This window comes from Streptosporangium sp. NPDC051022 (assembly GCF_040683035.1).
Taxonomy (GTDB): domain Bacteria; phylum Actinomycetota; class Actinomycetes; order Streptosporangiales; family Streptosporangiaceae; genus Streptosporangium.
This window is the reverse complement of the sequence record NZ_JBFBCF010000007.1, coordinates 227,297-284,967: the sequence shown is the minus strand read 5'-3', so window position 1 is coordinate 284,967 and position 57,671 is coordinate 227,297. Positions and strand designations below refer to the sequence as shown.

Genomic DNA, 57,671 nt, shown 5'->3' with positions numbered 1-57,671 from the left:
CTCGGAGTCGAACGACGGCGGCGGTGACGGGGGGTCGTAGGGGAGGTAGACCAGCTGGGGGCAGATCAGCTTCGCCGCCGCCCGCGTGTGGCGGACGTACCACAGGGCCAGCCGCCGGCGCGCCTGCCGCCGCTCGGTCTCCGGATCCTCCTCGGTGAACCGCTCCAGGGCGTAGAGCCGCAGGAGGTCGTGCAGGGCGAAGCGGTCGCCCTCGCCGCCGTGGACGAGATGGGCCCTGCGCAGCGTCCGCAGCAGCGGCTCGATCTCCTCCGGGCTCGTCCCCGCCATGGCGGCGGCCGCCGCGGGCGTGAAGTCGGGACCCGGGATCGCGCCGAGGTTGCGCAGCAGCCGCCTGGCCTCGTACGGCAGGCGCCGGTACGACGCCTCGAACGTCGAGCGGATGGCGTGACGCCGGTCGATGTCGCCGTCGAGCGCGCTGAGCCGGTCTCCGCCCCCCAGCTTCTCCAGATAGGCCGGGACGCTGAGACCGGGCTCGCTCACGAGCTGTGTGGCGGCGAGTCTGAGCGCCAGCGGGAGGTGGCCGCAGAACTCCGCCAGCCCCTCGCAGCGCGCGCCGGTGATCCTCTCCAGGAGCTCGTCCGCCTCCTGTCCGGGCATGACGTCCACCGTCACGCGCCTGACCCCGTCCATGACCAGGGCGTCGAGCCGGTCCCGGCTGGTGATCAGGGCGCAGGAGGGGAGCGGGGGGAGAAGGGGACGGACCTGGGGGCCGTCGAAGGCGTTGTCCAGCAGCACCAGCATCCGGCGTCCGGACAGCAGGCTCCGGTAGAGGGCGGAGGCCTCCTCGGTGGACAGGGGGACCTGGTCGGCGGGCACGCCGAGCGAGCGCAGGAACCGGGCCAGGGCGTCGAGCGGGTGCAGGGGGCGGGTCGAGGGGGTGAAGCCGCGCAGGTCGACGTAGAGCTGGCCGTCGGGGAAGCGGTCGGCGGCGCGGTTGGCCCAGTGTGTGGCCAGGGCCGTCTTGCCGACCCCGCCGGTTCCGGTGAGGGCGCAGAAGACCGAGGTGAGCTCCCTGGCGGCGGGGGTGGAGAAGAGGTCGTCCAGGGCGTGGAGATAGGCGGTGCGGCCCACGAAGTCGGCGACTCCGGCGGGGATCTGGCGGGGGCTCGGCACCGCGCGCGGTTCGCCGGAGGCGGCCCGGGGGGTCAGGAGCAGGCCGGGGTCCTCGCGGAGGATGCGTTCGTACAGGGCGCGCAGCTCCGGGTTGGGGGGCATCCCCAGCTCCTCGTCGAGGATCCCGCGCGCGCTCTGGTAGGCGTTGACGGCCTCGGCGGTGCGTCCGCAGCGGTGGAGGGCGAGCATCAGCAGCGCCCACGCCGGTTCCCTGAAGGGGTTCCGGCCGGTGAACTCCCGCAGCCCGGCGACCAGCTCCTCGTGCTCTCCCAGGGCGAGCCTGGCGGTCACCGAGTCCTCGTAGGCGGAAAGGCGCAGCTCCTCCAGCCTGCTGCGGTCCGGCCACAGCCACTGGGGGAGGGGGTGCCCGTCGAGCAGGTCCCCGCGCCACAGCGCCAGCGCGTCGGTCAGGTGGCCGGTGGCCTCCCCGAACCGCGCCGCGGCGAGCGCCTGCCGTCCCCGGGTCACCAGCTTGCCGAACACGGCCGCGTCGTAGCCGTTCTCCTCGACGGTGAGCAGGTAGCCGTTGCCGTTCAGGCAGACGATTCCGCCGAGGAGCCTGCGGAGCTCGGAGACGTAGGACTGCAGGTTCGCGCGGGCCGAGGCGGGCCTGCGCTCCTCCCAGAGCGCCTCCAGGAGCTCGTCGGCGGGCACGAGGGTGTTGGCGCGCAGCAGGAGGATCGACAGGAGGGTGCGCGTCTTACGACGTCTCGGGACGAGAAGCCGTCCCGAGACGTCGCGGATCTCCAGCGGACCAAGTACACGGAATTCGACCACGGAGATGTCCCCCGGCGGTTGTCTCTCGAGGCCGGGGTCCGCGGCGTCCACGGTGCCCGCGGTCCGGCCGATGGTTCAGGAGTTCAGGATCTTGAGAAACGCGGGGCGCCGGCTCGGGTGATCCCGAAGGGGTGCCGCCGGGGGATCACGTGGTCACGGGAGCCGCCGTCCGTCTCGCGGGGCGCCGCCTTACCGGACGGCACGCCCGCACGGCGGGCTCGGGAGGCCGGGACCGCGCCCTCTCAGATGCTCAGCAGCTCGGCGGCGGCCTGGGCGTTGGCGCGGGCCGCGCCGTACGTCGCCAGGTAGGTCGCCGCGTCGGGGCGCCAGATCGGCAGGCCCATCTCCACGACCGTGGCGTCCGGCCGGGTGGCCAGCAGCGCGGAGACCACCGCCTGGCTGGTCTGGTAGCGGTGGGCGTCCTTGACCACGACGATCAGGGAACGGCCGATGGCACGCTCCAGGATGTTCGGCACGTCCGCGTCCTCCGGCTTGACCCGGACGACCTCCGCCTGCGGCATCAGGGGGGAGAAGCCCCACGGCACGTCGCCGACCGCGATGGTCGGCGGGGTCTCCATCTCGACCACCAGCGGGTCGACCAGCGGGGACGCCGAGCCGGTGAGGGTGACCGCGCGGCGGGCCGCGGTCAGGCCGATCACGCTCTTCTCCGCCTGTCCCGTCCCGGGCGTGCCGAACCAGGCGCGCAGGCGGGCCACGCGCTCGGCCGCCTCCTCCAGCCTGGCGGCGGGCAGCCGTCCCTCGTGGACCGCGGCGACGATCCCGGCGATGATGTGGCGGACGTCCTTCTCGGTCGGTATCGGGCCCAGGCAGAGCAGGTCGGCCCCGGCGGCGAGCGAGAGCACCGCGCCACCGGCCAGGCCGACGCTCTCGGTGATGGCGTGCATGTCGAGGGCGTCGGTGATGACCACGCCGTCGTAGCCCAGCTCGCCCCGGAGCAGGTGGGTCAGGGCGGCGTCGGACAGCGTGGCGGGGGCCGCGCCGGTCAGCACGGGAACCCGGACGTGCGCGGTCATGATGGACTTGGTCCCGGCCTCGATCGCGGCGCGGAAGGGCACCAGCTCGCGTTCGCGCAGCAGCTCGAAGGAGGCGTCGACGAGCGGGATCTCCAGGTGGGAGTCCTGCCGGGTGGCGCCGTGGCCGGGGAAGTGCTTGACGCAGGCGGCCACACAGGCCGACTGGAGACCGTGGACCGCCGCGACGGTGTGCCGCGCGACCAGCGCGGTGTCCGACCCGAACGAACGGGTGCCGATCACGGGGTTGTCGTCCGCGGTGTTGACGTCGGCCGACGGCGCCATGTCCAGGTTGACGCCGCAGGAGGCCAGTTCGTCGCCGATGGACCGGTAGACGCGCTGGGTCAGTTCGACGTCGTCGACCGCGCCGAGGGCGGCGTTGCCCGGGTAGGGGCTGCCCACGTGGTAGGCGAGACGAGTGACGTCGCCCCCCTCCTCGTCCAGTGAGACGACCGGGTCACCGGCCTCGCGCAGGCGGGAGGTGAGCGCCGAGAGCTGGCCGGGATCGGCGACGTTGAAGCCGAACAGGGTGACACCGCCGAGACCGTTCTCCAGGTCGTGGAGAACCCAGTCGGGAGCGGTGGTGCCCTTGAATGCGACGAGCAGCGTGCCGGCCGCGAGACGACGCAGCTCCGGATCTCCGGAGGCTGCGATGAGCTCAGACATGGCGGTAGATGCTCCTTACCTGAGGTTGGGGGTGTCGGACAGGAACAGGGCCGGTACGGCTCGCGCCTTGTGGGTGCCGAGCCGTACCGGCACCGATGGGGTTAGCCCTTGACGGCGCCCGCGACGAGGCCCGAGACCATCCGCCGCTGCACCAGAAGGAAGAAGATGACGACGGGGATGGTCATCACCGTTGAGGCGGCCATGATGGATCCCCAGTCGGTCGTGTTGCGGCCGAAGAAGTACCTCAGCGCGATCGGCATCGTGTACTTGCTGTCGTCCTGCATGAGCACCAGTGCGAAGAAGAACTCGTTCCACGCGGTGATGAAGGAGAAGATGCTCGTGGCCACGAGGCCGGGGGCGACCAGCGGGAACAGTACCTGCCAGAAGGTGCGGAAGCGGGTCGCGCCGTCGATCGCGGCGGCCTCCTCCAGCTCCCTGGGCACGGCCGCGACGAAGTTGCGCAGCATCCAGATGGCGAACGGCAGCGTCAGACCGACGTTGATCACGACGAGACCGATGAGGTTGTCGTAGAGGTTGGCGCGCTTGACCATCAGGAACAGCGAGATGCCCAGTGCCTCGGCCGGGACCATCTGCACGACGAGCAGCAGGACCAGGAAGGTCGCGCGGAAGCGGAACTTGAACCGGGCGACGGCGACCGAGGCCAGCAGTGCGAGGAGCGCGCCGATCAGCACGGTGCTGAGCGCGACGATGATGCTGTTGATCAGATAGAGCCAGATCGAGTGACCGCCGACGCCCTTGGTGAAGACGCTGACGAAGTGGTCCAGCGTCGGTTCGGTCGGCAGGGGCCGCAGCTCCAGGGAGGAGATGTCGGCCTCCGACTTGAAGGCCGTGGAGACCATCCAGAAGACCGGGAAGACCGCCGCCAGGAAGACGATGATCCCGGCGGCGTTCAGCCCGTAGCGGCCGAGCCGGGCGCGGAGTGCCGGGTTCATCGGAGCTCCTCCTGACGGACCATCTGACGGACGTAGACGAAGGTGATGGCGAGCAGGATCAGCGTCAGCACGACGGCGATCGCCGAGCCGATGCCCATCTTCGGCGGTGCGGAGAACGCCTCCGCGTAGGCGTAGAGCGACAGGTTGAAGGCCTCACGCGTGGCGACGCCGCCCGCGAGGGTGTGCAGCTGGGTGAAGACCTTGAAGTCCCAGATGATGGACAGCACCAGCAGTACCGAGAAGACCGGCCGCAGCAGCGGGAAGGTGATCCTCCAGAAGATCCGCCAGGGGGTGGCGCCGTCGACCCGGGCAGCCTCGTACAGCGCCGAGGAGATGCTCTTCAGACCGGCCAGCACTGAGACCGCGATGAAGGGGAACGACTGCCAGACCACGCACAGGATCAGCACGGTGTACAGCGGGGCGGGCTCGAGGAACCAGACGTAGCCCGACCAGTCCGACCTGCCGAACAGCGCCTCCGACAGGAAGTCGGGCAGCAGGTTCAGTATCCAGTTGGCGACGCCGTTGCGGTCGTCGAAGAGCCAGCGGAAGATGATCGCCGAGCTGATCGCCGGGGTCGCCCAGGCGAGCATCGAGCCGATCACCACCAGGGTCGACATCTTCTTGCCGAGCCTGTTGAGCAGCAGACCGACCAGCGTGCCGATGACCAGGGTGAGCGTCACCGTGATCAGGGCGAAGAAGGCGGTGTTGCGCAGGGCCGTCCAGAAGAGGTCGGAGTTGAGGATCTTCTCGTAGTTGCTGAGTCCGACCGACTCGGCGGGGTAACCCCGGATCTCCCTCAGTCCCACCTTCTGGAAGGACATCTGGATCATCTGGATCAGCGGATAAAGCAGCAACCCGCCGATGACGATCATCGCCGGGAGCAGCAACCAGTAGGGGAGGAACCTCGGGGTGAGCGATGAACGCGGGTTAGCGGGGCGTAGCCCACGCCTCGGACCGCCGGCCTTGCGGCCGCCGTCCGAAGCGTGGGCCTGCCTCGACGTGGTCGTCGTCATGGCTACTGGTTCAGCAGCTCTTCAACCTGCTTGCCTGCCTCGTCCGTGGCGGCCTCAAGGGGCTTCTTGCCCTGGACGATGTCACGCAGCATGTTGTGGATGACCTGCTTGTTCTTGTCAACCTCGACCCAGTTGACGCTGGCGGGCAGGCCCTTGCCGTTGACCAGACCGGCCGCGAACGGGCCGAGCCACTCGTCGTTCTTGTACTTGTCGCTCTGCAGCAGCGAGCCGTAGGTCGGGAACAGACCCATGGCGTCGGCGTTGGCCTGGTTGTTCTCCTCGGTCATGAGGAGCTGGATCAGCTCCCACGCGGCCTCGGCGTGCTTGGAGTCCTTGCCGATGGCCAGGTCGGAACCGCCCGCGAACTGCGGGGCGACGCCACCGGTCTTCGCCGGCAGGGCGAAGGTGCCGATGTTGTCGCTCTCGGAGAGCTTCTTGTTCGTCTTGCTGATCTCGGCCTTCGCCCAGGAGCCCTCGATGTACATGCCGGTCTTGCCGTTGGCGAAGTTCCGGGCGATCTCGATCGAGTTGCGGCCCAGGGAGGCGACCGGGGAGACCTTGTAGTTCGTGATCAGGTCCGTGTAGAACTTGATGCCCTCACGCGAGGCCGGGTCGCTCAGCTTCGAGACCCACTTGCCGCCCTCGTTCTTGGCGATCTCGCCGCCCGCGCCCCAGATGAAGGGGGCGAGGGACTGCATCATGTCGCTGCCGCCGTTGAACTCGAAGCCGGCGACACCCTTCTTCTTCTCGGAGATGGTCTTGGCGGCCGCGATCAGCTCGTCCCAGGTCTTCGGGACCTCGAGCTTGAGCTCCTTGAACCAGTCCTTGCGGTAGACGACCGCGCGGTCACCGGCCATCCACGGCACGGCGTAGACCTTGCCGTCCAGGGTGTCGGTGTCCCACATGCCCTGGGAGATCCCGGCCTTGCCGGAGAAGGCGTTGAGCCTGTCCGTCAGGTCGAGGAAGACGTCCTGGCCGGCCCAGGTGATGACGTCGGTGTTGCCGATCTCGGTGACGTCGGGCGTCTCGCTGCCGGCCGCGGCCGCCTGGAACTTCTCGGCGTAGCCGGTCCAGGGCGACCACTGCACGTTCACCTTCGCGCCGGTGTCCTTCTCGAAGTCGGCGACGACCTTGTCCATGACGGCCTTCTGCTCCGGGGTCGGGTCGCCCCACCGCCAGAAGGAGAGGGTCTGGCCCGCGTACTTCGGGCCGGCGCTGGAAGCCGCCGCGGACGGCTGCGTGGACGCGCTGCCATTGGCATCGGTACCGCTGCTGCCACTCCCACATGCAGCGAGTCCCAATGCCAGGACGGCGGTCGTTGCCGTCGAAACGGCGATCTTCGTGAACTTCACTTTGGGGTTCTCCCTTCCCGGCTTCGCGTCGGGGTCGCGCTTCGTGCGTCGGCGGGGATCCCCGGGACCTCGCCGTACGTAATCGAAGTTCTGTCCAGGTCCGAGGCTCACCTGCTTGCCTGCGGGCCGACTGTCGCTAAACTAACAAGAAACTTTCTTAAAAGAAACGATCGTTAGCGGATCGTGACGGGGGGATACCGATCTTGACCAGACGCCCTGGCACCCCTCGGCTGCTGCGCCAGCTCAACGACCGCGCGGCCTTGGAACTGCTGCTCTCCGGCGGCCCGCTCACCCGGGCCGAGCTGGGAGAACTCACCGGCCTTTCCAAGGTGACCGCGGGCCAGTTGCTCGCCAGGCTGGAGGACCGCAGGCTCGTCGCCATGGTCGGCGAGCAGGCGGGCGGTCGCGGGCCGAACGCGGCCCTGTACGGCGTCGTGCCCTCGTGCGCGTACGTCGCGGGGCTTGACGTGCTGCCCGACCGGATCAGCGCCGGGGTCGCCGACATCACCGGAGAGACCGTCGCCGAGGTCTCCGTGGATCCCAGTGACCACGAGGACCCGGTACGGCTGGTGCACAGCGCCGTCCAGAAGGCGTGCGAGTCGGCGGGCATCACCCTCGCCCAGCTCCGCGCCTTCGTGATCGGAACCAGGGGCGTCGTCGATCCCCGCACCGGCGACGTCCGCTTCTCCTTCGACCTGCCCTCCTGGCACGAGGGCGTGCTGGCCGAGCTCCGCCGTGATCTCAACGTCCCCGTGACGATAGAGAACGACGTGAACCTGGCCGCGCTGGCCGAGCACTTCTGCGGCGCGGCGGCGGCGGTCGACGACTTCGTGCTCGTCTGGGCCGGCGTCGGCCAGGGCCTCGGGGTCATGCTCGGCGGGCGCCTGCACCGGGGGTTCACCGGCGGCGCGGGCGAGATCGGCTGGCTGCCGGTCCCCGGCGAGCCGCTGCCCGTCAACGTGACCGAACCCCAGTCGGGCTCCTTCCAGCGCCTGGTCGGCGGTGACGCCGTGGCGGGCCTGGCGAACGCCTACGGCGTCCGCGGGGACACCATGGCCGACCACGTCCGCGCGGCGCTCTTCGACGGCGCTGAGGGCTTCCTGGAGGAACTGGCGGGGCGGCTGGCGGTCGGCGTCGCGGCGGTCGCCGTGGTGCTGGACCCCGGGCTGATCGTGCTCAGCGGCCACGTCGGCAGGGCGGGCGGGAACGCGCTGGCGGCCAGGGTCGAGGAGGCCGTCGCCAGGTTCTGCCCGAGCCAGCCCAGGGTCGTGGTCTCGGAGGTCAAGGGCAATTCGGTGCTGCGCGGAGCCCTGGTTTCGGCCCTGAGCCAGGCCCGCGAACAGGTATTCTCCGAGACAGTATGAGAATCACGACCATGCGCGACATCGTGTTGATCTCCGACCCCCGGGTCGCCTCGATTCCCGTCGAGGAGTCCGGGGAGCAGCTGATCGACGTCCGGGAGCGGTTGCGGACCGACGGGCGTCTCGCCGACCCGGAGGGGGCCTTCGCCCACCTCAGGCAGGGGTTGCTGACCCGGCTGGAGGAGGCGCAGGAGCGGCTTCCCCAGGGCTACCGGCTGCTGATCGTGGAGGGCTACCGGCCGCCGGCGATGCAGCAGCGGATCTTCGACGAATACTCGGCGGAGCTGCGCGCGACGTTCCCGCAGATGTCACCCGAGGAGATCTACGCGGCGGCCAGCCGCTACGTCTCCCCGATCGCGGTCGCCCCGCACACCGCGGGCGCGGCCGTCGACCTCACCCTGTGCACCGAGGACGGCGTCGAACTGGACATGGGCACCCCGCTCAACGCCACCCCCGAGCAGAGCGACGGCGCCTGCTACACCGCCGCTCCCGGCATCTCCTCCGAGGCCCGTCACCATCGTGACCTCCTCGGCGCGGCCCTCGGGTCGGCCGGTCTGGTCAACTACCCCACCGAGTGGTGGCACTGGTCCTACGGCGACCGCTACTGGGCCCTGGCCACCGGCGCGCCCCACGCCCTCTACGGCCCCCGCGCCCTCTGACCCCCGAGCGCGTCCGCCGGTGGCGCGCTCCCCGGGCACAGAGGGACACACGGAGGGATACGGGGATACGGGGATACCGGCGGGCCGGTGTCCCCTCCCGCCTCAGCGCTTGACCGCGACCAGGGCCTTCACCAAGCCGGCGAGCCACTCGTACCGGAGCTCCGAGTGCGGGAAGTAGTACCGCATCTCGGTCTTGCTGAGCAGCTCGACCTGGGCCACCGAACGCACCGCGCCCTCCTTGTCGGTCGGCCGGGTGTGCACCAGGGGCCAGTGCCGCACGGTCGCCGCCCGTACCGCCAGCGGCATGAACTGCAGGCCGGGAAAGATGTAGTGCGGCTCCACCGGGAAGTAGCGGTAGGGCGTCTGCACCCAGTGCCGGTCGGCCAGGCTGTGGACCGCCTCGGCGAACATCTCCCGCCGGAGGTGCCCGCCGACGTGCTCGATCACCGAGTTGGAGAAGACCAGGTCGTACCGGGTGCCGTGGGTGGCGGCCCGCAGGTCGCAGGCGTCGCCGTTCTCGACGGTCATCCACGGGGGCAGGTCGGCCGGAGGGGTGCTGAGGTTGACGATGTGCACGCGCGCGGGCTTGACCGGTGAGCGGAGCCAGGAGTTCGCCGTACCGCCCAGGTCGATGACCGTCATGTCACCGATGTCGGGGAAGACGCGAGCCAGCCAGTGCCAGCGGCGGGCGCGGGCCTTGGCGCCCAGGGAGTCGGGCGCTTCCACGAACCGACCACGTAAGGCGGTCAAACGACTCATCGATCATCCATTCTCGGAGCCGAGCAATTCAGGGGGCGGCGGATTCGGATAACCCTAAATGGCCGTAATCCGATGTCAGCGCCCCGCGTTCGCGGCTCGCGGTCCCGGATACACGGCGTACTGGAGCGATCCACCTCGATTCTGATGAACTCCGGAGAATTTTCGATAGGAGGGAGATCGTTGTTAGTCCATCGTTATGGGGATGCCGTCAACAAACGCGCCCAAGACTGTCAAGGGCGTCGTCCGCGCAGGCCGGGCGCATGAGGGGCGGCGGTACGGGGGAACCGTCGTGGCCTCCGATGTGAAGAGCTGCGTTACGGCTTATTTCTGGTTTTGGGGCCTATGGCGTCTTTGTTGGTGACGGTTCATATCGCCGGGGCACGGCGGCGCGGATCCGCGCGCGGGACGACGTGGACCGCTCCCGGTGGTCAGGCGGGGAGCGGTCCAGGCGCGGGGGCTAGAGGTCCGGGACGGGCGCGCGGCGGAGGAGGGGGCGGTCGGGACCGGTGCCGATCAGCGTGCCCGCGTGGGCGGTCAGGACGGTACAGCCGCCCGCGTCGCACAGGTCGGTCCACTCGGCGGGCGTCGCGACCGGCAGGCGCGTCCTGACGCGGCCCCGCGCGTCCACCGCGTAGAGACGGCCGTTCATCGCGGTGAGGGCCACGGCGTCGCAGGAGGAGTCGACCAGGGTCCACCCGGGAGTGTCCGGGGACAGCCGCCACAGGCTCTCGGCGGTCGCGGCGAACAGCTCGCCGTTGACCATGCCCAGGCCGACCGCGCCGGAGGGCGCGTCGCCGAGCGTGATCCAGCCCTGCTCCGCGGCGCCCGGGTCCGGCGCGTGCTCCTCTGCGCCCGGGGCCGAGGCGTGTCCCGGGTTCAGATAGACGAGCCGGGCGTCGGAGGTGAGCCCGTACAGGCCGATGGGGTGGACGGTCGTCGCCTCCCTGGGAGTGGCCATGGCGACCACCTCCGGTGCCGTGCCCGCGGGCCGCCAGCGCAGGTTCTGGGCCGAGACGTCGCGGACGAACAGCCCGCCGTCGGGGGCGACGCCGTACAGGCGAGACTCGAACACGGTCAGCGCCCGGAAGGACCCCGGGCCGCCGATGAGCTCCCAGCCGCCCGTCCGGGTGGACAGCCGGTCCAGCACGTTGCGGGTGATCCGGTCGACGGCCGGGTCGTGCAGGGTGTTGCCCCAGTTCACGGTGGAGGCGGTGAAGACCGTTCCGGCGCCGAGGCCGAAGGCGCCCATGGTGGCCATGCCGCCCTGGCCGTACCGGTGCCAGTGGCGCAGGTCGGCGGTGGCGAGGATGACGAAGGACGGCGGCGTGCCGTCGCGGCCCGTGGCCAGCGGGATGCCGTCCACCTCGGCGAAGTCGCAGGCGTCGGTCTCGTAGCCGATGGCCCCTTGGCCGAACTTGTCGCCCTCGCCGAGCCCGGTCCCGGCGAACACCCAGTGCTCGGGGAAGCGGACGGTGTAGGACTCCTCGTGCATCCGCTGCATGTACGGCCCCCAGGTCCCGGCGCCACGCCGGAAGCTGACCCCGGTCAGGCCGTTCTCGGGGCGGTTCACCGGGGCGCTGGACCACTCCACCGTGGTGAGCCCGGGATCGACCGTGGCCATCGGGTCCGCGGCGGCGTCGCGGTAGCAGACCATGGTCCGCCCGTCGTCCTCCAGCCGGAACTGCCACCAGCAGGTGTTGCCGGAGAAGACGGCCAGGTTGCCGCCGCGGCGGACGAACTCCTCGACGTTGTCGCGCATCCCCGCCGACCAGTACTCGTCGTGGCCGTTGACCACCAGCAGCCGGTAGCCCGACAGCAGGGCGGCCCCGTCGTGCAGGTCGAGACCGGAGCAGTAGTCCACGTCGTAGCCCGCGGGACTGAGCCAGCGAAGCATGCCCTCCTCCCAGCGCTCGGGCGGGGGGCCGCCGCCGGGCCGGTCGAAGGACACCTTCGCGGCGCGGTTCGGCTGCTCGGTCCAGTAGATCGACTCACCGGGGATCCCGGCCCGGTTGTAGGCCTGCCAGGTCGGGAACGGGATCGACAGCAGGATCGGCGAACTCGGCGTGGCGGCCCTGACCACGAAGTAGACCTCGCTGGAGTTCCCCTCGGCGGTGAAGACCGCGCGGTAGAGGGAGCTGGACCAGTCGGCCGGGACGTCCAGGGTCCACAGTGACCCCTCGAACGTCCCGGTGAGCGTGGTGAGGTCGGCGGCGACGTCCTCGACCCTGACCACGCCGCGCGCGGGCGCGCGCGAGGTGTGGGCCAGGTGGAAGCGGAGGGTGCCGTTCTGGACGCAGGAGGTGGACTCCGCGTACGCGTACACGGTCATCCGACGGGCTCCAGAACCTCGCGGAAGGCCGCGTCGACCAGCATCGACTCCAGGTCGCGCAGGTAGCGCTCCATGGCGGCCCTGGACAGGTAGCGGGTGTCGGCGGTCAGCGAGACGCCGAGCCCGCCGGGCTCGCCGGTCACGTGCAGGCAGAACCGGCAGTTGAGCTGGTCCTGGCTGAGCGGCCAGGTCAGGATCGTCTCCTCCATCGCCCGCCGTACCGTCCGCTCGTCGTGGGAGGCGTCGGCCCGGTCGGCGAAGCGCATGTCGTTGAAGCAGCAGTAGGGGTGGATCCTCGTGCCGCGCTCCCGGCTGACCCGTTCGATCAGCCGGTCCCTGTCATCCGGATCGTGATAGGCCGAGCGGTAGGCGCGCAGCGCCGCCGGTTTGGCCGCTCTCAGCAACTCGGTGAAGGAATCACGGCGCAGATCCAGCACGAACAGGCCCTCCTGGGAGAGTGTGGTGACAGCGTGCGCGGCCTCCTCGCGGAAGCGGTTGGCCACGATGGGCAGCATCGCACACACGTCGTGCCCGGTCACGGCTCCGACCAGGGCGGAGGAGGCGGCCAGCAGCACGGTCGAGGTGCTCGTGCCGTGCACGGCCGCGATCCGTTGCACGGCCAGGTCCATCGCGCGAGAGACGAGCTGCGCGCGCCAGATGGGCGGGCTCTCCGACACGGCCGACGGCCGGTCGAACATGGTCGGCGGGATGCGCCGGTACTCGCGCTCCCAGTGCTCGGCGGCGATCGCGGCGATCCGCCGGCCCTGTTCGGAGTGCTGCCGGTGGGCCAGGTCGAGCGGCGACGGCGGCGGCGGCCCGGGTACGGTGCCGCGCAACAGCAGCAGCCGCAGGTCGGTGATCGCGACCTCCGCGCCGAGGCCGTCGGCGGCCAGGTGGCAGAAGACGAGCACGATGTGGGTGACGACCGCGTCCGCGTGCTCACCGGCGCTCCCGCGGCCGGTGGACTCGCCGTCGGTTCCGTCCGCGGCACGGCCGGTGGGACGGTCGGTGGGCCCGCCCTCGACCACGAGCCCGACGCGCAACGGCCACTCGCCGGTGTAGTCGAACGCCGCCTCCGCCAGTGTCTCCAGCAGCGGCTCGGGATCGCCGTCGGAAACGGTGACCGGGATGACGCCGCTCGCCTCCAGCACCTGCGACGGCTCCGCCGCACCGGCCTGCGGCGGTATCCGGGGCGCCCCGGACGCCGTTTCCCCGGACGCCGTCTCCCCGGACACCGGCGGTGTTCCCCCGGGTGTCCCCAGCCCCGTCCCCAGTCTCGTCCGCAGCGACTCGTGCCGTTCGACCAGGGCGCCCAGGGCCTCGACGGCCCGCGCCACGGTGAGCGGGCGGGCCCGCCTGGGCACCGGGAGCACCCGGCCGAAGTTGAAGTAGTGGTCGTCCGGCGCGGTCTTCCGGATCGCGTCCCAGATGGCCCGCTGTCCCCATGTCAGCGGGGCCGTACCCGACCGGCTCCCCGAGAACCGGATGTCCATGTTCCTTCTCCCCGTTCGAAAAACACCTCTGGCGGCCGTCCTGGACGGCGTGCTCAGGAGCCGGAGCCCCTCGCACCGGCGATGTAGCGCTCCAGCGCCCCGAGGTCGTCCAGCAGGTCGAGCCCGTCGCCGGACAGGTCGATCTCGATCCCGAACTCGGTCTCGACCGCGTCGATCAGCCGCATCTGCGCCAGGGACGTGATCCCGAGCGCCGACAGCGGGACCGTGGCCGACAGCGCCTCCTCGGCCGTGACCGCGCCGTCAGACGCCGAGGCCACCATCTCGGCCAGCCGTTCCCTAACCATTGCGGGCTCCCCCCTCGCGGTGGTGGTTCCAGCGGTCGTCCACCGACACCCAGATCCACTCGTCGTACATCTCAGGCCTCCCGCGCGCTGAGCGGACGCAGGTCGGTCCAGACCTGGTCGATGTGGGCCAGGCACTCCTCCTTGGCCCCGGAGAAGCCCTCGGGGCGCCAGCCGTCCGGCAGGTCCCGGCCCTCGGGCCAGATCGAATACTGCTCCTCGTGGTTGACCACGACGTGGTGACTCATCTCGGTTCCCCGTTTCCGTGAGGCGTTTCGACGAGACGCGCCGCCTCGTCGTCGGACAGTTCGGACAGTTCGGCGATGAGCAGTTCCTCGACCGCGGCCGCGAGCCCGGCCACGGTGCTCCGTGCGAACAGGGTGCGGATCGGTACCTCCACCTCGACGACCGCGCGGAGCCTGGCGATGACGCGGGTGGCGAGCAGGGAGTGCCCGCCGAGGGCGAAGAAGTCGTCGAAGGCGCCGACCGCCGCGATCCCCAGCACCTCGCCGAACACCTCGGCGACCAGTTCCTCGGCGTCGCCGCGCGGAGCGACCCTCGCCTCGGCGCTCACCGCGGGCGCGGGCAGCGCGGCCCGGTCGATCTTGCCGCTCCGGGTCAGCGGCAGGCCGTCGAGCCGCACCCAGAGCGCCGGGACCATGTAGGCGGGCAGCGTCGCGGCCAGGTGCCTGGCCAGCTCCTCGCCCTCCGCCGTGCCGACGACGTAGCCGACCAGGGTGTCCTGGCGTACGGCCACGGCCGCCTGGCCGACTCCCGGGCAGGCCAGCAGCCGCGCCTCGATCTCGCCCAGCTCGATCCGGAAGCCCCGGACCTTGACCTGGTCGTCGTCGCGGCCGAGGAACTCCAGCCGCCCGTCGCTCCGCCAGCGCGCCCGGTCGCCGGTCCGGTACACGCGCGAGCCGTCCGGGCCGGGCACGAACCGCAGCGCGGTCAGGGCGGGCCTGCCGAGATAGCCGCGGGCGACCCCGGCCCCCGTGACGCACAGTTCGCCGGGCGCTCCCGGGGGCACGGGCTCGCCGTTGCCGTCCAGGACCAGGACCCGGGTGCCGCCGATGGGCCTGCCGATCGGCGGCCGGCCCGGCGAACCGTCCAGCTCGGCGGCGGTGGCGATGATCGTCGCCTCGGTCGGGCCGTAGGTGTTGACCAGCCGCACCCGGTCGCCGAACCGCTCCCGCCAGCGCGCGACCGCGGCCTCGTGCACCTGCTCGCCGCCCAGGATGACCAGCCGCAGCGTGTCCGGCCAGGCGATCTCGCCGATCTGGTCGACCAGCGCGTGCCAGTAGGCCGTCGGCAGGTCCAGCACCGTCACCCCGTCCAGGTGGTCGGGCAGCGTGACGCCCCCGTCGGGGAGCAGCTCCAGGCGCGCCCCCGCCGCCAGCGCCGGATAGATCTCCTCGGCGTGGGTGTCGAAGCTGAGCGAGGCGAACTGCACCACCCGGTCTCCGGGGCGCAGGCCGTAGGCCTGGCGCATCCACGCCACCCGCGCCGCCAGCCCCTCGTGCTCGACCACCACGCCCTTGGGGGTGCCGGTCGAGCCCGAGGTGTAGATCACGTAGGCGGCGTCGCGCGGCGCGGGCTCCGGGGCGCGCGGGCCGGGACCGGCTCCGTCCGCCAGGGAGTCCGTCACGGAGTCCGTCACGGAGTCCGCCACGGAGTCCGCCACGGAGTCCGCCACGGAGTCCGCCACGGAGTCGAGCACGAAGGACGCCCCGCTGTCCTCGACGAGGAAGGCGAGCCGATCCTCCGGGTAGTCGGGGTCGAGCGGCAGGTAGGCGGCTCCGGCCCGCCAGACGGCCAGCAGCGCGGCGATCGTGTCCGGGGTCCGGCCCAGGCGGACGCCGACCACGTCGCCGGGCACGACGCCGCGCGCCCGCAGGAGCGCCGCCAGCTCGTCCGCCCGCGCGTCCAGCTCGGCGTAGGTCAGCGTGCGGTCCCCGCAGCCCACCGCGACGGCGCCGGGCCACGCCCCTACGGCCTGCGCCACCAGCTCGGGCACCTGGGGCGCCGGCGGGAGCGGCGGCCCCTCGCCGAGCCGGGCGAGCAGGACGTCGTCCTCCTCGGTGCGCAGCGGCAGCGCGGAGAGCCGCTTGCCCGCGGCGCCGGGCAGCGAGGTGAGCAGCAGGTGGAAACGCGCGGCCAGCGCCTCGACGGCCGGCCGGTCGAACAGCTCGGTGTCGTAGACCAGCGTCAGCAGCAGCTCGTGCTCGTCCTGCCAGGCCTCCAGCGCCAGTTCGAGTTTGGCCTGCCGCATGCCGTGCTCGAACGCCGTGGTCGTCAGACCGGCGAAGGCGTCGGTGTCGTGCCCCGAGTCCTGGGTGTGCAGGATGAACATGGTCTGGAACAGCGGGGTGCGGGTGAGGTCCCGCTCGGCCCGCAGGGCCGTGACCAGCTCCTCGAACGGCACGCCCTGGTGGGAGAAGGCGTCCAGGACGCCGATCTGGGTGTCGCGGAGCAGGTCGGTGAAGACGGGGTCGCCCGACAGGTCGCCGCGCAGGACCAGCGTGTCGCTGAGATAGCCGACGACCGGTTCGAGCTGGACCCGGTCCCGGCCCGCGGTGGCCGTGCCGACCAGGATGTCGTCCTGCCCGGTGTGCCGGGCCAGCAGCACCTGGTAGGCGGCGAGCAGGACCATGAACATGGTCGCCCCGTGCCGCCTGCCGAGGAGGGCGAGGGCACGGGCCTGGGCCGAGGTAAGCCGGACGGTCACCACGTCGCCGCGCCTGGCGGCCCCGGCGGTGCGCGGCCGGTCGACCGGCAGGTCCAGCGGGGTCGGCTCGGCGAGCCTGTCGCGCCAGTAGTCCAGCAGGTCGCCGGTGTCACGCTCCCGCTGCCAGCGGGCGACGTCGCCGAACTGCAGCGGCACCGGGGGCAGCGCGTCGCGGCCCGAGTAGAGGTGCGCCAGCTCCTCGAAGATCAGGTTGAGCGACCAGCCGTCGCCGAGGATGTGGTGGATCACGACGCACAGCACGTGGTCGTCCTCGCCGATCCGGATCAGCGTGACCCGCAGGGGCGGCCGGGAGGCCAGGTCGGCGAAGGGCCGGTTGGTCAGGTCCGCGACGAGCTCCAGCGCCTCGGCCTCGCCGGCGGCGTCCACCTCCTCGACGGGCACGGGTCCCGGCGGATCGACGGTCACGGTGGGCGCGCCGTCGACCTCGGGGAAGCGGGTGCGCAGGCTCTCGTGCCGGGCGGCCGTGCCGTCCAGCGCCCTGGCGAGCGCGTCCCGGTCCAGCGCCCCCCGCAACCGCCTGACCAGGCACATGTTGTAGGAGGCGTCGCCGGGGTCGAGCCGGTTGAGGAACCAGAGCCGCTCCTGGCCGAAGGAGAGCGGCGGCGTGGTCCCCGCGGGCCTGGGCCGCGGCCCGTCGCCGTCCCCGCCGGTACCGGTGCCGGAACCGTCCTCGCGGCCGGGGGTGATCTCCCCGGCGTCCGCGACCAGCTCTGCCAGCCCGGCGACGCCGGGCCGCAGGAAGACCTCCCGCACCGGCACCTCGACGCCCGACAGCGCGGCCAGCCGCGCGGTGACCATGGTGGCCAGCAGTGAGTGGCCGCCGAGGGCGAAGAAGTCGTCGTGGGCGCCGACCTCCGTCACTCCCAGCACCTCGGCGAAGACCCCCGCGACCAGCCGCTCGGCCGGGGTGCGGGGCGCCGTCGTGACCGCCTGCCGCGCCCCGTCGACCTCGGGCAGCGCCTTGCGGTCGATCTTCCCGTTCGGGGTCAGCGGAAGCGCCTCGACCTCGACGAACACGCTGGGCACCATGTAGCCGGGCAGCTCCCGCCCGGCGTGCTCCCCGAGGTCGTCGGCGAGGTGCCAGGTCCCGGGCCGTTCCCCCTCGCCGGGAAGGTCCCGGGGGGCTCCCAGGGCGAGCGGCTCGGCGGGCACCACGAAGGCGGCCAGCCGTTCGCCGCGCACCGCGACGACCGCCTGCCGTACGTCGGGGTGGGCGTCGAGCACGGCCTCGATCTCACCCAGCTCGATGCGGTGGCCGCGAAGCTTGACCTGGTTGTCGGTGCGGCCGAGGAACTCCAGGGTGCCGTCGCCCCGCCAGCGGGCGAGGTCTCCGGTGCGGTAGACGCGGGAGCCGCCGGGACCGGGCACGAACCGCTCGGCGGTCAGCGCGGGGCGGCCGAGGTAGCCCGTCGCCACCCCCTCGCCGCCGATGAGCAGCTCGCCCGGCACGCCGACCGGGGCCGGCTCGCCGGCGGGGTCGAGGACGTGGACGACGGTGTTGGCGATGGGGCGGCCGATGACGATCTCATCGGGGGTCTCCGGGACCTCCCAGGCCGTGGACCAGATCGTGGTCTCGGTGGGGCCGTAGACGTTGACGAGCCGGTCGACCCTGGGCCGCAGCTCCCTGGCGAACTGCGGCGGCAGCGGCTCGCCTCCGGTCAGGCCGACCACGCGCGGCAGGTCGCCGCTGAGCAGTACCCGCCAGCCCGACGGCGTCGCCTGGACGTGGGTCACGCCCGCCTCCCGCACCAGGCGCGTGAGCCGGGCGCCGTCGCGCGCGGTCTCGGCGTCGGCGACGACCACCCGGCCGCCGGTCACCAGCGGCAGGTACAGCTCCAGGGCGGAGATGTCGAACGACAGCGAGGTCAGGGCCAGCCACGTGTCGCGCGGGGAGGAGCCGACCAGCGTCCGCATGGCCAGCAGGAAGTTGGTCAGCGCCCGGTGCGGCACGACCACGCCCTTGGGGCGTCCGGTCGAGCCCGAGGTGTACAGGACGTACGCCGTGTCGCCGGGCCGGGGCCCGGCGGTCGCGCCCGGGGCCGGTGCGTGTCCGGTCGCGCCCGGGTCCGGCACGTATCCGGTCGCGCCCGGGTCCGGCGCAGGTCCGTCCGCCGCCGGCGGCAGGTCGTCGAGGCCGGTCAGCACCAGGGCCGCGCCCGAGTCCTCGATCACGTAGGCGACGCGGGCCTGGGGGTAGTCGGGATCGACGGGCAGGTAGGCCGCCCCGCTCATCGCCACGCCCAGCAGCGCGACGACCATGTCGGTGCCGCGCTCCATCTGGACGGCGACCAGCGACCCCCGGCCGATGCCCGCGGCGGCCAGCCGCCCGGCCAGTCCGGCGGCCCGCCGGGTCAGTTCGGCGTAGGTCAGCGCGTCCACGGCCGGGGCGTCCGGGGTCGCGGCGGCCTGTTCGAGCACGAGGTCGACCAGCGTCAGCTCCGGCAGTTCCGCCTCGGTCTCGTTCCACTCGCGCAGCAGGGCGCGCTCGGCCTCGGGCAGCATCGGCAGCGAGCCGACCGGCGTCTCCGGGGCCGCGACGGCGTGGGCCAGCAGTTCCCCGAACCGGGCGACCATCCGTTCGACGGTCTCCCGGTCGAACAGGTCGGCGCTGTAGATCACGGTGCCGAGCAGGGGGCCCTCGGGGGTCGGGGTGAGGTCCATCGACAGGTCGACCCTGGCCCTGGTCCAGCCGTGCGGGAAGGGCGTGGCGACGAGGCCGGGCAGCGGGTCCTCGGACTCGCCGTGGGTGTGGAAGGCGAAGAGGGTCTGGAACAGAGGGGTGCGGCTGAGGTCGCGCTCCACGTCCAGTTCGGCGACCAGCCGTTCGAAGGGGACCTCCTGGCGGGAGAGCGCGTTGAGCACGACCTTGCGGGTGCGCTTGAGCAGATCGCCGAAGGTGGGGTCGCCGGACAGGTCGCACCGCAGGGCCAGGGTGGTCGACAGGAAACCGATCATGGTCTCCAGCTCGGTGCTGCCGCGCCCGGCGGAGGGGGTGCCGACGCAGAAGTCGTCCTGCCCGGTGTGCCGGGCCAGCAGGACCTGGTAGGCGGACAACAGCACCATGTACGGCGTGCAGCGGGCCCGCCGAGCCAGGTCGTTGATGCCGGCGGCCAGGTCCGCGTCGATCAGGAAGTGCACCTCCCCGCCCTCGCCGCCGCGCTGCGGGGGACGGGGCCGGTCGGCGGGCAGGTCGAGGGGAGGCACTCCCGCCAGGTGCTCGACCCACCACCGCAGCTCGGTCTCCGCCGAGAGCTGGGCGCGGGCGTGCTCGCCGTACTGGAGGGGGAGCTCGGGCAGGCTCGCGGCGCCGCCGCTCGTGTAGTGGGCGGCGACCTCGGAGCGGAGCACGTTCAGCGACCAGCCGTCGCCGTTGATGTGGTGCAGGACGACGCAGAGCACGTGCTCCTCGGGGCCCAGCTCGATCAGCGAGACGCGGAAGGGCGGCGCGGCGGCCAGGTCGAAGGCCGTGTTGGTGAGGGAGGCGACCAGCGCGAGGGCCTCGTCGTCGTTCTCCGCGGTCAGCCGCTCGATCGTGATCTGCGCCGGAGGCTGGACGACCGCGAGGGGCTCGCCCGCCACCTCGCGGAACCGGGTCCGCAGGCTCTCGTGCCGCGCCGCGACGGCGGTGAACGCCGCCTCGAGGGCGGCGTAGTCAAGTCGACCTTTCAACCTGTAAACATAGGATGTGTTGTAGGTCGAGTCGCCGGGATCGAGGCGGTGAAGAAACCATAACCGCTGCTGGCCGTACGACAGCGGGTACTCCGTCCAGGGCTGGCCCGGGGAAATGGTCTCTGGCTGAAGCACGCAGAGCTCCTTCGACGGCCGCGGGCTCGCATGCACGAGATCACGCTCAGGAAGTGGGTATGCGAAAGCCCGCTCCGCGCATATTTGCCGAGTTGAGCACAGAATGGGAAAGGTTTCTTTCTGGAAAGAAACCTTTCAGTTAGTTCTGGGTGGTTAGTGTTACACCTCTCCTTCCGGTACGCAAGGCCCGGTGCGGCCGGGGCTCCCGTCCTTCCGGGGCCAACCTTTCCAAAGGGCTTGCGTGGCCGTGGCGATCATGTAAGACTGGCGCTCGTTTTCAATAGTAAAGATTCTTTCCTGTAGTGATCTCGGTCGTTCGCACGCGTCGGGCTCATATACATCCGATCTTTATGGGAGGTTCACTTGGTGAACCTGACCGTTCCCCAGTTGCTCAGAGACCGGGCCGCAGGCGATCCCGACGGAGTGGCGCTGATCGTGCACGGATCGGCGCCGCTCACCTATCTCCAGTGGCACGAGCGGGCGACCGCGATCGCGAACGGGCTGGTCGCGCGGGGTGTCGCCAGGGGCGATCGGGTCGGTCTGGTCTTCGGGAACGCGGACTGGGCGGACTACGCGGCGGCGTTCTGTGGGGTTCTGGCGGCGGGGGCGGTCGCGGTACCGCTCTCCGACCGCCTCGCCCCCGCCGACCTGCGCTTCATGCTCGAACACTGCCGTGCGAGCGGGGTCGTCCACGCGGCCGGGCTCACCGTGCCCGAGGTCGGCTGGAGCGCGACGCCGGCCGAGCTGCGGAGCGAAACGTCCTATGAGATCGCCGATCCGGCCCCCGGAGACCTCGCCCAGATCCTCTACACCTCCGGCACCACGGGCCGTCCCAAGGGGGTCTCGGCCACCCACGCCAACCTGGCGTACGGCTGCGGCGCCAAGCGGCGTCCGTTCGCGCACTCCAAGCATCTGCTCCACGCGTTCCCCATCGGCACCAACGCGGGCCAGACCATGCTGATCAACGCGCTCGACGCCCATCCCGCCGTGGTGACGCTGCCGCGCTTCACCCCCGGCCGCTTCGCCGCGCTGATCGAGTCGTACCGGGCCGGGACGGTCTTCCTGGTCCCCGCGATGGCGATCGAGCTGCTCAACGCCGGGATCGGCGACAGGCACGACCTGTCCAGCGTGCTGCTGCTCGGCTCGGCCGCCGCGCCGCTGCCCTCGTCCGTCGCCCAGGCCCTCACCGTGGCCTTCCCCAACGCGACGATCACCAACTACTACACCTCGACCGAGGCGGCCCCGGCCCAGACGGTCATGATGTTCGACCCGGACCGGCCGGGCAGCGTGGGGCGCGCCATCGCCGGGGGACGGGTCAGGATCGCGACCGAGCAGGGAGAGCCGCTTCCGGCGGGGGAGATCGGCGAGGTCTGGATGCGCTCCCCGGCGGCGCCGCGCGCCTACTACGGCGACCCGGGCAGCGGGACGTTCCGCGACGGCTGGGTGCGGATGGGCGACCTCGGCCGCATCGACGCCGACGGCTACCTCTACCTCGTCGACCGGGAGGGCGACGTGGTGAAGTCCGGCGCCTACAAGGTCTCGACGATCCACGTCGAGGAGGCGGTCTACCAGCACCCCTCGGTGGTCGAGGCGGCCGCGTTCGGGATGCCCCACCCCGTGCTCGGCACCGTCGTCGCCGTGGCCATGGTGACCAGGAGCCCGCTCACCCCCGAGGAGCTGCGGATCTTCCTCAAGGACCGGCTCGCCTCCCACGAGCTGCCCGCCCACGTGACCGTCGTCGACGTCCTGCCGCGCAACAACGGCGGCAAGGTCGACAAGCGGGCCCTGCGCCGGAGCATGGAGCAGGCCTCGTGAGCGGCCCTGTGGGGGGCACCGTGAACAGTGCCGTGAACAGTGCCCCGAACGGTGCCGTCAACGGTGCCCCGAACGGTGCCGGAAGCGAGGTGACGTTCACCCAGCAGGGGATGTGGGTGACCGAGCAGCTGGTGGGCGTGGGGACCGCCTACCACATGCCTCTCCTGGTCCACCTGCACGGTGAGCTGGACACCGGGGCGCTGACGGCCGCCTGCGCGGCGGTCGTCGAGCGCCACCCCATGCTGACGAGCGTGGTCGCCGAGGTGGACGGCGAACTGCGGCTCGTCCCCGGCGCCGGAGTCCCCGTACGGCTCGCCTCCCCGCCGTCGCCGGACGAGGAGGGGGTGGCGGCGGCCGTACGGGAGGAGATCCTGAGCGGCTTCGACCTGGAGACCGGCCCGCTGGCCAGGTTCACGCTGCTGAGGATCGGCCCAGGCCGTCACCTGCTCGTCTTCGTCGCCCACCACCTGGTCTTCGACGGCCAGTCCAAGGACGTCCTGGTCCGCGACCTGGCCGCCTTCCACAACGGTGAGCCGCCGCCGGCGCTGCCCGCCGTCGACCACGGCAGGGCCGAGCGTGACCGGGTGGCCGCGCTGCTCCCCGCCGCGCGGGAGTTCTGGAAGCCCCGCTGGCGCGAGCCCGGCGAGACCGTGCTGCTCGGGCGGGCGCTGCGCTCCAGGCGGGCCGGTGAAGGCCGGATGCTGCACTTCGCCGCCGACCCCGAGATCACCGGGCTCACCCGGTTCGAGGTGCTGCTGGCCGCGCTGCACGTGCTGCTTCTGGGATACGGCAACGAGCAGGTGACGACCGCCGTCGACCTGTCCACCCGGCCCCCGGAGGCGGCCGATCACATCGGCCTGTTCGTCAACGAGCTGCCCGTCTCCTCGGAGCCGTCCCCGGAGGAGAGCTTCCGTTCCTTCGCCACCGCGCTGCGCGCGGGGTTGCGCGAGGTCTACCGGTTCCGTCAGGTGCCGCTGGCCCGCGCGATGCCCCGTCTCCGGCCGCACGCCGCGCTGGTCCCCGTCTCCGTCAGCTACCGCACCCGCCGCGACGCCGACCCGGTCTTCGCCGGTCTCGACGCCTCGGTGGAGTGGACGGTCTTCAACCACGCGGTCCGAGGCGCGCTGCACCTGCAGTGCGTCGACGGCCCCGACGGGCTCGTGGTCAGTTTGCGCTACGACCCCGATGTGGTTTCGGACGCCCGAAAAGTGGCCGATGACCTGCGCTTTCTTCTGGAACGCGCCAGACAGGCCCCCGATACGCCGATCAACAAGATCCTGAACGAAACTCTGGAGAAGAGATGGGTTCCGTCACCACCCTGACCGACCAGGTGCGCGAGATCTGGGAGGAAGTCCTGGGCATCTCGCCGATCGACGACAACGACGACATCTTCGACCTGGGCGGCCACTCCCTGACCATCACCCAGATCATCGCCCGCATGCGCAAGCGCCTGGACGTCGAGGTCTCACTCGACGCCTTCTTCGACAACCCGACCATCGCCGGGATCGTGGAGTCCCTCGGAGATGACTGAGACCCTCGACCGGCTCCGTCTGTCCCGCCTCGGCGACGACGACCTGAAACTGCTGCTGCTGGTCAGGCACTTCGAGCTCAAGCTTCTCGAGCTGTACGGCAAGGGCGAGCTGAACGGCACCACGCACACCTGCCTCGGGCAGGAGTACGTCCCGGTCGCGCTGCGCCCGCTGCTCGGCGAACACGACCACGTCTTCAGCAACCACCGGGGACACGGCCACTACCTGGCCAGGTTCGCCGACCCGCACGGCCTGCTCGCCGAGATCATGGGCAGGGAGGGGGCGGTCTGCGGAGGTGTCGGCGGCAGCCAGCACATCCACCGCGACCGCTACATGTCGACCGGAGTGCAGGGCGAGAGCCTGCCCGTGGCCGCCGGGGTCGCCCTCCACCTCAAGCGGTCCGAGCCCGGCACGCTGGCCTGCGTCTACATCGGCGACGGCACCTGGGGGGAGGGGGCCGTCTACGAGGCGCTGAACCTGGCCGCGCTCTGGCGGCTCCCGCTGCTGGTCGTGGTCGAGAACAACGGCATCGCCCAGTCGACCCCGACGAGCTCGCAGATGGCCGGCACCGTCGCGGGCCGGGCCGCCGCCTTCGGCGTCCGGCACCACCTGGTCGTCTCGACCGACGTCAACGAGATCAGGGCCTCGCTGGAGATCCCGATCGCCGAGGTGCGCGCGGGAAGGCCGCTGGTCGTCGAGTTCGTGACCCACCGGCTCGGTCCGCACAGCAAGGGCGACGACACCCGTCCCCCCGAGGCCATGCGGGCCGCCAGGGACAACGACTGGTACGACCGTTACGCGGGCGACCACCCCGACCAGTTCCACCGGCTCGACGGGCCGGTCAGGGCCGAGGTCCAGGCCGTCGCCGACGAGGTCGCCGCCCGCCCGCCGTCCCGCTGGGAGGCGTCGTGAGAGTCGCGGAGAACCTCAACGCGGCCCTGCACGGGCTGCTGGACGACGACCCCACCGCCTACGTGATCGGCGAGGACGTCCTCGACCCGTACGGCGGAGCCTTCAAGATCACCAAGGGCCTCTCCATCCGCTTCCCCGGGCGCGTCATCGGCACCCCGATCAGCGAGGGCGCCCTGACCGGCGTCGCGGCGGGCCTGGCGCTGACCGGCAACACGGCCGTCGCCGAGATCATGTTCGGCGACTTCGTCGCGCTCGCCTTCGACCAGATCTGCAACTTCGCCAGCAAGTCGGTCTCCATGTACGGCAGCCGCCTGCCGCTGCGGATGGTGGTGCGCTGCCCGACCGGCGGCGGCCGGGGCTACGGCCCCACGCACAGCCAGAGCATGCAGAAGCACTTCGTCGGCATGCCGGGCCTGTCGCTGTACGAGATGTCGCCCTTCCACGACAACCGCGCCGTGTTCACGGCGATGCTGCAACGGGGCGAGCCGTGCCTGTTCTTCGAGGACAAGGTTCTCTACACCCGGCAGATGGACCAGGTGGACCCGATGTTCCAGGTCCGCCGCGACGGCGAGCTGGCGATCGTCGACCTGGGCGACCGGCCCGACTGTGTGATCGTCGCGCCCGGGGGGATGGCGCACCGGACGCTGGCCGCGATGCGCTCCCTGATCCTCGAGGAGGAGATCTCCTGCCGGCTGCTGGTCCCGTCCCGCCTCTACCCGCTGGACGTCGACGCGCTGGTGCCCCACCTCGGCGACGTCGTCCTGGTCGCGGAGGAGAGCACGGCGGGCGGCACCTGGGGCAGTGAGGTCGCCCATCTCCTGCACGAGCGCCTGTGGGAGCGCCTGCGCGGTCCCGTCCGTCTCGTCCACTCCAGGGCCAGCGTGATCCCCACCGCGGCCCACCTCGAGAACGAGGTCCTGGCGGGGGAGTCCACGATCCGGCACGCCGTACGAAAGGCCCTGCGTGGCTGACATCCGCGTCCCCAAGCTCAACAACAACGACACCGAGTACCTCGTCGTGGAGTGGCTCGTCGAGGACGGCAAGCCCGTCAGAGCCGGAGAGCCCGTCGCCGTCCTGGAGACCTCGAAGGCGGCCGACGAACTGGAGGCCGAGGAGCCCGGCTACCTGCACCACGTCGCCGCGCTCAACACCTGGGTCGCCCCCGGGGCGCTCCTCGCCCGGATCACCCCGGGGCCGGACGCGCCCGTCCTCGGCGACGCGGCCCCGGTGGGGGAGGAGCCGGTCGCCGGATCCTCCCTCCCGGCGCGGGAGTCCGTCATCACCGACCCCGCCCGGGCCCTGATGGCGGAGCTGGGCGTCACCGCGGCCCAGGTCGAGGCGCTCGGCCTGCCCGTCGTCCGGCGCGCCGACGTCGAGCGCCTGGCCGGGGCGGCGGGCGCCCCGTCCGGTGCGGGCCTCGCGGGCACGGGCGGCGCGAGCGGCCTGAGCGGCTCGAACGGTGCGGGCGGCCTGAGCGGCCTGAACGGTGCAGGCGGTGCGAGCGGCCTGAACGGTGTGGACACCGCGGGCGGTACGGATACCGCGGACACCGCGGACGGCACGTCCGAAGCGGGGAACGCGGCGGGGACGCACACGCTGTCCCGGGTCCAGCGGGCCGTCGCCAGAGCCGTCACCACCTCGCACGACACGATCCCCGCCGCCTACACCGCGATGAAGTTCGACGTGGGCCCGGCCCTGGAGCGCACCAGGGGGTTGAGCCGGGAGGTCCGCAGGCCGGTCGGGCTGGCCGAGCTGTTCGTCCAGGCCGTGGCGGCGCTGCATCCGGCGTTCCCGCTGTTCTTCGCCTCGATCGACGGGGACCGGGCCCGCACGGCCGACGCCCCGCGCGTCGGCGTCACCTTCGACATGGGCGAGGGCCTCTACGTCCCGGTCGTCCACGACACCGGGTCGCTGCGGGAGATCGCCGACACGCTCATGCGGTACCGGCTGGCCGCGACCGAGGGCGACTTCAGGGAGCGGGACCTCACCGGCGCCAACATCGCGGTCACCCTGCACACCGACGCCGACGTCGTCCTCGCGATCCCCTTCGTCTTCCCCGGGACGGTCTGCGCGCTCGCGATCACCTCACCACAGCGGGAACTCGTCCTCGGCGAGGACGGTGCCGTGACGACGCGAACCGTCGCCAACATCGGCCTCGCCTACGACCATCGACTGATCAACGGCAGGGACGCCGCGCTCTTCCTCGCCGCCCTCCGGATGGAGCTGCAATGACCGAGACAACGCTGTCGGACGCCAAACGGGCCCTGCTCGCCCAGCGGCTCCGGCGCCGGGAGGAGTCCCGGACCATCACGGCCCGCGACCCCGCCACCACCCCGCCCCTGTCCCACGCGCAGGAACGCCTGTGGTTCCTGGAGCAGTACCGCCCCGGCACCACCACCTACACCGTCCCCGTCGCGGTGCGCCTGTACGGCGAGCTGGACGTCGACGCCCTGCGCCGGGCCCTGGACGAGATCGTCACCCGCCACGAGGCCCTGCGGATGCGCTTCCTCACCACCGAGGACGGCACCCCCGAGCTGGTCGTCGACGAACCCCGCCCCGCCGAGCTGCGCGTCACCGAGGCCGCCGGCCTGGACGCCGCGGTCGAGCTGTTCGACCAGGAACTGGCCACCCCGTTCGACCTGGAGCACGGCCCGCTGTTCAGGACCGTCCTCGTCCGGCTCGCCCCCGCCGACCACGTCCTCCTGCTCGCCGCGCACCACACCGTCGTCGACGGCTGGTCCGTCGACCTCGTCATCCGCGAGCTGCTCGCCCTGCACGACGGCAAGACCCTGCCGCCCGTCGAAGTCGGCTACGGCGACTACTCCATCTGGCAGCGGGGACGCGACCACCGCCGCGAGATCGACCACTGGCGTGACAGGCTCGCCGGGCTCCCGGCGATCGAGCTGCCCACCGACAGGCCGCGCCCGGCCGAGCAGGGGTACGAGGGAGCCGCCCTCGACTTCGGGATCGGGGCCGACCTCACCGGGCGGCTCACCGAGCTGGCCAAGGCCGCGGGCGCGACGCCGTACATGACGCTGATGGCGGCCTTCCAGGTCCTGCTGGCCCGCTACTCGGGGCAGTCGGACTTCGCGGTCGGCTCCCCGGTCGCCGGACGCGGCCTGCCGGAGCTGGACGGCGTCGTCGGCATGTTCGTCAACACGCTGGTGCTCCGCGCCGACCTGTCGGACGACCCGGCGTTCGACGACTTCCTGGCGCGCACGCGCGAGACCGCGCTGGACGCGTTCGCCCACCAGGAGCTCCCGTTCGACCGGCTCGTCAACGAGCTGAACGTCGTCCGCGACGTCAGCAGGTCGCCCCTGGTGCAGGTCACGTTCGCGCTGCAGAACTACAAGGCGGGCGAGGAGGACGGGCGCGTCTCCTACGTGACCCTCCCCGCCAAGACCACCCGCTACGACCTGGCCCTGTACCTTTTCGAGAGCCCGGACGGCCTGGTCGGCAACTTCACCTACAACACCGCGCTGTTCGACCCGGAGACCGTCGAACTGCTGGCGTCCCGGTTCGAGACGCTGCTGTGGTCGATCGTCGCCGCCCCCGGGACGCGCGTCGGGGAGCTGTCGCTGCTGTCGGAGGAGGAACGGGAACGGGTCCTGGGCTTCGGCTCCGGCACCGCGCTCACCCCCACCGGCCACGACCTGCTCCACGAGCTCGTCACCGCCCAGGCCGCGCTGACCCCCGGCGCCAGGGCCGTGGTCCACGAGGACGACGCCCTCACCTACGCCGAACTCGACCGCCGCTCCGACCGGATCGCCGCGCTTCTCCGCAACAGGTACGGCATCGGTTCCGACAGCCGGGTCGGCGTCCTGCTCGACCAGTCGGTCGACGTGGCGGCGGCCCTGCTGGGAGTGCTGAAGTCCGGCGGCGCCTACGTGCCGCTCGACCCCAAGCAGCCCCGCGACCGCCTGGCCTACATGCTCGGCGACTCCGGAGCCGCCGTGGTCGTCACCACCTCCTCCCTGCGCGAGCTGGTCACGGGCGACTCGGCGCCGCCGGCCGTCTGCCTGGACACCGAGCCCCTGGAGGAGACCGCCTTCGAGGCGCCCGAGATCACGCCCGGCAACCTGGCGTACGTGATCTACACCTCCGGCACCACCGGGCGGCCCAAGGGCGTCGGCGTGCAGCACCGGCAGGTGCTGAACTACCTCGCCGGGGTCAGGGAGCGCTTCGCGGTCGAACCGGCCGGGGTCTACACGCTGCTGCAGTCGCTCTCGTTCGACTTCGGCGTGACGATCTTCTACCTGTCGCTCATGACCGGCGGCGAACTACACCTGGTCGACCCGCAGTCCCCGGTCGAGGAGATCGCCGAGCGGCTGGGCCGTACCGACTACATCAAGATGACCCCCTCCCACCTCGCGTCGCTGCTCGCCGACGCCGACCCCGCCGAGCTGCTGCCGCGCAAGCTGCTCATCCTCGGCGGCGAGGCGTCCAGGTGGAGCTGGGCCCGCGAGCTGGCCGGGCACACCGCGGTCGTCAACCACTACGGCCCCACCGAGGCCACGGTCGGCATCTCCACCCACGCCGTCACTCCCGGCGCGGCCGAACGGGCGCTGAACCTGCCGATCGGCACGCCGCTGCCCGGCGCCAGGGTCTACGTGCTCGACGAGCACCTGCGGCTCGTCCCGCCCGGCATGATCGGCGAGATCTACCTGGGCGGCGACCGTCTCGCCCGCGGATACCTCGGGCAGCCCGGCCTGACGGCCGACAGGTTCCTGCCCGACCCGTACGGCGAGCCCGGCGCGCGCATGTACAAGACCGGCGACCTCGGCCGCTGGCTGCCCTCCGGCGACCTGTGCTTCCTGGGCCGCCGCGACCTGCAGGTCAAGGTCCGCGGCTACCGGGTCGAGCTGTCGGAGATCGAGTCCGTGCTCACCGGCCTGCCCGGGATCGCGCACGCCGTCGTCGAGCTGCGCCAGGACCGGCTGATCAGCTACCTCGTCGGTGAGAAGACCAGTGTGAGCGAGCTGCGCGCCACGCTCGGCGAGCGGCTCCCCGAATACATGATCCCGGCGCGGTTCGTCTGGCTGGACGAGCTGCCGCTGAAGTCGCACGGCAAGGTCGACCGGGCCAGGCTGCCCGAGCCCGACGAGGAACGGCCCGACCAGGAGGCCGGGTTCGTCCCGCCCGAGACGCCCGTCGAAGAGGCGATCGCGGCGGTGTGGGCCTCGGTGCTCGGGCTGGTCCAGGTCGGCGTGCTGGACGACTTCTTCGACCTGGGCGGACATTCGCTGCTCGCCGCACAGGTGGTCGCCCGCCTGCGGAAGGCTCTCCCCGCAGGCGGGCGCCAGGTCAGCATCCTGGACCTGTTCAAGTACCGGACGGTGCGCGAGCTGGCCCAGGTCGTCGAGGCCGGTGACTCGGGCCCGCGCATGCTCCTGCACCGCCTCACCCCGGCCCGCACCGCCACCTCGACCGTCGTCTGCGTGCCGTACGGCGGCGGCAGCGCGGCCATCTACCAGCCGCTGGCCGACGCGCTGCCCAAGAACTGGGCGCTGCACGCGGTCGCCGTACCCGGGCAGGAGATGGGCCTGATCGAGGAGACCCGCCCGGTGGCCGAGGTCGCGGAAGGGTGCGCCGAGGAGATCCTCAAGGGGATCAAGGGGCCGCTGACGCTCTACGGCCACTGCGGGCTCGGCGTCATGCTGACCGTGGAGATCGCCCGGCGCCTCGAGGCGGCCGGCCGGCCGGTCGACGCCATCTACCTCGGCGGCGTCTTCCCCTTCGCCAGGCCGCAGTCGGCTCTGGCGTGGATGGCGAACCTGACCGACAAGCTGCGCAGCGACCAGGTCTGGGCGAACGCCCTGCAGGCGGCGGGCCTCGACGTGGAGGACCTCGGCCGCGAGGAGCTCAAGCTGGTGATCGACAACCGGCGCAAGGGCACCAGGGAGGCCGAGCGTTACTTCACCCGCCTGTTCGAGGAGGGCGTCGAGCCGCTGAAGGCGCCGATCATCTCCGTCGCGGGCGAGCGCGACCCGGCCACCGAGTTCTACCAGGAGCGCTTCCGCGAGTGGCACCTGTTGACCGACTCGACCGCCGTGGTCGTCCTCGACGAGGCCGGGCACTTCTTCCTGAAGTACCGGGCCGCGGAGCTGTCCACCATCGTCACCGGCACCCACCGGGCCATCGCCTCGGGGGAGACCGCGGGGCTCGGCCGTACCGAACAGTCCACCTGGTGGCTCGAGGGCGTCTCCCGGCAGGGGGCTCCCGAGACCGCGTCCGTGGAGGCGGCGGCGGGGGTGGCGGGGACGGCGGGGACGTCCACGCTGAGCGCCTCCGAACTGTCCGAGCTGCAGGACTCCGACCTGTCGGTCTCGGTTCCGGACAGCCCGGCGGGGCTCACCACGGCTCCGGACGCCGCCGGGCGGCCCGCCGGAGGGACGGGCGGAGCCGCGCCCGGAGGCGACCTTCCACCGGGCGTGACCCGGCTGGGTCCCCAGCCGAGCATGAAGCGGTTCGCCACCGTGGCCGCGGGCCAGCTCATCTCGATCGTCGGATCGTCGCTGACCGAGTTCGCCATCCCGCTGTGGATCTACACCACCACCGGCTCGCTCGTCAGGTTCGCGCTCTTCTCGGTCCTGGCGCTCGTCCCCGGCATGCTGGTCGCCCCGATCGCGGGCACCCTCGTCGACCGCTACGACCGCCGTAAGATCATGCTCGCCGGAGACGCCGGGGCGTTCGGCACCCAGCTCATCCTCGGTGTGCTGCTGTGGACCGGCAACCTCGAGGTCTGGCAGATCTACCCGCTCATCGTGCTGCTGTCGGTGGCGCTCACCTTCCAGCGCCTCGCCTACAACTCGGCGATCCCGCAGCTGGTCCCCAAACGCTTCCTCGGCCACGCCAACGGCGTCGTTCAGATGATCACCGGTACCGCCCAGCTGATCGTCCCGCTGGTCGCCGTCGGCCTGATGGCCCTGATCGGCCTGGAGGGCATCCTCGCCCTGGACGTCGTCTCCTACCTGTTCGCCATCGGGGTCCTGCTCTTCGTCACCTTCCCGAAGACCATGGCCTGGAAGCGCAGGGAGTCGCTGACCGCGGAGATGGTCGAGGGCTGGAAGTTCTCCTGGGGCGTCCGGGGCTTCCGCGCGATGCTGTTCTTCTTCGCCTTCCTGAACATCTTCCTGTCCCCGCTGTTCCTGCTCATCTCCCCGCTGGTCCTGGGCTTCGCCACCCTGGACGACGTCGGCCGGGTCTCCTTCTTCGGCGGCCTGGGCGTCTTCCTCGCCGGAATGGCCATGACCATCTGGGGCGGCCCCCGGCGGCAGAGGCTGCGCGGCGTCATGCTCTCCACCCTCGTGCTGTCGGTCTTCTGCCTGGTCACCGGCTTCCAGCAGAACCTGGTCGTGGTCTCGATCGGCGTCTTCGGGATGTCGTTCTGGCTGACCATGCTCAACGGCGTCTACGCCACGATCATCCAGGTCAAGGTGCCGCAGCGCTTCCACGGCCGGGTCATCGCGCTGAACACGCTCATCGCCTGGTCCACGCTGCCCATCGGCTTCGGCCTGGTCGCACCGTACGGCAGCGCGATCTTCGACCCGCTGATGATGCCCGGAGGCGCGCTGGCCGACACGGTCGGCGCCGTGATCGGCACCGGTCCCGGCCGGGGCGTCGGGCTGATGTACATCCTGTTCGCGTTCGCCATCGCCGCCATCGCGCTGGTCGCGATGCGGACCAGGACGCTGTCCAGGTTCGACGTGGACGTGCCGGACGCGCTCCCCGACGACCTGGTCGGCTTCCAGACCCTGCAGAAGCGACGCGAGAACCTCGCGGAGGTGGTCCCGATCAGGAGGAACACCGAGGTGTGACCCAGACTCCCCGCCGGGCCGGCCCTGATGGAGTACCTCCCGTCAGACAGGCCCCCGGCGGGGATCCCCCGCCGCGCGCCCGGCGGGGACCTCCCGGCAGGCGGGAGGAAGGACACGAGGCATGGGGTAGCCGGGCTGTCCGTTCCACCGCCTGCCGGGAAACAGACAGGCACGGCGGGGCGGTCGAGTCCCCGGACCCCCTTGCCGGGACCTCCCGTCCCGCCGCGCCCGTCTCAGCGAATCAAGAGGACCCCAAGATCATTTGCCGGGTCCCGTGCCGTGACCTCAGGAACTCGAAGTCGCGAAGTCCCGAAGGGCGAGTGTTCCGGGGTCGATCCCCTCACTCCGGGAGCGTCTCCGTGTCGCCCGGCTGGACGGCGTCCGCACCGAGCCAGACGAGCTCGGAGTGGAGTCGTCGCGCGGCGCTGCGGGCGCTGTTCCACACACCGAAGCCACGGCCGTTCGCGCCGACGGTCGTCGCCGGACCGCCCGGCAACACCAGTCCGTAGGCCACCACCTTCGTCGCCTCCTCATCCTCCTCGGTCATGCCGCGCCCCTCGTCGGCTCCCTGGGCCAGGGCGAACATGCGCGGGAGGTCGCCGATCAGGGGGTGCGTGCTCTGGTGCGGGTGCTTCTGACCCATGTGCCGGTGCCCTTCTCCGGACCCCGAGGCGCGAGGGACAGGCGACTGGTCGGAACGGGGGTGACGCTCCATGGCGAGTGCTCCTTTCCACCGGGCCTGCGAGAGTTAGGCAAGCCGGGGCTGGTCGTTCCTGCTTCTGTGTGATTCCGGGCTTTCTGCGTGGTTCCGAGCGGTCGCCTGAAAGCGGCTTCACTGCCTGCGGAGTGTTCTGAGTAGCGGGCCTCTGATACCCGGACCACGGTCGACGCGTCATCGACAGGGCTTCCTGCGATATGGGCAGGTCACCCTCTCTGTTCTCCGACTGGAGGCAGCTCTATAGTGTTCTAGAGCAGCAATGAAGTCAACGGGTGATTCAGAGTGCACTAGAACAGGGGTTGTGTGATGAGTGACAGTCCGCAGGCGTTGGCTCCGTACCGGCGGATCGCCGCCCGGATCAGGGCGAGGATCGAGAGCGGGGAGATTCGTCCGGGTGACCGCATCCCCTCGGTGCGGGAGATCATGCGTGACGAGGGAGTGTCCACCGCGACCGCCACCCGGGTCGCCGCCGTGCTGAGGGCCGAGGGGTACGCGGAGTCGGTCCCGGGGATCGGAACGCTCGCCGTTCTACCCAAGAAGCTCACGACCGGACCCGACCGGCTCCGGATGCTGCGGGCGACCGGAAACGGCTACCGGCCGGGCGAGCGGGCCGAGATCCTGGGCGCCGAGCTCGTCCCGGCACCCGAGGAGGTCGCCGACGCGCTCGGGATCGAGGAGGGAAGTCCCGTGGTGCGCCGCCGCCGCGCGTACCACGACGACGGGGGCGTCGTCGCACTGTCGACGTCATGGCTTCCGGGAGAGTTGGCCGAGGCCGCACCCGAGTTGCTGGTCGCGGAGCCGCTGCCCGCGATGACCTTCGGGCTGGTGGAGGAGAGGACCGGCCGCCGGGCCGTACGGCGGCGCGACGTCGTCGCCCTCAGGCCGGTCCCCGAGGACGTCGCCCCGCTGCTCGGGGTGGACGGCGGGCTGCCGGTGCTCACCATGACCAACCACTACTGGGACCAGCACGGTGAGGCGACCGAGTACGCCGTGGACTTCCTCGGCCCCGGCCGCGAACTCTCCGCCGACCACGATCTGGACTAGCGTCGATGTCCTGTGGTCAAAGCCGGGAGTCAGGGGCAGGATGTCGACTGTAGCCAGGAAGTCGCGCACGCTGTCGCGGTAGCGGCCGTTCCACTCGCTCCACAGCGGAGGAATCCGATTCAGTCGATCGACGCAAGACTCCGCGCCAGGCGCTTTCTAGCGTGACGACCGCCGAAACGTCACAGGAAAGGCGCCGACCGATGCCCACCAACCCGAACAGGCACCCGGCATTCCTCGCGGCCGAGGCCGCCCGAGCCAACAAGCGCCAGCTGCGGGTCGCCGACGCCATCACGAAGTTCGCCGGGTCGATGTGGTTCGTCTATATCCACGCGCTGCTGTTCGCGGTCTGGATGATCTGGATCGAGAAGAGCCCGTGGCAGACGCTCACGCTCATCGTCTCGCTGGAGGCCATCTTCCTGTCCACCTTCGTGATGATCGGCCAGAACCGGCAGGCCGAGTTCGCGCGGCGCAAGGCGGACCACGACTACAACGCCCAGGAGCTCGAGCTGCGCCACAACACGGAGGTGACCGAGACCATCCATCGGCTCACCACCGAGATCCACGCCGCGGTGAACGGCGGCCGTCGAGACGGCAGTCGATTGACGCAAGCGGACACGCCCGACGCGGGCGATCGTGGCCGGTAGCACTCCCGAGCAGAAGGAGATGCTCATGCTCAAGTCGGCGTCCACGTCCCTGTTGTGGCGTGGGATCCTCTCGGTGATCATCGGCGTGGTCTCCGTGGCCTGGCCCAACGTCACCGTGGGAGCGTTTGTCGTCCTGTTCGCCGCCTACGCCTTCCTGGCGGCCATTCTCGATTTCAGCCGGGCCTTCACCGGCGACCGCGCCGGACCCGTGATCGGCTTCATCCTGCCGGCGCTGCTGTCCATCGCGGCCGGGGCGGGCGTGCTGATCTGGCCGGGGATCACCGCCTTCGTGCTGGCGATCTGGGTGGCCGCCTGGGCGTTCGCCACCGGGATCATGGAGGTGGTGACGGCCTTCCGCAGCGGTCAGACCGCTGGAGACCTCGCGATGTGGGCGATCGGCGGCCTGGTGTCCCTCACCCTGGGCGTGGTGCTGTTCATCAGGCCCGACATCGGCGCGGTGTCGCCGGCCTCGGTGTTCGGCCTGTTCGGCATCGTGTTCGGGGTCTCGTCCGTCATCACGTCGATCCGGCCCAGGAACGTCGGCCAGGCGGCCGCCCAGCCCACGTGACACCCTCCGGCACCCGACGCCCTCCCCCTGGATCCGGGGGAGGGCGTCCGCACGTCAGGCTTCCAGCACGTAGCGGATCGGCAGCCATTTGGGGCCGCCGACGAACGTGGCGCGGGTCATGACCGGCTCACCGTCGAAGTCGATCTCGTGTAGGCGGGGGAGCAGGTGGCGGAACAGGGTCCGTATCTCCATGCGCGCCAGCTGCGCGCCCAGGCAGAAGTGCCTGCCGTACCCGAAGGACAGCTGGCTTGAGGCGTTCGCGCGCAGGACGTCGAAGGCCATCGGGTCGTCGAACCTCGCCGGATCGTAGTTGGCGGCGGGATAGGACAGCAGGATCCAGTCGCCCGCCGCGATCTTCTGGCCCGCGATGCGGGTGTCGGCGGTGGCGGTGCGCATCATGTGGCGCACCGGCGAGACGTACCGCAGCATCTCCTCGACCGCGCCCGGGATGAGCTGGGGCTGCTCCGTCAGCAGGCGGCGCTGGGCAGGGTGCTCGATCAGTGCCCACATACCGCCCGCGATGGCCTTGCTGGTCGTCTCGTGCCCGGCGGTCGCGATGATCATGTGGTAGCTGGCCGTCTCCAGGGGAGGGAACGGTTCGCCGTCGATCGTCCCCGCGGCGATCGCACCGGCCAGGTCGTCGGTGGGCCGGGCGCGCCGGTCGGCGGTCAGCGCGTGCAGGTAGTCGAACAGGTCCTGCAGGATCTGCACCTCGCCCGCCCGGGAGACGTCGCCGTTCCTGGCGATCGACGGGTCCTCGCTGCCGAAGTAGTCCTGGGTGAGCTTCAGCATCAGCGGATAGTCCGACTCCGGCAGGCCCAGGATCTCCAGGATCACCCGCAGCGGGTAGTGCAGCGCTATGTCGGCGGCGAAGTCGCACCGGCCGCCGTGCTGCCGCATCCGCTCGACCACATGCTCGGCCAGCTCGTCCAGCCGCGGCTGGAGCCTGTCCAGGTTTGCCGGGCGGAACCACTCGTAGCCGAACCTGCGGTACCTGGGATGGTCGGGGGCGTCCATCTGGATCAGCGTGCGCGGCTGCACACCGCTCTCGCTCTGCAGCCTGATGCCCTCCTGATTGGTGAGGATCGGCTGCGGCGCGTTGTGGAACAGGTCAGGCTGCCGCTCGATCTCCACCACCGTGTCGTACCCGATCGCCACCCAGAAGGGGTCGAACCCCTCCACCTCGACCCGGTGCAGGGGCCCTTCCTGGCGCAGCGTGGCGACGGACTTGAGCCACGTGCCGAAGTCGCCGTACTGCACGGGATCCGTGAACTGCGTGATCATGCTGTCTCCTTCTCGCAACCGTTTCCCCAGGATGAGCTGTGAGAGGAGTGACGGACTTGCGTCATTCGACTGCGTCGGTGCGTGAAAAGCCGAGTGGTCGCGCAGGGCGCACACACCGCAGCGCCCCGGGACAACGGTCACGGTCCCGGGGCGTTCGAGCGTCGGAAAGGCTGCGGACCGAGGGAGACCAGGTCCGCGGCCGCTTGGGGAAGGGTCAGTAGTAGGAGACGATGAGCCGGTCGTTCACGTTCTTCACGCCGGGCGCCGCCCATGCGGCCGCGACCGCGGCGTCGCGCTCGGCCCACGATCGCACGTCACCGGTCAGTTTGACCGTGTGCCCGATCGTCTCCACGGTGATGCCCTGTGCGTCGAGCTTGGCGTCGCGTCGTAGCGCCCGCTGGATCGAGTCGTCGACGTCGCCGGTGCTCGGCAGCGGTCCGAGGATGGTGACGTCGTTCTGGACACCGGTCACGCCGAGGATGTTCCCGGCGACGAACTCGGCCTCGTCACGCTGGTAGTGCCACTCGGCGGTGCCGGTGAGGGTCACGTGCCCATCCTTGACCTGCGCGTCGACGGTGGAGGGCACGAGCGCGTCGAGCATCAGCGCCTGCAGCACGTCGCCGCGCAGATCCGCGTCCTTCCTGCGGTGCTCGGTCAGCAGCCGTACGTCGAGGTCGTTGACGACCTCGACCACGCCGTAGACGCGTTCGGCGGCCTTGCGGGCCTCGCGCTTCTGGCGGAGGCTGCCGACCGTGCCGCGCAGCGTCACGATGCCGCCGTCGGCCGAAACGGCGACGGCCCTGTCGTCGATCTTGGGGTCCCAGAACAGCTCGTCGGCGACCTGGACTTCGAGTTCCTCGTTGGTCATGACGTACTCCCTCTCGCTCCCTCTCGTCGTGGTGGACGCCGATCACGCTAGGCCGGGGGAAGGGCGTCTACTTTGTCGCGTGTGCACGGGATCCTGCGCCGGCGTGCAGGGCGCGCCATTCCCTGGGGGACATCCCGAAGGCGGCGCGGAAGGCGCGGCTGAAGTGGGTGGCGTCGCCGAACCCCCAGCGGTGCGCGATGTAGGAGATCGTCTTGGCGTTGCGGTCGGTTCTGGCCAGATCACGCCGGCAGCCTTCGAGCCGCTGCTCGCGGATCCACTCTCCCAGGACGATGCCGGATCGGGCGAGCGTGGCGTACAGGTGGCGGACGGAGATGTTGTGCGCGGCGGCGATCTTCGCGGCGTTGAGGTCGCGGTTGGTCAGATGCCGCCGCGCGAAGTCCATGATCCGCAGCGCGAGCGTGTCCTCCAGGGACTGGCGGCCCGTCGAGCCGTCGCCCAGCTGCGTGAGGATGACCGCCCTGATGAGCTCGATGGTGGGTGTCTCGAACGCCTCCATCCTGGGCTGGTCGGCCAGCCGCGACAGGTAGGAGGCCGCGAGGTCGGCGACGGGGTTGCGCGGGTCGAGCCGCATCCCGCCCGCACGGCTCAGTACCTCTTCCGGCAGCCCCAGCTCGGCTCGGCTGACGCGGACGCAGTACTCGTCCACCCCGTCGGGGTGAGCCGAGGTGTAGGGCCGGGCGGTGTCGAGGATGCTCATGTCGCCGGGTTTCAGCACCGTGCGATGCCGGTCCTGCGTGACGACGCGCCGCCCGGCCTGCTGACGCTCCAGCAGCAGCTGCGGTTCCTGATCGGCTCCCGCCAGCCGGGCGGTACGCCGCAGGGTCACGGGTGTCGTGCGGAGGCTCATCATGGACAGCCCGCCCACCTTGCGGCCCAGGCACCGGGCCGCCACGGCGTCCGGGCTGGTGTGGTGCTCGATCTCGACCGGGACGACGGCGTCCCCGACCGCTTCGCTGAGCCTGTCCAGGCGATCGCCCGCAGGCACGGTGGCGGTGTCGAACAGCACGAGCATAGGCAGGCTCCCCTCGGATGGTCCGCGAGGACGACGCTAGGGGTTGCCGGCCGGAGGGTCTTGCGTCATTTGACCGCCATGATGGCCAAGCTCGTCGGCGAAGGCGTGCAGCTGGGCCCGGGTGGAGACGCCCAGCTTCGGGAAGATCCGGTACAGGTGGGTGCTGACCGTACGGTGTGACAGGAACAGCCGCTCGCCGATCTCCTTGTTCGTCAGCCCCTGCCCGGCGAGCCGGACGATCTGCAGCTCCTGGGCGGTGAGCAGGTTCAGCAGGCCTCCTTCCGGCTGTACGCCCGCCGCCCGCAGCTCGATCCTGGCGCGCTCGGCCCACGGCTCGGCGCCCAGCCGCTCGAAGGCGTCGAGCGCCGCGGTCAGCTCCTCCCGCGCCCGCCCGATCTGGTGCCGGCGGCGCAGCCTCTGCCCGTACTCCAGACGCGTCCGGGCCCGCTCGAACGGCCACTGGTCGCCGGAGGGGTCCGCGAGTGCGGCCTCGAAGTGGCGCTCGGCGTCCTCGTCGGAGACGGCCAGGATGCCGCGCGCCGTACCGACGAGCAGGCTCAGCCGCTCGGTGGGACGCCCCGCCAGGTCGGCGTCCGCGGTGTCGAGCACGAGCTGCGCCTCGTCGAGGTGTCCGGTGAAAGCGGCCGCGGAGGCCAGGTCGACGAGCGCGTAGTAGGAGTGGTGGTCGTGCACCGGCTCACCATCACCGGTGAACAGCCGGCGGAAGTGGTTGTAGGCCGCCTCGTGGCCGCCTTCGGCCGCGGCGGCCAGGCCGAGCGCCCGCTCGCAGCGGACGGTGACGATCCTGCTCTGCGGGTCGGTGGAGGTCAGCGACCGGTGGGCGAGCGCGCGCCCCTCCTCGGCCCGTCCGCGCAGCGCGGCCAGCGTCGCCAGCAGGGCCTGGGCCATCGCGGTCGACAGGCCGGGGTTGGTCGCGGCGGAGATCCGTACGGCGTGCCCGGCGACCGACTCGGCCTTGTCCCATAGGCCGGCGTCCAGGCAGGCGAAGCCGTAGAAGGTGAGGTACGCGCTGTTGCTGTCGGGCAGCGCCGGCTCTCCGTCGGGGTCGATCAGCGGCGCGAGCACGTCGATGGCGGGACCGGGGAGGTCGCCGAGGGCGGCCAGCATGCCCAGCGTCAGCCGGTTGCCGAAGGCCGGGTCCGGGCTGATCCGGTCGCGTTCGACGGCGGCCTGGATGTCCTTGTGGGCGGCGAGCGGGTCGGCGGTGGCCGACACCCAGAACGGCAGCGGATCGTCTGGTTCGTCCGGCACGGCGATCGCCGCGAGAGCCCGCCGTATCTGCTCGCGGTGTGTGCGCAGCCCGGAATGGAGGGCCACGTCACAGGCCGTCCGCAGGATCGCCATCGCCGCCATGGGTGCGTGGCCGGCGACGGCCTCCGCGGCGGGGATCAGCAGGGCCATGGCCGCCTCCTGCCGCCCGGTGTTGGAGATCACCCAGCCCACCAGGGGTTGGAGCCGGGCGAGCACGCCGGGGTCGTCGGTCAGCGCGGCCACGGTGGCGATATACCGCTCGACCTTGCCGACCTGCTCGTGGTGGAGCGCGAGCCCGGCGGCCTTCGCCAGCCGTCCGGCCCGCGCCCGGCCGTCGGGTGACAGCTGCGCGGCGCGCTCCATGGCGATGAGCGCCTCGGCCGGCGCGCCGCGCCGCGCGGCCCGCTCGCCCGCGGCCTCCAGCTGCGCCGCCGTCTCCTCGTCCGTGCCCGCCGCGGCGGCCCCCAGATGCCAGGCCCGTCTGTCGGGGTCGTGCCCGAGTGCCGCCGCCAAGGTCAGGTGAGCCGTACGGCGGGCCGTCAAGGAGGCCGCCTGGTAGACGGCCGACCGGATGACGGGGTAGCGGAACGCGGGCCGGCCACGCTCGTCGCGGCGGGTCAGCCCGGGAGTCTCCGCCGCGGCCGGGAGATCGAACCGTTCGTCGGACGCCATGAGCATGAGAAGGTCCCGCGTGGCTCGCGGCAGTTCGAGGAGCTGCGCCTCGTAGAGACGCAGCAGGCGCTCGGTGACGGGAACCGTGCCCGCCCACAGCGGGTCGGCGAGCTTGGCCAGCTCGATGATCGCAAGCGGATTGCCTCCGGCCTGGTGAAGCAGGCGCCGGCGGCGCGGCCCGGCGGGCGGGCTGGGTTGCAGGCTCAGCAGGCGTTCGGCCGCGTCGGCGGGCAGCGGCCCGAGCGCGAGCGTGGCGAAGCCGGTGGCGAAGGACGGGGGAGCGCCGCCGCGGGTGGCGGCCAGGACGGCGACGATCGAGGCGGCGGACGCGATCACCTCCAGCGACGCGTGATCGCACCACTGGACGTCGTCGACCACGATCAGCACCCGGCCGGGGCCGGTCACCAAGGTCAGCGTGGCGTCGCGGACGGCCGTGGGTTCCGGCGCTGTTTCCTCGAAGTCCATGGCGAACGCGGACCGCAGCGCGGGCAGGGCCTCCGCCCGGTCGAGGACCGGGCGGAGGAGCTGGTGCAAAGTGGCGTAGGCCAGCCCGGCCTCGCCCTGGTATCCGCGCGCGTGCAGCACGGTGTCGCCGGCCCGCCGTACCCGCTCCACAGCGGCCCGCATCAGAACGCTCTTGCCCAGCCCGGCGTCTCCGGTGATCAGCAGGGCGCGCCGCAGCCGGAGTGACTCCTCGATCTGAGCCGACTCGCGCTCACGGCCGTCGATCAATGTCCACCGCCGAGGTCGTCTCGAGGAGCTGGGACTACAACCTGTCTAAAGTATGACCATCCTCACGCATCCAAGGGAGCCTTAATTGACGACCGACCTCGGTCTGATGGGCAGGGACGCCGAGCTGGAGGCGCTAGGCGGATTGGTCGGGCGGCTGCCCGGCGAGGGGGGCGCCCTGGTGATGCTGGGCGAGGCGGGTATCGGCAAGTCGTCGCTGCTCCACGCGGCGGCCGAGCTCGCCGCCGCGGCCGGTCACCGGGTTCTGGAGGCCACCGGGGTCGAGGCGGAGGCACGGTTGCCCTTCGCCGGGCTGCACCAGCTGCTGTGGCCGGTGCTCGAGGCGGCGAGCCGATTACCGGGACCGCAGGAGAGGGCGCTGCTGTCCGCGCTCGGCGCGGGGGACGGGCCCGCGCCGGAGCCGTTCAGGGTCGCGCTGGCCGTGCTGAACCTGCTCGCGGAGCTGGCGGCCGAGCGTCCGGTCGTCGTGGCCATCGACGACCTGCACTGGCTCGACCAGCCCAGCCAGGAGGCGCTCACGTTCGTGGCCCGCCGTGTCGACCGGGACCCCATCCTGATCATCGGTGCCGTCCGCAACGGGCACGCGACCCCGTTCGCGGACGCCGGGCTGGCCGAATTCCCCGTTGCCGGGCTCGACGCGGACGCCTCAGAGCGGCTGCTGCTGGCCTGCCCGGGCCATCTCAGTGCCGCGGGGCGAGAGCGGATCCTGGGGGAGGCACAGGGAAACCCGCTGGCACTCGTGGAACTGGCCGAGACCTCGCGGTTGCGTGGAGGGCCCGCAACGGACGGCCCGGACTCCGCGTCGTCGCTGACCACGCGGCTGGAGCACACTTTCGCCGGCCGTATCGCCGAACTGTCCGCCCCCACCAGGGACATGCTCCTGGTCGCGGCGATCGACTACGGCAGCGAACTGGCGGAGATCGTCGCCGCCGCGTCGGTGCTCGCCGGGCGGCGGCTGGGCACGGCGGACCTGGACGGCGCCATCGCGGCCCGGCTGCTGCGGATGGCGGGCACGCGGGTGAGCTTCCACCACCCGCTGGTGCGATCCGCGGTCCTGCAGAGCGAGTCGATGGCCCGGCGGCTGGCGGCCAACGCCGCGATGGCGAAGGCGCTGGCCGACGACCCCTACCGGCGCACCTGGCACCGTGCGCAGTCGATCATCGGCCCGGACGACGGCGTCGCCGACGAACTGGAGGCCAGCCACGTCATCTCGCTGAGGCGCGGCTCGGTCGCCACGGGTATCTGGGCGCTCGAGCGCGCCGCACAGCTCACGACCGACCCCGGCGCCAAGGGGCGTCGGTTGCTGCTGGCCGCCGAGCACGCCTTCGGCCTGGGGCGCGCGGACATGGTCGCCCGCCTGCTCACCGAGGCCGCGCGCAACGAGTTGTCCGAGCTGGATCGTGCCCGGATGGAATGGCTCAAGGAGATCTTCAACGACGGAGTTCCCGGCGACGCGGGGCGCGTGTTCGAGCTGTGCGACATCGCCGCGCGGTCGGCGGCCGCAGGCGACCTCGACCTCGCACTCAACCTGCTGCACGGAGCGGCCCTGCGCTGCTGGTGGGCCGACACGGGCCCAGAGGCCAGGGCCAGGGTCGCCGAGGTGACCGAGTCCCTGACCGTGTCCACGACCGACGCCCGCTACGTCGCGGCCATCGCCGTCGCCGAGCCCGTCCTGCGCGGCTCGGCCGTACGGGACCTGCTGGCCGCCGTGCCTCCGGCCAGCGCCCTGGACCCCGTCGCGCTGCACCTGCTCGGCATGGCCGCCCACGCGGTCGGCGACCTGCCCAGGGCCACCGACCTGCTGAGCAGATCGGAGCTGCTGCTCCGCGAGGAGGGCAGGCTCGGCCTGCTGTCCCACGTGCTCACCATGCAGATCGGCGACTACCTCTACATGGGCGACTGGGACAGGGCGATAACCGTGGCCGAGGAGGGCAACCGCGTCGCGGGCGACAGCGGCCAGCCCCTGTGGACGACGGGGTCGATGTCCCTGGTGGCCATTTGGTGCGCGCTGCGCGGCGAGACCGAGCGCGCCCTCGAACTGGCCGGCGCCGCGGAGGCGGAGGCCGGTCGCGACCGGCTCAACGATCTGCTGTGCTGCGTGCAGCTGGCACGCGGGATCGCCCGGCTGGTCACAGGCGACCACGAGCAGGCCTACCAGGAGCTGCGTAGGCCGTACGACCCCGCCGACCCCAGCCACCACCTGCGCGAGTCGTTCGACGGGGTGATGTTCTACGCCGAGGCCGCGCTCAACAGCGGCCACCTGGCCGAGGCCGGGAATGTGCTGGCCGAGCTCGAACGGGTGGCCCTGATCACCTCCGCGCCGCTGCTGCACACCCAGCTGCTGTACGCGCGGGCCGTCCTGGCCGACGATTCCGACGCCGAGAAGCTGTACGGCACGGCCCTCGGGCACGACCTCAGCCGCTGGCCGCTCGTGCGCGCCAAGCTGGAACTGGCCTACGGGGCCTGGCTGCGCAGGCGACGACGTACCGTCGAGGCCCGCCTGCTGCTGCGCTCCGCCCAGACCACGCTCGACCTCATCGGCGCGCGGGCGTGGGCGGACCAGGCGCGTTCCGAACTGCGCGCCGCGGGCGAGCGGGCGGCCGAACGCCTGCCCTCGGCCCTCGACACGCTGTCGGCCCAGGAGCTGCAGGTCGCCAGGTTGGCCGCGGAGGGGCTGTCGAACAAGGAGATCGGCGAACGCCTGTTCCTGTCGCCGCGGACGATCGGCAGCCACCTCTACCGGATCTTCCCCAAGCTGGGCATCACCACGCGGGCACAGCTCGCGTCCCGTCTCCGGCAGATGGAGCCTGACGAATGACACGTACATCAGTCGGTTGACGCATGTCCATCCGTCGATCGCGCGCGTACGATCGCGGGTGACCTCGGAAGCTGGGGGCGGCATGCGCGACGCGAGACTGCTCGGGCGAGATGGGGAGCTGGCGGCCTTGCGTGCCCTCATCGACGGGTTGCCGCAGACCGGTGGCTCCCTCGCGCTGCGCGGTGGCCCAGGCGTTGGAAAGAGTTCATTGCTGCGGTCCGCGGCCGAACACGCGCGCTCGGCAGGGAAGGCCGTCCTCACGGTGACCGGTGTACCCGGTGCCGCGCCGTACAGCGGGCTGCGCGAGCTGCTGTCACCCCTGCGAGGGACGGTGGAGAGCCTGCCGGAATCGCAGCGCGCCCTGCTCGGTTCGGTGATCGGCGACGGCTCGCGGACGGCGCCGCAGGCGTTCGCGGCCGCCATGGCGGCCTTCCACCTGCTGGTCGTCGGCGCTTCGCGGCGCCCGCTGGTGCTGGCGGTGGACGACACCCAGTGGCTCGACCATCCCAGTAGACAGGCGCTGGGGTTCATCGCCCGGCGGCTCGGCCACGACCCCATCGTCCTCGTGGCCGCCGTGCGCGCCACCGAGATCTCACGTATGCCGGAGCTGACCTTGCCCGTGCAGGACGTTCCTCCGCTCGATGACGACTCCTCACGGGTGCTGCTGGGCCGCCACGCCCCCGGCCTGTCGGTCACCGCCCGCGAGCGTATCCTGCGGACGGCGCTAGGCAACCCGCTCGCCCTGACCGAGCTGCCGCAGGCCTGGCGGGACGGCGGGCCGTCGGACTCGTGGACGCCGCCGCGGGTGACCGCTCCACTGGTGCGGGCGTTCGCCGGAGGTCTGGCCGAGCTGCCGCCGCCGGTCAGGGATGCCGTTCTGGTGGCGGCCGTGGACTACGTCGGTGAGTTGCAGGACATCCTGCGAGCCGCCGCGGTCCTGACCGGCGGTGAGGTCGCCGTCGACGTCTTCGACGAGGCAGCGGCGGCGAACCTGGTCCATCTGGACGGCACCCGCCTGCGTTTCCGGCATCCCGTGGCGCGCGCGGCCGTCGTCTGGGCCGAGCCCCCCGCACGCCTGCGGGCCGCCAACCAGGCGCTGGCAGCGGTGCTGGTGGACGAGCCGCACCGGTGTGCCTGGCATCGCGCCCAGTCCGTGGACGGCCCCGACGACGAGTCGGCCGACGAGTTGGCCACCGTCAGTCCGGCGACGCTCAACCGGCGGGGCGTCGCCCCCGTCGTATGGGCGCTCGAACTGTCCGCGCGGCTGACCGGCGACCGCACGGCCACGGGCCGGCGGCTGCTCGACGCGGCCCAGTTCGCCTACGGCCTCGGTCAGTCGCATGTCGTCCACGACCTGCTCGACGCCGCCACCGACGCGGGTCTCACGGCGGCGGACAGGACCAGGGGCGAATGGCTGCGCGACGTGTCCGACGAGGACACGCGGCCGGACACCGCGCGGGTCGCGCGGCTGTGCGCCACGGCGAAGCGGGCTCGCCACGATCCAGGCCTGGCCCTCGACCTGCTGCTCGGCGCCGCCCTGCGGGTCCAGCGCACGGCCCCGGGTTCCATCGCGCAGGCCGCGGTCGCCGCGACCGCCGACGAGCTGGCGGCGGCCACCCCGGCGAGCATCGCCGACCCCCGGCACATCGCCGCGCTGGCGCTGGCCGAGCCCGTGCTCAGGAACCGCGAGGTGGCCGACCGGCTACCGGGCACCGCGGCCGTGGCGGACCTGCCCGACGCCGAGGGGCTGCGCCTGCTCGGACTCGCCGCGCACTCGATCGGCGATCCGGTCCGCGCCGTCGCCCTGCTGGCCAGGGCCGAGCCCACGCTGCGCGACCACGGCCGGGTCGGCCCGCTGGCCCAGGTGCTCATCCTGCGCATGGTCGACCTGTGCCTGCTGGGAGACTGGGGCCGCGCCGCCCAGGTGACGGCCGAGGCCCGCCTGGTGCTGGCTGAAACCCATCAGCCGAGCTGGGCTGACGCCCTCACCGCCGCCGAGGCGGTGGCCGCGGGGCTGCGCGGCGAAACAGAACGCGCGCTCAAGCTCGCCGCCAGGGCCGACGGCAGCCGCCGCTTCGACCTGGTGGCAGGCGTACGGCTGGCCAGAGGACTGGCCTGGCTGGCCGCCGAACGCCACGACCGGGCCTACGAGGAGCTGGAACCGCTGTTCGACAAGCCCGCCGAGGGCCTGGGCAGGGAGGCGTTCGCCGCGGTCATGCCCTTCGCCGCGGCCGCCGCGGCCGCCGTGGACGGCCGCCGGCTGGCGCCGGCCCGCGCCGCGCTGGCCAAGCTCGAACACGTCGCCGCTCTCGCACCGGCTCCGCTACTGCACGTCCAGCTGCCGTACGCGCGGGCCGTGCTCGCCGACGACGCGGACGCCGAGGACCTGTACGCGGCGGCACTCGGCCAGGACCTGGCGCGCTGGCCGCTGGTCAGAGTGGGAACGCAGCTGGCCTACTCGCGCTGGCTGCACCGCAACCGCCGCCAGGCCGAGGCGCGCACCGTCGCCACCGCGGCGCGGACCACGCTCGACCTGCTCGGCGCCCCGATCTGGGCCGAACACGACGGCACCGCGGTGAAGGAGCGCAGTGCCGAGGACGTGCTGACGTCCCGTGAGCTGCGGATCGCCCGGCTGGCCGCCTCCGGGCTGTCGAACAGGGAGATCGGCGCCCGGATCCACCTGTCCGCCAAGACCGTCGGCTCGTACCTGTCGGGCATGTTCCCCAAGCTCGGCGTGACTTCGCGCGGGCAGCTCGCCTCCCGGCTCGAGCCGCCCGCGGGGAACGCGGGCGGCCCCGCCGTACCGAGATCAATACGAGGAGTACATCGTCACCTCGTCCATTGACCACCAGTAGTCGGCTGTGCCCGTCTGTGTGATCTTGACGTAGCGGGTGCTCTGCGGGGTGACGGAGATCGGCCGCTTCCCCCCGAAGCCGATCCCGCTCCCGACCGTGGTCCAGGTGGTGCCGTCGGTGGAGAACTCCAGCCGGTAGCCGCGCATGTAATCGGTCGCGGCGGAGGAGGCCGGGGTTTGCACGGTCACCATGGCGACCGTGCGCGTGGTGCCCATGTCGATCTTGTACCACTGGCCCGGTGTCTGGTCGGCGCCGCTGTTCCACTTGGTCGCGCTGTTGCCGTCGATGCCGCCGGACAGCGTGCCGCTGCCGCCCGTCCCGGAGGCGGTGGCCGTCCAGCCGGTTCTGCTGATCGAAACGGGGGCGAAGGTCGACAGGCCTCCCGCGTACCTGGTGACGGTGGCCACCATGCGGTCGTTCCGGGTGAAGGTGCTCGTGGCGAAGCGCTGGAGCTTCTGCACGAACGTCGCCGAGTCGTCGGTGTTGATCACCGGGACCGGGGCGGTGCGGTTGTAGTGGAAGCCCCAGTAGCCCTGGCCGTCGTCGTCGGTGCCCCTGGTCTTGTAGGTCCAGTTCGACCAGGACTGCTGCTGGGCGTTGAGCCCGGCCATCCAGCGCGCCCACACGTCGTCGTAGTAGTACAGGGAGTACTCGCCGTACAGGACCGGGACGCCGGGGTTGGACAGCAGTCCCGGCAGCGCGTTGAGATGGTTGGTGACCAGCTGGTTCTGGGCGTTCCAGTCCGTGGCGTGCGGCATGTCGTAGGGGTGCAGCTCGTAGACCACGTTGGTCCAGCCGTAGGTCGACGGTGGCGTGATGGCGCCGAAGCCGAAGAACGCGCCCATGACGATGACGTGGTCGGGATCGACGAGGCGGACGGCGTCGTAGAGCCGGTCATAGTACGCGCTCTTCTTCGCCACGTCGGCGCTGTCCTCGGTGTAGTCGAGCAGCGGCTCGTTGATCAGGTCGTACCCGGCCACGGCGGGGTTGCCCGCGTAGCGGGCGGCGATCGCCTGCCAGATGTCCACGACCCAGTCCTGGTACGTCGTGGAGCCCCAGAACCCGTTCGGGTTGGGGCCCACGCGGCCGCAGCTGGCCCATGGGCAGCCGCCGCCCGGGACGGTGTGCAGGTCGAGCAGCGTGTAGATGCCCCGGCTCGAGAGCTGGTCGATCGCCCAGTCGATCTTGGTCCACGCGCTTGACCTCCAGGTGCCGTCGGTGTTGAGCAATGTCGTCCAGCCGATGGGCAGGCGGACGAAGTTCACGCCCATCGCGGCGAGGTTGTCGAAGTCGGCGGTGGTGATCCAGGTGTTCTCATGGGCGTCGCGGATCGTCTGCGCGCCGGTGGCGCCGAAGCGCTGGTCGAGGGTGAGCTGCAGGTCGTAGTCGTCGCGGTTGAGCCCGACCGACATCTCGCCGACCGACCACCACTTGTCGTCCGTGCCGGTCTGGTTGACGCGCACGTAGCGGCCGCCGGCGGCGGGGAAGCTGATGTTGGTGGCCTTCGCGGTCCCGGTGCCACTGGCCACCTGCGTCCAGGCCGAGCCGTTGTCGGACAGCTGGACGGTGTAGGCGCGCGGATAGTCGTCCTCGGAGGTGGAGTCCTTCTGGGTGTCGAGGGTGACGTTGTTGATCGTCATCCGGGCGCCCAGGTCGAGCTTGACCCACATGCCGGGTGTCTGGTCGGCGCCGCTGGTCCACCGGGTGGACACGTCGCCGTCGATGAGGTTGGCGGACCCCGTGCCGCCGGAGGCGGAGGCCGTCCACTGGGCGCGGTCGAAGGAGGCCGCGTCGTTGAAGACGTTGAACTCCCCGACCGACCACCACTTGTCGCCGGTCCCGGTCTGTTTGACGCGGACGTAGCGAGCGGTCACCGGGGTGAAGCCGGCGGTGGTGACGGTACTCGAGGCGTTGCCGGCGCCACTGTGGACGCTCGTCCAGGTCGATCCGGAGGTGGAGACCTCGACGGTGAAGGCGCGGGCGTAGTCGCCGCCCCCGAAGTCGGTGTGGCCGAAGGTGACGCGGTTGAAGCGCGACACCACACCCATGTCCACCTTCAGCCACTCGCTGCCGTTCTGGTCGGCTCCGGTGGTCCAGCGGGTGGTGTCGTCGCCGTCGATGGCGAGTGAGGCGTTGCCGGCGGAGGCGGTGGCCGTCCAGCCGTTCCTGGTCAGCGCGAACTCCCCGAGAGGGGACATCCAGTCCTCGTGGGTGAGCCAGCCGCCGAGGTTGGTGCCGCGTAAGTTGATCGTGGCTCCCGTGCCTGAGTTCTTTTTCAGCACCGAGCCGCTGACCTTGAGAAAGTCGGTCGAGCCGAGCGCGGCGGCCGCCGGCTGGGCGGTCACCGCCAGGGTGGCGGCGCTGATGACGGCCGCGAGTGCGGCCGCCTTCCAGTGGTTGTTCATCGTGGGCCTCCTCCATCCCGTGACCCTTGCGATGCTCCCCTCTTGCGATTACTTTGTCTACGGCTTAGCCTAAGCCAAATATTAATAGGAGGTGCCTGATGGAGAACCTCGTCGACGTGCGCGCGTTCCCTGCCGGGTTCACCTGGGGGCTGGCCACGGCGGCTTACCAGATCGAGGGTGCCGCGGACGAGGACGGCCGCGGGCGCAGCATCTGGGACACGTTCGCGCCCAGGGGTGAGGCCGTCTGCGACCACTACCATCGCTGGGAATCGGACCTCGACCTGCTCGCCTCCCTCAAGGTGACCGGCTACCGGCTGTCGGTGTCGTGGTCACGGCTGCAGCCGGCCGGCAGGGGCGAGCTGAACCTCCAGGCGGTGATCTTCTATCGGAACCTGCTGTCGGGGCTGCGTGCCCGCGGCATCGAGCCGTTCGTCACCCTCTACCACTGGGACCTGCCGGCCGCGCTCGAAGCCGAAGGAGGCTGGGCCGAGCGGGAGACCGCCTTCCGCTTCGCCGACTACGCCCGGCGCACGGTCGAGGCCCTCGGCGACCTGGCCACGCGGTGGATCACCCTCAACGAGCCGTGGTGCTCGGCCTTCCTCGGCTACGGGTACGGCGAGCACGCCCCCGGCCGCACCGATCTGGACGCGGCCGTGGCCGCCGCGCACCACCTGAGCCTCGCCCACGGCCTGGCCACCCTCGCCATCCGCGACGTGGCACCCCACGCCAAGGTGGGCATCACCACCTTCGTCGCCGACGTCGTGGCCGCCGGCGACGGCGCCGACGATCGCGCCGCCGCGCGAAGGCTCGACGCGGTCAAGAACCGCGTCTTCCTGGACCCGATCTACCACGGCCGTTACAGCGCGCTCGTGCTTGACTGCGTCGACCCCATGGGCCTGTGGGCGCTCATGCGCACCGGAGACCTGGAGATCATCAGCACGCCCACCGACTTCGCCGGGATCAGCAACGCCCAGCGGGTGGTCGCCCGCCACGATCCCGCGGCTCCCTTCGGCGTACGTGAAGAGCCCGCCGATCCGTCGGGCTCGCTGCACGCGGTGCTGGAGCGAGTCTCGGCCGAGTTCACCGGGCTGCCGCTCTACGTCGGCGAGAGCGGGGCGCGCCGACGCGACCACGACGGGGCCTCCGGCAGAATCCTGGACCCCGAGCGCGTCGACCACCTCAGCCGGGCCTTCGCCGCCGCGGCCCGCGCCCTGGCCGACGGCGTCGACCTGCGGGGATTCTTCGTGTGGTCGTTCATGGACACCCTCGAGCGCTCCGGCGTCGTCTACGTCGACCACGGCACGCGGGAACGCATTCCCAAACTCAGCGCCCACTGGTATCGCGACCTCATCGTCGCGCACGGCAGCATTCCTGAGATGGACTCCGTACCCGCAGCGTGAGGGGAATCCCCCGATGAGAAAGCCCCGTACCACGATCGCCGCCGCGAGCCTGCTCGCCCTCGCCGCCTGCTCCGGCCAGGCGCCGGCCACCCCCAAGAGCCTGACCGTATGGATCATGGGGGACAGCTCCGCCCATTTCCAGCAACTCGTCAAGCCGTTCTCCGGCCGGAGCGGCATCGAGGTCGACGCCGTCGCCATCCCGTGGGACGCCGTCGACCAGAAGTTCACCACCGCCGTCGCCTCCGGCAAGGGGCCCGACGTCATCCAGATCGGCCTGTCGAAGCTGCGTACCTTCACCGACTCCGGCGCGCTGGCCAAGCTCGACGACCAGACTCTGAAGGACCACCCGGGCCTCGCCGCGGCCAACTTCCTCGACGGCGTCGGCAACGCGACGAGCGTCCCGTGGGTCAGTGACACCCGCGTGCTGTTCTACCGGAGCGACATCCTCGCCCAGAAGGGCATCACCAAGCCGCCGGCGACCTGGGACGAGGTCCGCGCCGACGCCAAGCTCCTGGCAGGTCGCGGCAAGGGCCAGTACGGCTACTACGTCCCGCAGTGGGATAGCGCCCTGCCCGTCATCATGACCTGGGCCCAGGGCGGCGCCGTCGTCGGCGCCAACGGCGAGATCACCTTCGACACCCCCGCGTTCCGCAAGGCCGTCGACACCTACACCGGCCTGTACACGGACAAGAGCGTGCCCACCGACGCGGACTTCGACCAGATCCAGGGCTTCATCTCCGGCGCGGCGCCCATGCTGGCCTCCGGCCCGTACCTGGCCGCCGCGGTCGCCTCCGCCGCGCCGCAGCTCAGGGGCAAGTGGTCGGTCGCCATGATCCCCGGTGCCACGGCGCACACCTCACTGCTGGCCGGATCGAACCTCGGCGTGTGGAACGGCAGCGGCAACAAGGAAGCCGCACTGCGATTACTCGACTTCTTATCCACACCGCAGACCCAGCTCGCCTGGTACAAACTCGACGGCGAGCTCCCGACCGCCAAGGCCGCACTCCGCGACCCGGCACTCAACGCCGACCCGCTCGTCGCGGTCTACGCCAGGCAACTGACCGACGCCAAGCCCCTGCCGCGTGTGCCCAACTGGGACGGCGAGACGGGGAAGGCCCTCCTGGACTGCCTGAACTCCATCGCCCTCACCGGCGCCGACCGCGAAACGGCCCTGCGGGACCTGTACGCGCGGACCAACGGCACCCACGTCGGCTGAGCGTCATGACGTCACGACTGGCTCCCTACGCCTTCATCGCCCCGACCATGCTCCTGCTGCTCGCCTTCGGCATCCTGCCGATCGCGGTCGCCCTGCCGGTCAGCTTCACCGACATGAACCTCGGCGGCCTGGCTGACTGGTCCAGGATCGGGTACGCCGGCGCCGGCAACTACACCAGGCTGTTCGCCGACCACGGCTTCTGGCAGGCAGCGGGTAACACCGCGATCTTCGCGATCCTCGGCGTACCGACCGTGGTCGTCGTCTCGCTGGCGAGCGCCCTGCTGCTCAACAGGAGCGAGAGCCGCTTCTTCCGGGCGCTTCGCGCCTTCTACTTCGTGCCCGCCGTCACCGCGATCGTCGCGATCTCGCTGGTGTGGGGCTACCTCTACAACACGCAGTTCGGCCTGTTCAACCACCTGCTGTCGCTGGCCGGGCTGCCGCCCGTGCGCTGGCTCAGCGACCCGGTCGCGGTGAAGTTCTCCGTGGCGCTGGTGGCCGTCTGGCGTGGCACCGGACTGAACATCGTCATCTTCCTGGCCGCGCTGAAGGGCATCCCGAAGGAGTACCTGGAGGCCGCCGACCTCGACGGCGCCTCCGAGCTACGCAAGATCACATCCGTCGTCATCCCGCTGCTGCGGTTCGCGCTCCTCTTCGTCACCGTGACCACCGTCATCGCCTGGCTGCAGTTCTTCGACGAGCCCTTCGTGCTGACCAAGGGCGGGCCACTGGGCGAATCAACCAGCGTCTCCCTGTTCCTCTACCAGAAGGGCTTCTCCTCGGGCCAGTTCGGCTACGCCAGCGCGGGAACAGTGGTGCTCTTCCTGGTCATCGCCGGGACCACCCTCGTGCAGGTGCGCGCGCGGAGGCTCGATGCGGAGCGTTAGGTCCCGCGGCCTGACCGCGGTCATCGGGGCCGTCCTGAGTCTGGGGGCCCTGATGACCGCATTTCCCTTCCTCTGGATGGTCTTCGCCTCGGTCAAGCCCCGCCCGGAATCGGTCGCCTACCCGCCGCGCCTCCTACCGCGGCAGCCGACGCCCGAGTACTTCGCGCAGCTGTTCGCGGAGCTCGACTTCGGCCGCTACCTGGTCAACACGGTCGCGATCGTGCTGATCAGCATGGCGGGAGTGGTCCTCATGGCCATGGCCGGGTACGGCTTCGCCAAGTTCCGCTTCCGCGGCCGCCGCCTCATGTTCTTCCTGGTGCTGGTCACGATCATGATCCCCTCCCAGGTCACCATGATCCCGGGATACCTCGTCCTCAACGGGATGGGGCTGACCAACACCCTGATCGGCATCGTGCTGCCCACGCTGGTGTCCGGGTTCGGCATCTTCCTGTTCCGGCAGTTCATGACCACCATCCCCACCGAGATGATCGAGGCGGCCCGCATCGACGGCGCGGGCGAGGCGCGCATTCTCTGGTGGATCGTCCTGCCGCTGTCCCGGCCGGTCCTGGCCGTGCAGGTCGTGCTGACCTTCATCGGCTCATGGAACAGCTTCCTGTGGCCGCTGGTCATCGCCAACGACGAGCGGCTCTACACCCTCACGGTCGGGGTGTCGCTCCTCAACCGCCAGATCGCCACCAACCCGTCCCTCCAGATGGCCGGATCGACCCTCATGGTCATCCCCATCCTGATCGTCTTCGTCGTCTTCCAACGCCACATCGTCCGGGGACTCACCCTGTCCGGACTCAAGTAGAGGAAAGAACTCTATGAGCAATCGTTTCACCGGCTTCGTCCGCGCCGACGGCCCGCGGCTGACCGACGGGTCGGGGGCCCCGCTGCTCCTGCGCGGCATCGGTCTCGGCAACTGGCTGCTGCCAGAGGGCTACATGTGGAAGTTCGGTGACGAGATGAGCTCACCTCGCCAGATCGAGCGTCGCGTGGAATCCCTTGTCGGCCCCGGCCGGGCCGCCGACTTCTGGGCCGGATTCCGCGCGGCGTTCGTGACGGAGCAGGACGTGGCCGCCATCGCCCGTATGGGCTTCGACCACGTCAGGCTGCCACTCAACTCACGTGGCCTCGTCGATGACGACGGAGCCTTCCACGAGTCCGGTTTCGCCCACATCGACGATCTGCTGCGCTGGTGCCGAGACCACCGGCTGTGGGTGCTGCTCGACCTGCACGGCGCCCCCGGCGGGCAGACCGGCACCAACATCGACGACTCCCCGAACGGCAAGCCCGAGCTGTTCATGGACGAGCGCTACCGGCGGCTGACGATCCACCTGTGGCGGGAGATCGCCCGCCGCTACCGGCACGACACCGTCGTCCTCGGCTACGACCTGCTCAACGAGCCCCTGCCCAACCAGTGGCAGCACATCTACCCCCGCGAACTGCTCGCCCTCTACCACGACCTGACCGCGGCGATCCGCGAGATCGACCCGGACCACCTGATCGTCTACGAGGGCTCGCACTGGGCTACGAACTGGTCCATCTTCACCGATGTCATCGATCCCAACTCCGCGCTGCAGTTCCACCGCTACTGGTGCCCGCCCGTCCGTTCCAGCATCCAGGAGTACCTCGACGCGCGAGACCGGCTCGGGCTGCCCATCTACATGGGGGAGGGCGGGGAGAACACCCCGGAGTGGATCTACACCATGCACCGGCTGTACGAACAGTACGAGATCGGCTGGAACCTGTGGCCGTGGAAGAAGCTCGACACCCGCACCTCGCCCGTCTCCATCGACGTTCCCGACGGCTGGGGGCTGATCTCCGACCCCCGCGCGCGGGTCGATCCCGACCGGGCCTGGGCCATCCTGCAGGACTTCCTGGCCGCCGTGGAACCGCCCGCCTGCCGGGAGCGCCCCGAGATCGTCAACGCCGCGTTCGGACGTCCCCCGCTGCGCATCCCCAGCTGGGGGTTCATCGACGAGTCCCCGGCCTTCCGCGACCGGTTCGCCGGGGTTGACGGTGATGTTGACGGTGATAAGGTCTGGCGGCACTACGCGGGCCAGCCGTACACGGAGGCCGAGGCGATCCCGATGACCGTGCGCGCGGGAGAGGAACTGCACTTCGCCCTCGAGCGCCGCCCTGACGGCTGGGAGGTCGAGGCCGACGACCCCGAGGCGTTCGACATCCTCTGGCGGGAGGGCTGCCTGGTCGTACGCGCGACCAGGACGACACGGCTGCGCGCGCTGAACCTGACCGCCACGGATTGATACGATCGAGGAACCATGAGTGTCGAAGCCGGCGGTGGTCGGCCCGTGCTGACCCTTCCCGAGGTGTCCACGGTCACCACATTGCGGCAGCGGAACCGGGCACTGGTCCTCAAGCACGTGATCCTCGCGGGGGAGACCACCCGGGGCGCCATCGCCAAGGAGAGCGGCCTGTCCACGGCCTCGGCCGCCAACCTGGTCACCGACCTGATCAACGTCGGCCTGGTCGAGGAACGCGGATCGGTGTCCTCGCACGGCGGGCGGCCCATCACGCTGATCGGGCCGCGCGCGGAGAGCGCGATCACGATCGGCGCCGACATCGGCGAGCGCGGCGTCGCCGTCGAGATGTTCGACCTGGCGATGAACCGGATCGACAGGGAGGACCGCGGCGGCGACGAGGCCGAGGATCCCGGGCGCATCGGTGCCGACATCCACGAGGCCCTGGTGGCGCTGCGCGACAGGAACACCGAGCGGTGGCCCACCCTCCTCGGCGTCGGCCTCGGCCTGCCAGGAGTGGTCGAGACCGACGTGGAAGGACGCCAGATCCTCTACGCCCAGAGCAACGGCTGGCCACCCGTGCCCGTCTCGGACCTGTGCGACGTCGGCGGCATCCCGGTGTTCGCCGAGAACGGCGCGAAGATGCAGACCAGGGCGGAGCTGTGGTTCGGCAACGCCCGCGGCGCGAACCACGCCGTGGTCGCCCTGCTCAGCCGCGGCGTCGGGCTCGGCATCGTCTCGGGCGGGCAACTGGCCCACGGCTCCCACTCCAGCGCGGGGGAGTGGGGGCACACGGTGATCGAACGGGGCGGGCGGCCGTGCCGGTGCGGCAACCGGGGCTGCGTGGAGGCCTACATCGGCTCCGACGCGATCCTCGAGACCTGGAAGCAGGCCGGAGGCGTCTTCGAAGGCAGCGGCTTGCCGGCCGTCCGCAAGCTGATCGCCGACGCGCACGCGGGCGACCAGGTGGCGGCCGCGACCCTCGACGACGTTGTCGACTGCCTGGGCGCCGCGCTCGGCGGGCTGGTCAACCTGACGGGGCCGGAACGGATCATCATCGGCGGCTGGGTGGGGCTGCCGCTGATGGAGTCGCTCAGCGACCGCATCACCGCCGCGATCAAGCGGCACTCTCTGTCCCGGCCGGCCGGGCAGTTCACGTTGCACGTGGCCAAGTTCGGCGGCGCCGCCGTGGCCACCGGCTCCGCCCTGCTCCCCCTCGAGGCGCTCATCGCCGCCGACCTCATGTCGGAGAGGTCGCCGGGATAGGGGGACTCACGCAGTCATTTGACGCAAGGCGCCGGATGCCGGCGGTCGAATAATCAATTCAGCAGGCAGACCCCGACAGAAAGAAGTCGCCATGCTGAAAACGGCATCCAGCTCCCTGATATGGCGAGGAATCCTCGCGATAATCATCGGGATGGTGTCGGTGGCCTGGCCCCAGGTCACCGTGGGAGCATTCGTCTTTCTTTTCGCCGCCTACGCCTTCGTGGCCGCGGTGATTGATTTCTCCCGCGCGTTCAACAGCGACCGCGCCGGCCCGGTGATCGGCTTCGTCCTGCTGGCCCTGCTGTCGATCGCCGCAGGCATCGCCGCGCTGCTGTGGCCGGGCATCACGGCGCTGAGCCTCACCATCCTGGTCGCGGCGTGGGCCTTCGTCACCGGCGTCGCGGAGGTGACCCTGGCCTTCGGACGTGGCGAGGGCGCGGGAGAGCGCGCCATGTGGGCGATCGGTGGCCTGGTCTCCATCGCGTTCGGCGTGGTGCTCGCAATACGGCCCGACATCGGAGCCGTCACGCTCGCCCTGCTGTTCGGCCTGTTCAGCGTCGCGTTCGGAATCTCCGCGATCGCCATGGGCGTCATGGCCCGCCGCGCGGGACAGAGCGCGGAGAAGGTCGTGCACCCCGGCACCATCCCCCACACGAATCCGTCGTAGAAAGGACCAGCCCGATGTCCAGCGTTTCCGATCGATTCCCCGAGGTCGCAGAGAAGGCCACGGCGGCACAGCAGAACGTGCAGTCCGCGCTGGCCGAGGACCGGAAGAAGCTGTCCGCCGCGGTGGAACAGGCCAAGGACAAGGCCGCCGAGGGCGCACAGAAGCTGAAGGACGACGGAGCCCGGGTCAGGGCCGGCGCCAAGTCCACCTGGGACGAGGCACAGGCCAAGTGGCAGCAGCACGTCACCGCCGTCAAGAACAAGATCCAGGAGCAGCGGGCGGCCTGGGACCGGTCGATGGCCGAGGACAGGGCCGCCGACGCCGAGTGGTACGCCGGCGTCGCCATCGACTTCGCCCTGTCAGCCATCGAAGAGGCCGAGTACGCCACCCTGGAGGCCGTCCTGGCCAGGGCCGAGGCGGACGAGACGACCGGCTGATCCGATGTCCGATGACACCCGGCCGTCCCGGCTGACCGTGTTCGGCTGGGCCGTCGCGGGCGGCTCGGGCCTCGCTCTGGTGGTGCTCGCGGGGATCGTCGTCTACACCGTGCGGATCGTGCTGCTCGAGGCGTTCGTCGGGCTGTTCCTG

The 57,671-nt window shown here is 71.2% G+C and carries 40 protein-coding genes (2 of these 40 running past the window's edge); 23 read left to right on the top strand and 17 right to left on the bottom strand.

All coding sequences use genetic code 11. The features are described 5' to 3' along the window. The 5 genes from AB0N02_RS15775 to AB0N02_RS15755 form a co-directional block, all read right to left on the bottom strand. Window positions 1-1,911, bottom strand: the 5' portion of a protein-coding gene (locus AB0N02_RS15775) for a BTAD domain-containing putative transcriptional regulator (RefSeq protein WP_363946340.1). 1,164 nt of this gene lie to the left of the window's left edge; 1,911 of the gene's 3,075 nt are visible here — the first part of the coding sequence; its start codon is at window positions 1,909-1,911; the stop codon falls past the left edge of the window. A gap of 242 nt (window positions 1,912-2,153) precedes the next feature. Continuing rightward, window positions 2,154-3,608: a glycoside hydrolase family 3 N-terminal domain-containing protein gene (locus AB0N02_RS15770; protein ID WP_363946339.1), complete on the bottom strand. Its 1,455-nt coding sequence runs from the start codon at window positions 3,606-3,608 to the stop codon at window positions 2,154-2,156. A gap of 101 nt (window positions 3,609-3,709) precedes the next feature. Next, entirely contained in the window at window positions 3,710-4,561 is an 852-nt protein-coding gene (locus tag AB0N02_RS15765; RefSeq protein ID WP_363946338.1) for a carbohydrate ABC transporter permease, read from the bottom strand. Then, on the bottom strand, window positions 4,558-5,574 hold the full coding sequence (locus tag AB0N02_RS15760; RefSeq protein ID WP_363946336.1) for a sugar ABC transporter permease: 1,017 nt from the start codon (window positions 5,572-5,574) through the stop codon (window positions 4,558-4,560). Before AB0N02_RS15760 ends, AB0N02_RS15765 begins: the two co-directional genes overlap by 4 nt. Window positions 5,575-5,576: 2 nt before the next feature. Beyond that, window positions 5,577-6,926, bottom strand: coding sequence for a sugar ABC transporter substrate-binding protein (locus tag AB0N02_RS15755; protein ID WP_363946335.1), 1,350 nt, complete (start codon window positions 6,924-6,926; stop codon window positions 5,577-5,579). 203 nt (window positions 6,927-7,129) lie between these two features. Between AB0N02_RS15755 and AB0N02_RS15750 the strand changes: the two genes are divergently transcribed. Continuing rightward, entirely contained in the window at window positions 7,130-8,290 is a 1,161-nt protein-coding gene (locus AB0N02_RS15750; RefSeq protein WP_363946333.1) for an ROK family transcriptional regulator, read from the top strand. Beyond that, complete coding sequence (locus AB0N02_RS15745) at window positions 8,287-8,946, top strand: M15 family metallopeptidase (RefSeq protein ID WP_363946331.1); 660 nt, start codon at window positions 8,287-8,289, stop codon at window positions 8,944-8,946. Before AB0N02_RS15750 ends, AB0N02_RS15745 begins: the two co-directional genes overlap by 4 nt. Before the next feature lie 102 nt (window positions 8,947-9,048). On the opposite strand, the gene AB0N02_RS15740 is transcribed toward AB0N02_RS15745, so the two are convergent. The 6 genes from AB0N02_RS15740 to AB0N02_RS15715 form a co-directional block, all read right to left on the bottom strand. Further along, window positions 9,049-9,705: a class I SAM-dependent methyltransferase gene (locus tag AB0N02_RS15740; RefSeq protein WP_363946329.1), complete on the bottom strand. Its 657-nt coding sequence runs from the start codon at window positions 9,703-9,705 to the stop codon at window positions 9,049-9,051. A gap of 457 nt (window positions 9,706-10,162) precedes the next feature. Beyond that, the gene (locus tag AB0N02_RS15735) at window positions 10,163-12,034 is read right to left on the bottom strand and encodes a N,N-dimethylformamidase beta subunit family domain-containing protein (protein ID WP_363946327.1); all 1,872 of its coding nucleotides are present in this window, start codon (window positions 12,032-12,034) and stop codon (window positions 10,163-10,165) included. After that, complete coding sequence (locus tag AB0N02_RS15730) at window positions 12,031-13,527, bottom strand: hypothetical protein (RefSeq protein ID WP_363946325.1); 1,497 nt, start codon at window positions 13,525-13,527, stop codon at window positions 12,031-12,033. The genes AB0N02_RS15735 and AB0N02_RS15730 overlap by 4 nt, the downstream gene beginning before the upstream one ends. A 53-nt stretch (window positions 13,528-13,580) precedes the next feature. After that, window positions 13,581-13,832, bottom strand: coding sequence for an acyl carrier protein (locus AB0N02_RS15725; RefSeq protein WP_363946323.1), 252 nt, complete (start codon window positions 13,830-13,832; stop codon window positions 13,581-13,583). A gap of 71 nt (window positions 13,833-13,903) precedes the next feature. Further along, complete coding sequence (locus AB0N02_RS15720) at window positions 13,904-14,077, bottom strand: MbtH family NRPS accessory protein (RefSeq protein WP_363946320.1); 174 nt, start codon at window positions 14,075-14,077, stop codon at window positions 13,904-13,906. Next, a complete protein-coding gene (locus AB0N02_RS15715; RefSeq protein ID WP_363946318.1) occupies window positions 14,074-20,382 on the bottom strand; it encodes an amino acid adenylation domain-containing protein in 6,309 nt (2,102 codons plus the stop codon). Before AB0N02_RS15715 ends, AB0N02_RS15720 begins: the two co-directional genes overlap by 4 nt. A 366-nt stretch (window positions 20,383-20,748) precedes the next feature. Between AB0N02_RS15715 and AB0N02_RS15710 the strand changes: the two genes are divergently transcribed. The 7 genes from AB0N02_RS15710 to AB0N02_RS15680 are packed head-to-tail and all read left to right on the top strand — an operon-like array spanning window position 20,749 to window position 32,455. Beyond that, on the top strand, window positions 20,749-22,197 hold the full coding sequence (locus AB0N02_RS15710; protein ID WP_363946316.1) for an AMP-binding protein: 1,449 nt from the start codon (window positions 20,749-20,751) through the stop codon (window positions 22,195-22,197). Beyond that, on the top strand, window positions 22,194-23,519 hold the full coding sequence (locus AB0N02_RS15705; protein WP_363946314.1) for a condensation domain-containing protein: 1,326 nt from the start codon (window positions 22,194-22,196) through the stop codon (window positions 23,517-23,519). Before AB0N02_RS15710 ends, AB0N02_RS15705 begins: the two co-directional genes overlap by 4 nt. Next, window positions 23,498-23,728, top strand: coding sequence for a phosphopantetheine-binding protein (locus tag AB0N02_RS15700; RefSeq protein WP_363946312.1), 231 nt, complete (start codon window positions 23,498-23,500; stop codon window positions 23,726-23,728). Before AB0N02_RS15705 ends, AB0N02_RS15700 begins: the two co-directional genes overlap by 22 nt. Next, window positions 23,721-24,638: a thiamine pyrophosphate-dependent dehydrogenase E1 component subunit alpha gene (locus tag AB0N02_RS15695; protein WP_363946310.1), complete on the top strand. Its 918-nt coding sequence runs from the start codon at window positions 23,721-23,723 to the stop codon at window positions 24,636-24,638. The genes AB0N02_RS15700 and AB0N02_RS15695 overlap by 8 nt, the downstream gene beginning before the upstream one ends. Then, the gene (locus AB0N02_RS15690) at window positions 24,635-25,609 is read left to right on the top strand and encodes a transketolase C-terminal domain-containing protein (protein ID WP_363946308.1); all 975 of its coding nucleotides are present in this window, start codon (window positions 24,635-24,637) and stop codon (window positions 25,607-25,609) included. The genes AB0N02_RS15695 and AB0N02_RS15690 overlap by 4 nt, the downstream gene beginning before the upstream one ends. Continuing rightward, window positions 25,602-26,870: a 2-oxo acid dehydrogenase subunit E2 gene (locus tag AB0N02_RS15685; RefSeq protein WP_363946306.1), complete on the top strand. Its 1,269-nt coding sequence runs from the start codon at window positions 25,602-25,604 to the stop codon at window positions 26,868-26,870. Before AB0N02_RS15690 ends, AB0N02_RS15685 begins: the two co-directional genes overlap by 8 nt. Next, window positions 26,867-32,455: an amino acid adenylation domain-containing protein gene (locus AB0N02_RS15680; protein WP_363946305.1), complete on the top strand. Its 5,589-nt coding sequence runs from the start codon at window positions 26,867-26,869 to the stop codon at window positions 32,453-32,455. The genes AB0N02_RS15685 and AB0N02_RS15680 overlap by 4 nt, the downstream gene beginning before the upstream one ends. 340 nt (window positions 32,456-32,795) lie before the next feature. On the opposite strand, the gene AB0N02_RS15675 is transcribed toward AB0N02_RS15680, so the two are convergent. After that, window positions 32,796-33,098, bottom strand: coding sequence for a hypothetical protein (locus AB0N02_RS15675; protein ID WP_363946303.1), 303 nt, complete (start codon window positions 33,096-33,098; stop codon window positions 32,796-32,798). Window positions 33,099-33,479: 381 nt separating this feature from the next. Here AB0N02_RS15675 and AB0N02_RS15670 point away from each other — a divergent pair, with 381 nt between their 5' ends. The 3 genes from AB0N02_RS15670 to AB0N02_RS15660 all read left to right on the top strand — a co-directional run bounded on the left by AB0N02_RS15670 (window position 33,480) and on the right by AB0N02_RS15660 (window position 35,429). Next, a complete protein-coding gene (locus AB0N02_RS15670; protein ID WP_363946301.1) occupies window positions 33,480-34,217 on the top strand; it encodes a GntR family transcriptional regulator in 738 nt (245 codons plus the stop codon). Between the two features lie 200 nt (window positions 34,218-34,417). Continuing rightward, window positions 34,418-34,861, top strand: coding sequence for a DUF1003 domain-containing protein (locus AB0N02_RS15665; RefSeq protein WP_363946299.1), 444 nt, complete (start codon window positions 34,418-34,420; stop codon window positions 34,859-34,861). A gap of 25 nt (window positions 34,862-34,886) precedes the next feature. Further along, complete coding sequence (locus AB0N02_RS15660) at window positions 34,887-35,429, top strand: DUF308 domain-containing protein (protein ID WP_363946298.1); 543 nt, start codon at window positions 34,887-34,889, stop codon at window positions 35,427-35,429. A 54-nt stretch (window positions 35,430-35,483) separates the two neighbouring features. On the opposite strand, the gene AB0N02_RS15655 is transcribed toward AB0N02_RS15660, so the two are convergent. The 4 genes from AB0N02_RS15655 to AB0N02_RS15640 form a co-directional block, all read right to left on the bottom strand. Next, on the bottom strand, window positions 35,484-36,713 hold the full coding sequence (locus AB0N02_RS15655; protein ID WP_363946296.1) for a cytochrome P450: 1,230 nt from the start codon (window positions 36,711-36,713) through the stop codon (window positions 35,484-35,486). A gap of 214 nt (window positions 36,714-36,927) precedes the next feature. Next, complete coding sequence (locus AB0N02_RS15650; RefSeq protein ID WP_363946294.1) at window positions 36,928-37,581, bottom strand: BON domain-containing protein; 654 nt, start codon at window positions 37,579-37,581, stop codon at window positions 36,928-36,930. Window positions 37,582-37,648: 67 nt separating this feature from the next. Continuing rightward, window positions 37,649-38,614, bottom strand: coding sequence for a helix-turn-helix domain-containing protein (locus AB0N02_RS15645; RefSeq protein WP_363946293.1), 966 nt, complete (start codon window positions 38,612-38,614; stop codon window positions 37,649-37,651). Between the two features lie 36 nt (window positions 38,615-38,650). Next, window positions 38,651-41,290: a LuxR C-terminal-related transcriptional regulator gene (locus tag AB0N02_RS15640; protein WP_363946291.1), complete on the bottom strand. Its 2,640-nt coding sequence runs from the start codon at window positions 41,288-41,290 to the stop codon at window positions 38,651-38,653. A gap of 85 nt (window positions 41,291-41,375) precedes the next feature. On the opposite strand from AB0N02_RS15640, the gene AB0N02_RS15635 reads away from it, so the two are divergent. Continuing rightward, on the top strand, window positions 41,376-44,126 hold the full coding sequence (locus tag AB0N02_RS15635) for an AAA family ATPase (RefSeq protein WP_363946289.1): 2,751 nt from the start codon (window positions 41,376-41,378) through the stop codon (window positions 44,124-44,126). 82 nt (window positions 44,127-44,208) lie between these two features. Continuing rightward, window positions 44,209-46,971 carry a LuxR family transcriptional regulator gene (locus AB0N02_RS15630; RefSeq protein ID WP_363946287.1) on the top strand — a complete coding sequence of 921 codons (2,763 nt, stop codon included), beginning with the start codon at window positions 44,209-44,211 and terminating at the stop codon, window positions 46,969-46,971. Here the strand turns inward: AB0N02_RS15630 and AB0N02_RS15625 are convergent. Further along, window positions 46,936-49,386: a discoidin domain-containing protein gene (locus tag AB0N02_RS15625; RefSeq protein WP_363946282.1), complete on the bottom strand. Its 2,451-nt coding sequence runs from the start codon at window positions 49,384-49,386 to the stop codon at window positions 46,936-46,938. The two genes, AB0N02_RS15630 and AB0N02_RS15625, sit on opposite strands and share 36 nt — an antisense overlap. 98 nt (window positions 49,387-49,484) lie before the next feature. Between AB0N02_RS15625 and AB0N02_RS15620 the strand changes: the two genes are divergently transcribed. The 9 genes from AB0N02_RS15620 to AB0N02_RS15580 all read left to right on the top strand — a co-directional run. Continuing rightward, entirely contained in the window at window positions 49,485-50,786 is a 1,302-nt protein-coding gene (locus AB0N02_RS15620; RefSeq protein WP_363946280.1) for a family 1 glycosylhydrolase, read from the top strand. Window positions 50,787-50,799: 13 nt separating this feature from the next. Continuing rightward, complete coding sequence (locus tag AB0N02_RS15615; RefSeq protein WP_363946278.1) at window positions 50,800-52,002, top strand: extracellular solute-binding protein; 1,203 nt, start codon at window positions 50,800-50,802, stop codon at window positions 52,000-52,002. A gap of 5 nt (window positions 52,003-52,007) precedes the next feature. Next, on the top strand, window positions 52,008-52,886 hold the full coding sequence (locus tag AB0N02_RS15610; RefSeq protein ID WP_363946276.1) for a sugar ABC transporter permease: 879 nt from the start codon (window positions 52,008-52,010) through the stop codon (window positions 52,884-52,886). Continuing rightward, window positions 52,873-53,697 carry a carbohydrate ABC transporter permease gene (locus tag AB0N02_RS15605; RefSeq protein WP_363946275.1) on the top strand — a complete coding sequence of 275 codons (825 nt, stop codon included), beginning with the start codon at window positions 52,873-52,875 and terminating at the stop codon, window positions 53,695-53,697. The genes AB0N02_RS15610 and AB0N02_RS15605 overlap by 14 nt, the downstream gene beginning before the upstream one ends. Before the next feature lie 13 nt (window positions 53,698-53,710). Beyond that, entirely contained in the window at window positions 53,711-55,156 is a 1,446-nt protein-coding gene (locus tag AB0N02_RS15600; RefSeq protein ID WP_363946273.1) for a cellulase family glycosylhydrolase, read from the top strand. Between the two features lie 15 nt (window positions 55,157-55,171). Further along, complete coding sequence (locus AB0N02_RS15595) at window positions 55,172-56,416, top strand: ROK family protein (protein WP_363946272.1); 1,245 nt, start codon at window positions 55,172-55,174, stop codon at window positions 56,414-56,416. A 91-nt stretch (window positions 56,417-56,507) separates the two neighbouring features. Further along, a complete protein-coding gene (locus tag AB0N02_RS15590) occupies window positions 56,508-57,083 on the top strand; it encodes a DUF308 domain-containing protein (RefSeq protein WP_363946270.1) in 576 nt (191 codons plus the stop codon). Between the two features lie 14 nt (window positions 57,084-57,097). After that, window positions 57,098-57,520 carry a hypothetical protein gene (locus AB0N02_RS15585; RefSeq protein WP_363946268.1) on the top strand — a complete coding sequence of 141 codons (423 nt, stop codon included), beginning with the start codon at window positions 57,098-57,100 and terminating at the stop codon, window positions 57,518-57,520. Window positions 57,521-57,524: 4 nt separating this feature from the next. Next, window positions 57,525-57,671, top strand: partial view of an AI-2E family transporter gene (locus tag AB0N02_RS15580; protein ID WP_363946266.1) — the beginning only. The gene runs 912 nt beyond the window's last position; 147 of the gene's 1,059 nt are visible here — the first part of the coding sequence; the start codon lies at window positions 57,525-57,527; its stop codon lies beyond the right edge, outside the window.

Coding starts and splice junctions, on each gene's coding strand:
- AB0N02_RS15770 (WP_363946339.1), bottom strand. CDS start 3,608: ATGTCTGAGCTCATCGCAGCCTCCGGAGATCCGGAGCTGCGTCGTCTC.
- AB0N02_RS15765 (WP_363946338.1), bottom strand. CDS start 4,561: ATGAACCCGGCACTCCGCGCCCGGCTCGGCCGCTACGGGCTGAACGCC.
- AB0N02_RS15760 (WP_363946336.1), bottom strand. CDS start 5,574: ATGACGACGACCACGTCGAGGCAGGCCCACGCTTCGGACGGCGGCCGC.
- AB0N02_RS15745 (WP_363946331.1), top strand. CDS start 8,287: ATGAGAATCACGACCATGCGCGACATCGTGTTGATCTCCGACCCCCGG.
- AB0N02_RS15740 (WP_363946329.1), bottom strand. CDS start 9,705: ATGAGTCGTTTGACCGCCTTACGTGGTCGGTTCGTGGAAGCGCCCGAC.
- AB0N02_RS15735 (WP_363946327.1), bottom strand. CDS start 12,034: ATGACCGTGTACGCGTACGCGGAGTCCACCTCCTGCGTCCAGAACGGC.
- AB0N02_RS15730 (WP_363946325.1), bottom strand. CDS start 13,527: ATGGACATCCGGTTCTCGGGGAGCCGGTCGGGTACGGCCCCGCTGACA.
- AB0N02_RS15725 (WP_363946323.1), bottom strand. CDS start 13,832: ATGGTTAGGGAACGGCTGGCCGAGATGGTGGCCTCGGCGTCTGACGGC.
- AB0N02_RS15720 (WP_363946320.1), bottom strand. CDS start 14,077: ATGAGTCACCACGTCGTGGTCAACCACGAGGAGCAGTATTCGATCTGG.
- AB0N02_RS15700 (WP_363946312.1), top strand. CDS start 23,498: ATGGGTTCCGTCACCACCCTGACCGACCAGGTGCGCGAGATCTGGGAG.
- AB0N02_RS15695 (WP_363946310.1), top strand. CDS start 23,721: ATGACTGAGACCCTCGACCGGCTCCGTCTGTCCCGCCTCGGCGACGAC.
- AB0N02_RS15680 (WP_363946305.1), top strand. CDS start 26,867: ATGACCGAGACAACGCTGTCGGACGCCAAACGGGCCCTGCTCGCCCAG.
- AB0N02_RS15675 (WP_363946303.1), bottom strand. CDS start 33,098: ATGGGTCAGAAGCACCCGCACCAGAGCACGCACCCCCTGATCGGCGAC.
- AB0N02_RS15670 (WP_363946301.1), top strand. CDS start 33,480: ATGAGTGACAGTCCGCAGGCGTTGGCTCCGTACCGGCGGATCGCCGCC.
- AB0N02_RS15665 (WP_363946299.1), top strand. CDS start 34,418: ATGCCCACCAACCCGAACAGGCACCCGGCATTCCTCGCGGCCGAGGCC.
- AB0N02_RS15660 (WP_363946298.1), top strand. CDS start 34,887: ATGCTCAAGTCGGCGTCCACGTCCCTGTTGTGGCGTGGGATCCTCTCG.
- AB0N02_RS15655 (WP_363946296.1), bottom strand. CDS start 36,713: ATGATCACGCAGTTCACGGATCCCGTGCAGTACGGCGACTTCGGCACG.
- AB0N02_RS15650 (WP_363946294.1), bottom strand. CDS start 37,581: ATGACCAACGAGGAACTCGAAGTCCAGGTCGCCGACGAGCTGTTCTGG.
- AB0N02_RS15645 (WP_363946293.1), bottom strand. CDS start 38,614: ATGCTCGTGCTGTTCGACACCGCCACCGTGCCTGCGGGCGATCGCCTG.
- AB0N02_RS15630 (WP_363946287.1), top strand. CDS start 44,209: ATGCGCGACGCGAGACTGCTCGGGCGAGATGGGGAGCTGGCGGCCTTG.
- AB0N02_RS15625 (WP_363946282.1), bottom strand. CDS start 49,386: ATGAACAACCACTGGAAGGCGGCCGCACTCGCGGCCGTCATCAGCGCC.
- AB0N02_RS15620 (WP_363946280.1), top strand. CDS start 49,485: ATGGAGAACCTCGTCGACGTGCGCGCGTTCCCTGCCGGGTTCACCTGG.
- AB0N02_RS15615 (WP_363946278.1), top strand. CDS start 50,800: ATGAGAAAGCCCCGTACCACGATCGCCGCCGCGAGCCTGCTCGCCCTC.
- AB0N02_RS15610 (WP_363946276.1), top strand. CDS start 52,008: ATGACGTCACGACTGGCTCCCTACGCCTTCATCGCCCCGACCATGCTC.
- AB0N02_RS15605 (WP_363946275.1), top strand. CDS start 52,873: ATGCGGAGCGTTAGGTCCCGCGGCCTGACCGCGGTCATCGGGGCCGTC.
- AB0N02_RS15600 (WP_363946273.1), top strand. CDS start 53,711: ATGAGCAATCGTTTCACCGGCTTCGTCCGCGCCGACGGCCCGCGGCTG.
- AB0N02_RS15595 (WP_363946272.1), top strand. CDS start 55,172: ATGAGTGTCGAAGCCGGCGGTGGTCGGCCCGTGCTGACCCTTCCCGAG.
- AB0N02_RS15590 (WP_363946270.1), top strand. CDS start 56,508: ATGCTGAAAACGGCATCCAGCTCCCTGATATGGCGAGGAATCCTCGCG.
- AB0N02_RS15585 (WP_363946268.1), top strand. CDS start 57,098: ATGTCCAGCGTTTCCGATCGATTCCCCGAGGTCGCAGAGAAGGCCACG.